Below are 57671 nucleotides of genomic sequence, written 5' to 3'. Positions count from 1 at the left end.
ACCAGCACCACCATCAGCACGTCCACCAGCGGGGTGATGTTGATGCTGTCGACCGCGGCGTCGGCGTCGTCGTCATGGGCGTTGTTCACGGATGCCATGGCTGCGCCCTCACGCCGGAACCGACGGGTTGACGCTGCGCCCGGCCGGACGCTGCGCCGCTTCACCGGCCTGGCCCTCGCCGTGCAGCTCGGCCAGGCGGGTGATGAACTCGTCGACGAACACCCGCATGTCGGCGCTGACCTCGCGGTTGCGCGTGGTCAGGCGGTTGTAGCCGAACAGCGCGGGGATGGCGACGAACAGGCCCATGGCGGTGGCCAGCAGCGCCGCGGCCATGCCCGGGGCGATGGCGTTGATGTTGACGTCGCCGGCCATGGCGGTGCCGAGGAACACCACCATGATCCCCAGCACCGTGCCCAACAGGCCGATGTAGGGGCCGCCGGCAATGGCGTTGGACAGGGTCGACAGCTTCGACGACAACGCCTGGTTCTCGCGGGTGCGCACGCCGTCCATGGAGCAGCGGATGGCCTCGATGGTGGCAGCGGACACTGAGCTGGTGTCGGCGCCCTGGGCGCGGCGGGTGCGCAGTTCCTGCACGGCCACCAGGTACAGATGCCATAGCGAGGAGTCGGTCAGCCGCTTATGCAGGTCCTGATCGTCGGCGAACTGCTCCAGACGCGTGCCGACCGTGGCGAAGTGCTCGCGAAAGCGAGTGTTGGCGGCGGTGACGCGGTTGAGGGCGCGCTGCTTGCGCAGCATGATCACCCACGACTGCACCATCATCAGCACCAGGATGGCGATGATCACCCAGGCGTCCACCGGCACCGCCTTGAGCAGGAAGCCCAGGCCGCCGAATCCGAAGCCCGACTGTTCCTCGTCGACGCCATACGCCACCAGGCGCGACTCGGCGCCCTGGGCCAGCACGTCGGCCTGCAGGCTGGCCTGGCTACGGGCCACGCGCGACAGGCGCAGTTCGTCCAGGGCACCGACGAACGACGCGAAGTGACTGGCCACCTCGCCTTCGGCCGCCGGCAGGTCGCCGCCGACGCCGATGGCACCGCTGAAGGCCGCCAGGCTGACGGCCAGGCGCGCCACCGGCTGGCCTTCGAGCAACAGGCTCAGGTTGCCGCCCTCGCCCACCAGGGCCAGGTGTTGCCACTGGCCGGCGCTCACCGCCTGATTGGCGCTGGCGCGCTGGCCGTCGACCTCGACGAACGGCACGCCCTGGGCCAGGCCCAGCAGCAGGCTGTGGCCGGCCTCGCGACGGGCCAGCAGCAACTGCTCGCCCACCGCCTGGTCCTGGCGCAGCCAGGTGCTGAAGGTGAACGCCGCGCCTACCGGCAACTGCAGCGAGGCGCTGGCCGGCAGTTGCAGGCCCTGGCCGCCGAGCTGGATGGCCCGGCCGATCACGCCATCGACGCTCACCGTCGGGCCTTGCAACTGATTGCCATAGGGACTGGCATCACGCGCGGTGGCACCGTCGAAGTGGTAGAGCACGGTGTAGTCGGCGTCGAAGCTGGGCTGGCCGACAGGCGCCTGGGCTTTCGGATTGCCGTAGTACATCCACAGGTCCTGGCGCTGGCCCGCCTCTATGCGAGGCACGTCCACCCAGATCAGCGCCATGCCCATCAGCGGATCGAACTGCTCGACGTGGTGGTTGAGGACGGTCTTGTCATCGGCGCCGACGAAGCGGATGTCGGCGCCGGTCTCGCTGACGCCGTCGAAGCTGAAGTTGCCGGTATGCAGGCGTACCAGCAGCGCGGTGCGGCCCAGCGCCTGGGTCAGGCCGGCGCCCTGGGGGGTGGTGTCCACGGCAATCTGCTTGCGGTACATCCAGTCGTCCTGCCACCAGGCACTGGCGCTGCCCGGCAGGGCGAAGCCCAGGCACAGCAGCAAGGTCAATATCAGGCGTTGCATGAGAGGTCTCCAGGTCGATGCCGGTCAGTGAGTTCAGAAAGTCGCCTGCACGCTGAAGTGCACACGGGAAGCGTTCTTGTCGGTGTTGGGGCCATCCTTGAGCGGCACGGCCCAGTCGACGCTGCCGGACAGCCAGTCATTGAGCGTGGCGCGGGTGCCGACGCCGACACTGGCCAGGCTGTAGCGGTCGTCCTGCTCGGGCAGCGCGTCCTGCAGGCGCAGTTGGGCGCCTTCGGCGAACAGGTAGAAGCGCCAGTCGCTGATGTAGCTGCCGACGTAGCGGCCGATGGACGGGGTGCGCAGCTCCTGGGAGAACAGCAGGCCGTCGTCCCCGGTGCGCTCGGCGGCCAGGTAACCGCGCACCGAGGTGGCACCGCCGGCGGCGAACTGCTCGTTCGACACCAGCGGCCCCGAGGCCAGCTGGAAGGCCAGCTTCGAGGCGCTCTGCCAGGAGCCCGCGAAGTCGAAGGTGTAGCTGCCGTCGCCCTTGAGCGCGGCGAAGCTGGAATCGGCGCGGTAGCGCTTGTAGTCGAACTCGGCGTCATCGCTGCCGTAGCCCAGCAGGCTACGGGTGCCGGCCACCAGGCTCAGGCCCAGGCTCAGCTGGTCCTGTTCGGTGAAGCGGTAGCCGGTGTAGCCCAGGGTGATCGGGGCGTACTTGAGCGGAACCTTGTCGCTGCTGCCGCCCAGGCCGACCTGCTCGTCGAAGTCCTTGAAGTCCACGCCGATCGACAGGGCGTTGGCCCAGGCACCGACGCCCGGCAGGTTGTAGATTGCCGAAACGCCATAGGAATGGCCCTTGCCCAGGACGTTGGTGCCGCCCACCGTGGCGACGTTGCTGTCGGAATGGTAGCCGGAGAACTGCACGGTCCAGCGCTCGTTCAGGGGCGCGGCGTAGGAACCGGACCAGACCTCGGCGTTGTCGCGGTCCTGGGGCGCGGTGAACCAGGTCAGCGAGACGCTGTGGCCGGCCTGCCAGAGATTGTTGTAGCCCAGGCTGACGACGCTGCGCAGCTTCTCGGTGTCGGCGCTGTGGTCGTTGTTCAGGCCCAGGCTCAGGTTCCAGGGCTGCTTGTCCTCGACCTGCAGGTCGACGTCCATGGTGCCCGGCCGCTGGCCTTCACGCACCAGCGGCATGACCTGCCGGCCCGGCGTGCGGTTGAGCGTGGCCAGTTCGTCCTGGACCTGGGCAAAGTCGGGCACCTTGCCTTCCTCCAGCGCCGGGACCTGCTCACGAATCTCCAGCGGCGAGTAATGCTTGGCGCCCACCACCCGCACGCGGCCGACCTTGGTCTCGCTCACCTGCAGGTAGACCACGCCGCCCTCGACCTTCTGCTCGGGCAGCTCGACGAACACCGACTGGTAGCCTCGGGCCTGGTAGCTTTTCTGCAGGGCCTCGCGGGCGCCTTCGAGGTCGGCCAGGGTCTTGTCCGGCCCCAGGTAGGGATAGACCGCCTCTTCGATGGCCTGGGCGTCGAGCACCGTATTGCCGCGCACCACGTATTCATTGATCTCGACCCGGCGCTGCGCCTCGTCCGCGACCACCTCGAGCGCCAGCAGGCACGACAGCAGCCCTGCGCCGATGGCGCATCGCTTGAAGAAAAAATGCTCCACACCGCCCCCTTGAGCGCCAGGAATTCGTTGGGTTTCTAGTGGTTTGCGTCAGGCGCGGCCTGACCTTGGTGACGTGCCAGCCAGCTGTGCAGCAGGGCCAGGTTGAGGCTGAACTCGGGCATCGCCTGCAGGCTTGCGCCGAGCACCTCGTCGACCATGCGCTGCAGCAGCGACACGGCCATGGCGCTGCCCAGCAGCACACCGAGGTCATGGCTGAACAGGCTGAAGTTCCACACCCGCGACTTCAGTTCCAGGCCGGCGAACCAGCGGAACAGCAGGTTGTAGTTGAGTTGCTCGTAGAGCTGTTTCTCACTGGGTACCGAATACAGCAGCTGCAGCAGCAGCACGTGCATCAGCGTGTGCGGGGCGATGATCATGCCCTGCTGTTCGGCCAGCAGCGCCAGCGCAGGGCGGTGCTCGTCCAGCAAGGCCTCGATGCGCGGCTTCAGCTGCGCCAGCGAATGCCCGGGCGGCACGCAACTGGCCACCTCGCGCAGGGCGCCCTGCCAGTCTTCCTGGGAGACGATCCAGACCCAGGGCGCGCCGTAGCGGTAGACCGAGACCGGCTGCTTGCGCGCGGCCTCGACGATCTTCGCCAGGCGCTGGTCGAGCTCCTGCATTCCCACCTTCGTGTAGCGTTCCATAGTCCCCATCGCCCCGCTCCCAGGCCGTTCCCCAAGGCTCGACCGGCCTGATGGCCAGATGCCTTGTCGGTATCCATGGCTTTGACGGGGGTGGCGCTTTGCTACCGAAGTTTTGTCATGAAAGGTTCATCAGCGGTCCAGGCTTGCGGGCGAACAGGTCGCAAGGTCTTCGGACCCCGTTCGCTGCTTTACACTAATTTTGCAAACCGCCATTGGTCCCCGCCCCCCCGGATGGATTAAAGTATCCACCCCCGCCCGGCCACCGCTCACAGCGCGCCAGGGCCCATCCCCAGGAACCGCCAACGATGGAACACCGTGAAGCGCTGATCGCGCTGCGCACCTTTCTCTCCTCCCAGATCCTCGGCCAGGAAAAACTGGTGGAGCGCCTGCTGATCGTGCTCCTGGCCGACGGCCACATGCTGGTCGAGGGCGCCCCGGGGCTGGCCAAGACCAAGGCCATCAAGGAGCTCGCCGAAGGCATCGAGGCGCAATTCCATCGCATCCAGTTCACCCCCGACCTGCTCCCGGCCGACATCACCGGTACCGAGATCTACCGCCCGGAAACCGGCAGCTTCGTGTTCCAGCAAGGGCCGATCTTCCACAACCTGGTGCTGGCCGACGAAATCAACCGCGCCCCGGCCAAGGTGCAGTCGGCGCTGCTCGAAGCCATGGCCGAGCGCCAGGTCAGCGTCGGGCGCAGCACCTACGAGCTGTCGCCGCTGTTCCTGGTGATGGCCACGCAGAACCCGATCGAGCAGGAAGGCACCTACCCGCTGCCCGAGGCCCAGCTCGACCGGTTCCTGATGCACGTGAAGATCGGTTTCCCGGATGCCACCGTCGAGCGGCGCATTCTCCTGCAGGCCCGCGGCGAAGCCCTGGGCGGCGAAGTGAAGCCCGAGCGCCGGGTCAGCCAGCAGGCGATCTTTGCCGCGCGCAAGGAAATCCTCGGCCTGTACATGGCCGATGCGGTGGAGGAGTACCTGGTGCAGCTGGTCATGGCCACCCGCACCCCGGCCAAGTTCGACGGCGAGCTGGCCGACTGGATCGCCTACGGCGCCAGCCCCCGCGGCTCGATCGCCCTGGACCGCTGCGCGCGCGCCCACGCCTGGCTGGCCGGACGCGACTTCGTCAGCCCCGAGGATATCCAGGCGGTGCTGTTCGACGTGCTGCGCCACCGCATCATCCTCTCGTTCGAGGCCGAGGCGGCCGGGGTCGACCAGGACCGCGTGGTCCAGCGCATCCTCGACGTCGTCGCCGTCGCCTGACCCATGCCCACCACACAGCTGGCAGAACCCGGCATCCGCATCGGCCTGGCCGACCTGATCGACATGCGCCACCGCGTGCGCGAGATCCAGCTGTTCTCCCGGCCCGGCCAGCGCAGCCCGCTGGTGGGCCTGCACCACTCCAAGCTGCGTGGCCGCGGTGTGGACTTCGACCAGGTGCGGGTGTACCAGGCCGGCGACGATGTGCGCAACATCGACTGGCGCGTCACCGCGCGCACCCAGGAACCGCACACCAAACTCTTTCATGAAGAGCGCGAGCGGCCGATCTTCATCATGGTCGAGCAGAGCCAGCGGCTGTTCTTCGGCTCCGGGCTGATGTTCAAGTCGGTGCTGGCGGCCCAGGCCGCGGCCCTGTTCGGCTGGGCGGCGCTGGGCCATAACGACCGCATCGGCGGGCTGGTGTTCGGTGACAGCGAGCCCCACGAGATCAAGCCACGGCGCAGCAAGCAGAGCCTGCTGCAACTGCTCAACCGCCTGGCCAAGGTCAACCAGGCCCTGCACACCGAGGCCGTGCCGCAGCCCGACAGCCTGGGCCTGGCCCTGCGCCGGGCGCGCGAAGTGCTGCGCCCGGGCAGTCTGGCCATCGTCATCTGCGACGAACGCGCCCTCAGTGCCGGCGTCGAGCAGCACCTGGCCATGCTCTCACGGCATTGCGACGTGCTGCTGATGCCGGTCAGCGACCCGCTCGACCATGCCCTGCCCGCCGCCGGCCTGCTGCGTTTCGCCCAGCGCGGCGCGCAACTGGAACTCGACACGCTGGATGCCAACCTGCGCCAGGCCTACCGCCAGCAGGCCGAAGCGCGCATCGAACGCTGGGAACTGCTGGCACAGAAGCTGCGGGTGGTGCTGATGCCGCTGAGCACCCAGAGTGAGATGATCGAGCAATTGCGCGAATACCTGAACGCGCAGCGTCCCGGGAGCGCCAAATGAACCCGTTGGATCAGCTGCAACCGCTGATCGCACCGCCCGCCATCGGCCTGTGGCCGCCGGCCCCAGGCTGGTGGCTGTTGCTGGCCTTGCTGCCATTGCTCGGCTGGGGCCTGTGGCGTCTGCGCCACTGGCGCCCGGGCAAGCGCAAGGTGGTGCGCGCCGAACTGCCGCTGGACCCGATCCGAGTCGAGGCGCTGGCGGAGCTGGCACGCCTGCCGCGCCCCTACGACGGCGCGCCGGCCGGCGCCTGGCTGCAGCAGATCAACGCCCTGCTCAAGCGCCTGTGCCGCAACGACTATCCCGGTGCCAACAGCCACACCCTCAATGGCCGGCAGTGGCTGGCGTTTCTCGACAACCGCTGCCCGGCCGCCGGCCTGACCCGCTGGATGGTGCTGGTCGAAGGCACCTACAAGCCCGAGTGCAAGCTCGACGACAAGGCCATCGCCGGGCTCGCCCAGGCGGTCGAAACCTGGATCCGCAAGCATGTTTGAACTGGCCTGGCCGTGGATCTTCCTGCTGTTGCCGCTGCCCTGGCTGGCGCGCCTGGCGCTGCCTGCCGCCGACAGCGGTGAGCCGGTGCTCAAGGTAGGCTTCCTTGATGAACTCGAAGGCCTGGCCGGGCGCCGCGCGCGGCTGAACCTGCCAACCTGGCGCCAGCAGGCGCCGTTCATCCTGATCTGGCTGCTGCTGTTGCTGGCCGCCGCCCGCCCGCAGTGGCTGGGCGATCCGCTGCCGGTGTCGGCCAGTGGCCGCGACCTGCTGGTGGCGGTGGACGTGTCGGGGTCCATGGACTTCCCTGACATGCAGTGGAAGGACGATGAAATCAGCCGCCTGGACCTGGTCAAGGCGCTGATGGGCGACTTCCTCCAGGACCGCCAGGGCGACCGCGTCGGCCTGATCCTGTTCGGCAGCCAGGCCTACCTGCAGGCCCCGCTGACCTTCGACCGGCGTACCGTGCGCACCTTCCTCGACGAGGCACAGATCGGCATCGCCGGCAAGAACACCGCCATCGGCGACGCCATCGGTCTGGCGGTCAAGCGCCTGCGCCAGCGGCCGGCGCAGAGCCGAGTGCTGATCCTGATCACCGACGGCGCCAACAACGGCGGGCAGATCCACCCGCTGACCGCCGCCCGCCTGGCCGCCCAGGAAGGCGTGCGTATCTACACCATCGGCATCGGCGCCAATCCCGAGGCCAGCGGCACCCCGGGCCTGCTCGGGCTGAACCCGAGCCTGGACCTGGACGAAGCCTCGCTCAAGGAGATCGCCGAGATCACCCACGGCAGCTACTTCCGCGCCCACGACGGCGCCGAGCTGGGCGCCATCGGCGACACCCTCGACCAACTGGAACCGGTGGCTCAGCAGCCGACCCAGGCACGCACCGCCCATGCCCTGTACGCCTGGCCGCTGGCCCTGGCGCTGCTGCTCAGCGTGCTGCTGGTGGTGGCCGTGCAGTGGCCGGACAACCTGTTGCAACGCCTGCTGCGCAAGCCACGCTTCCTGCAGCCCCACCCGGAATGGCGCCAGCGCCTCAAGCGCCTGCGCCTGAGGAGGCGGCGATGATCGAACTCTGGCCACAATGGCTGCGCCCACTCTGGCTGCTGGTGCTGCCCCTGCTCGGCTGGCTGCTGTTCAAGCTCTGGCACCGGCGCAAGCGCGCCGGGCGCTGGCAGCTGATCCTGCCGCAGCCATTCCATGCGGTCCTGCTCGGCGGCGGCAGCGGCAGCACCAGCAAGCTGCCGTGGATCGCCCTGGGCCTGGCCTGGCTGCTGATCGTCCTGGCCCTGCTCGGGCCCAGCTGGCAGCGCCTGGAGGAAACCCGCCAACGCCCGGCCGACCCGCTGGTGATCCTGCTCGAACTGACGCCGCAGATGCTCGCCGAGGACAGCACGCCGAACCGCCTGGAACAGGCCCGGCGCAAGATCCTCGACCTGCTCGAGCACCGCCGCGACAGCCAGACCGCGCTGATCGTCTACGCAGGCTCCGCCCACACCCTGGTGCCGCTGTCCGATGACCTGGGTACCACGCGCAACCTGCTCGAGGCCGTCGACCCGTCGATCATGCCGCAACCCGGCCAGCGCGCCGACCTCGCCGTGCACAAGGGCCTGGCCCTGCTCGCCCAGAGCGGCCTCGGCCAGGGCCGCCTGCTGCTGATCGGCTCGTCATTGAGCGAGCCGGAGCGCGAAGGCATCCGCCAGGCCCTCGGACGCCAGGGCCCGAGCCTGCTGATGCTGGGCGTCGGCAGCGGCGAAGGCGCGCCGGTGCGCCAGGCCAATGGCGAGTACCTGAAGGACGACCAGGGCGGCATCCTCCTGCCGCGCCTGGACAGCGCCTCGCTGAAGAGCTTCATTGGCTCGACCGGTGGACGCTACCGCCACGCCCGCATCGACGACCTCGACCTGCGCGGCCTGGGTCTGTTCGACAACCCGCGGCTGCTGCACAACGATGGCCAGACCCTGCAACTGGACAGCTGGGCCGACCAGGGCTACTGGCTGTTGCTGCCCCTGCTGCTGCTCGCCGCCTGCGCCGGCCGGCGTGGCTGGCTGTTCTGCCTGCCGCTGCTGCTGGCCTTGCCGCAACCGAGCCAGGCCTTCGAGTTCAACGACCTGTGGTTGCGTCCCGACCAGCAGGGCCAGCGCCTGCTGGAGCGGCAACGCCCGGCCGAGGCGGCACGGCACTTCGAGGACAGCCAGTGGCGCGGCATGGCCCTGTACCAGGCCGGCGATTTCGAAGGCGCCGCCGCCGCCTTCGCCCAGGCCGGCACGGCGGCCGCCCACTACAATCGGGGTAACGCCCTGGCCCGCGCCGGCGAACTGGAAGCAGCGCTGGACGCCTATGAGCAGGCCCTGGAGCGCCAGCCCGACCTGAAGGCGGCACTGGACAACCAGGCCCTGGTCCAGCAACTGCTGCAACAGCGCCAGGCCAGCGCCGAGACACAACCGAACAACGCCGATGCCCAAGGCACCCCCGGCAACGAGACCGAAGGCAACAGCAGCTCGACCAGCAGCCAGGCCCAGGGCACACCTGGCAGCGACGAACAGGCCCAAGGCCAGCAGAACGGCGACAGCCAGGGCAACACCCAGGCCCCGCCCGGCGCTGCCGGCGGCGATGACGACAGCCTCACCCAGCCGCCCCAGCGGCCGCTCTCCACCAGCCTCGACGCCGAACAGCGCCAGGCCCTGGAGCAATGGCTGCGGGAGATCCCCGACAATCCGGCGGAACTGCTGCGGCGCAAATTCTGGTACGAACAGCAATTGCATCAGGAAACCCCACGATGAGTCGCCTCGGCGTCTTTCTCCTCGGCCTGCTATGGAGCCTCGCGGCACAGGCCGAACCGATCCTGCAGGCCAGCGTCGACCGCACGCGCCTGGAAGCCGGCGAAACCCTGGAACTCACCCTCGAGAGCCAGGACGTCACCCAGTTCGGCAAGCCCGACCTGCGCGCCCTCGAGCCCGACTTCGAGGTGCGCGGCACGCGCCAGCTCAACAGCCTGCACACCCTGGACGGCGAGACCCGCGCCAGCACCCGCTGGATCATCACCCTGCTGCCCCGGCGCAGCGGCAGCCTGCGCATCCCCGAGCTGCAACTGGGCCAGTCGCGCAGCCAGGCCATCGAACTGCAGGTACAGCAAGCCGACAGCCAGCGCCCGGACGCGGCGGCGCAGGTGTTCGTCGAGGCCACCCTGGACAGCAGCGAGGTCTATGTCCAGGCCCAGGCCGTGCTGACCCTGCGCATCTACCATTCGGTGGCGCTGTACGACGACAGCAGCCTCAGCCCGCTGCAGCTGGAAAACGCCAAGGTCGACCCGCTGGGCGAGTCGCGCACCTTTGAGAAGGACATCAACGGCGTGCGCCACGGGGTGATCGAGACCCGTTATGCGATCTATCCGCAACAGAGCGGCAGCCTTGAAGTGCCGCCGCTGCGCTTCACCGCCACCGCCGCCGACAATGGCGAACAGCCGGCCGGCACGCCGCGGGTCGGCCGCCAGGTGCAGGTCAGCTCGCTGCCGCTGCGCCTGACGGTCAAGCCGATCCCGGCCAGCTACCCGGCCGACCGCCCCTGGCTGCCGGCCCGCAGCCTGACCCTGGAAGAGCACTGGAACCCCGACCCGGAGCGTCAGCCAACACAAATAGGCGACTCGCTGACGCGCAACATCACCGTGCGCGCCGAGGGCCTGTCGAGCACCCAGTTGCCACCGCTGCCGGCCACCGAGGTCACCGGCCTGCGCCGCTACCCCGACCAGCCGTTGCTACGCAACGAGATCGGCGAGCGCGGCATGGTCGCCAACCGCGAGGAACGCGAGGCGCTGGTGCCGACCCACGCTGGCGACCTGGCCTTGCCGGCGCTGGAGGTGACCTGGTGGAACACCCGCGAAGACCACCTGGAGCACAGCAGCCTGCCGGCCCGCACCCTGAACGTGCAGGACAACCCGGCGCTGAGCGCCGACACGCCCGTCGGCGACGGCAACCTGAGCCCCGGCCCGCTCTGGCCCTGGCAGCTGGCCACGCTGGTCCTGGCCCTGACCACCCTGCTCGGCTTCACCCTGTGGTGGCGGGCCCGCTCGCAACCGGCGGTGCTGCGCGCGGCACAGACCGGCCCGAGCCCGCGCACGCTGCTCGACGACCTCAAGCGCGCCTGCCAGGCCAACGACCCGCAGGCCACCCGCCAGGCGCTGGACGCCTGGGCTCGGCAACAGCCGGAAACCCTGGCCGAGATGGCGGCGCGCTTCGTGCCGTTGTCCGATGCGCTGGATGGGTTGAATGGCGCGCTGTACAGCGAGAGTGGCCAGTACTGGCACGGCGACGAGCTGTGGCGAGCGATCGGCTCGATTCCGCCGGCCGAGCAGGTGCTGGCGCCGTCGGGCGAAGCAGGTAGCCTGCCACCGCTCTATCCCAAGTAGCCTCATCGCGGGGCCAGCCCGCTCCCACGGCCCCGCGATGAGTTACCATAGCGCCCTAATCCAAACGCCCCCTGCCGCCCACCCAACGGATCTTCCATGCGTCTGTTTCACACCTCCGACTGGCACCTGGGCCAGAGCCTGCATGGCCAGGAACGCGATTTCGAACACGCCTGCTTCATCGACTGGCTGCTCGGCCAGCTGCGCCTGCGCCAACCCGACGCGCTGCTGATCGCCGGCGACATCTTCGACACGGTCAACCCGCCGGTCAAAGCCCAGGAGCGTCTCTACGACTTCATTGTCCAGGCCCACGAGCAACAGCCCAAGCTGGATATCGTGATGATCGCCGGCAACCACGACTCAGGCTCGCGCATCGAGCTGCCGGCGCCACTGATGCGCCGCCTGCGCACCCACGCCCTGGGCCGGGTGCACTGGCTCGACGAGGGCCAGCTGGACACCGAGCGGCTGCTGATCCCGTTGACCAACGCCCGTGGCAAGGTCGGCGCCTGGTGCCTGGCCCTGCCCTTCCTGCGCCCCGCCGAAGTCACCGGCCCCGCGCTGGGCGACGACTACCTGCAGGGCATCAACCAGGTCCATGAGCAACTGATCACCGCAGCGCGCAAGAAGCGCAAGAAAGACCAGGCGCTGGTCGCCATCAGCCACGCGCACATGGCCGGCGGCAGCATCTCGGAGGACTCCGAGCGCAGCCTGATCATCGGCAACGCCGAAGCCCTGCCGGCCAAGTTGTTCGACAAGGCCATCAGCTACGTCGCCCTTGGCCACCTGCACAAGCCGCAGAAGGTCAACCGCGAGAACCGCATCCGCTACAGCGGCGCGCCGATCCCGTTGTCGTTCGCCGAGATCAACTACCCGCACCAGGTCCTGGAAGTGGAGCTGGACGGCGCCGAGCTGGTCAGCGTCGAGCCGCGCCCGGTGCCCCGCGCGGTGGCCCTGCAACGGGTCGGCCCGGCGCCGCTGGGCGAATTGCTCGAACAGCTCGGGCAACTGCCGGTGATCGACCTGCTCGAAGACCCCAACCGCCAGCCCTGGCTGGAGGTGCGGGTACGTCTGGACGAGCCGCAGCCCGACCTGCGCCAGCAGATCGAAGGCGCCCTGCAGGGCAAGGCCGTGCGCCTGGTGCGCATCAGCGCCGAATACGCCGGCAGTGGCCGTGCCGAGGACGACGAGCAAGCCTTCGTCGAGCTGGCCCAGATGACCCCGCAGGACCTGTTCGGCCGTGCCTGGGAGCAGGCCTACGGCAACCCCGCCGACGACCAGGCCCTGGCCGATTTCGCCGAATTGCTGCAGGACGTCCTGCAAGAGGAGCAGCAGGCATGAAGATCCTCGCCATCCGCCTGAAGAACCTGGCCTCGCTGGCCGGCCCGATCGATATCGACTTCACCGCCGAGCCCCTGGCCAGCGCCGGCCTGTTCGCCATCACCGGGCCCACCGGCGCCGGCAAGAGCACCCTGCTCGACGCCCTGTGCCTGGCCCTGTTCGGCAGCGTGCCGCGGCTGAACGACATCGCCCGGGAAGCCAAGGTGCCGGACGCCGACGGCGAGATCCCCACCTCGGATCCGCGTAACCTGCTGCGTCGCGGCACCGGCAGCGGCTTCGCCGAGGTCGATTTCGTCGGCATCGACGGCGGCCGCTACCGCGCCCGCTGGGAAGCCAACCGCGCCCGCGAAAAGGCCACCGGCAAACTGCAGAACAGCCGCCAGAGCCTTTACGACCTGGACAGCGAGCAACTGCTGGGCAGCGGCAAGAACGAGTACAAGCAACTGGTCGAGGCCCGCCTGGGCCTGAACTTCGAGCAGTTCACCCGCGCGGTGATGCTAGCCCAGAGCGAGTTCGGTGCTTTCCTCAAGGCCGACGACCGTGAGCGCAGCGAACTGCTGGAAAAACTCACCAACACCGCGATCTACACCCGCCTGGGCCAACGCGCCTTCAGCAAGGCGCGGGAAACCGGCGAGGTTCACAACGACCTGAAGAAGCAGGCCGAGCACCTGCTGCCGATGGCGGCCGAAGCCCGCGCCGCCCTCGACCAGGCCCTGGAACAGGCCCAGCAACAGTTCAAGGCCGAGCAGACGCGCCAGCGCCAGCTGGAACAGCAACGCACCTGGTTTGCCGAACAACAGCGCCTGCAGGCCCAACACAGCGAAGCCGGCACGGCCCTGCAAAACGCCGAACACGAATGGCAGCAACTGGCCGAGCAGCGCGTCGACCTGCAACGCCTGGAGCGCCTGGCGCCCCAGCGCCACCAGTTCCACCGCCAGCAGCACCTGGCCGGGCAACTGGCCCCGGTGCTGGCCGATATCGACCAGCAACTGCGCCAGCAAACCGAGCTGCAGCAACACACCAACGCGCTACAGCAGGCCCTGGAAACGGCCCGCCAGCACCTGGTCCAGCACCAGGCCCTGCACGGCGAAAACGCCCCGCGCCTGCGCCAGGCCTTCGCCGCCCAGGGCGACCTGGCGCGCCTGGACAAGGAGCTTGCCGAACAACGGGAAGCCTGCACCCAGGCCGAACAGGAAGTCGGTGCAGCCCAGCAGCAACTGCAGCAGCTGGAGGACAACCAGCAGCGCAGCCTGGAGCAACTGGCCAGGATCGACGGCGCCCTGGCCGAGAGCCAACCGCTCGGCAGCCTGGCCGACGCCTGGCAGGCCTACCTGCCACAGCTCAAGCAGGTGATGCTGATCGGCGGCCGCCTGGCCAAGGGCCGCGAAGAGCTGCCCGGCCTGCAGGCCCAGGCCAGTCAGGCCAACGCCCAGCTGCAAGCCCAGCGCGAGCATTTCGAGTTGATGTTCCGCGAGGCCGGGGCCGAGCCCCAGACGCTGGCCGAGCAGATCGACCTGCTCGGCGCCATGCTCCAGGACAACCGCAAGCAGCAACGCGCGGTCGAAGAACTGTCGCGTCTGCATGGCCGCGAAATGGAACTGCGCAACGGCCTCGATGCACTGCGCGAGCGCCAGCAACAGGCCATGCAGCAGCGCCAGCAACTGATCGGCGAAGGCACGGCGGCCAAGGCCGAACTGGAAAACGCAGAGCAGGCGCTGACCCTCACCCGCCAACTGCTCGAGCGCCAGCGCCTGGCACGCAACACCAGCGTCGAGGAACTGCGCGCCCAGCTGCGCGATGGCGAACCCTGCCCGGTGTGCGGCAGCGCCGAGCACCCGTTCCATCAACCCGAGGCGTTGCTGCACAGCCTCGGGCGCCACGACCAGGCCGAGGAAGCGGCGGCGCAGCAGCAGGTCGAACAGCTCAATACCAGGTTGGTGGAGCTGCGCACCCAGCTGGGCGTGGTCAACGCCCAGCTAAAGGACTACCAGCAGCAACAGCAGCAGTTGGGCGAGCAGTTGCAGCCCGTGCTCGAGCAGGTCCAGGCCCATGCCCTGTGGCCAGCGCTGGCGCCGCAGGACGATAGCGCCCGTGGCAAGTGGCTCGACGGCCAGCTGCGTCGACTCGGCGACGAGATCGACCGCGACGAGAAACGTCAGGGCGCCCTGCTCGCCCTGCAAAAAGATGCCGCCCGCCTCACCCAGCAATTGCAGGCCGCCGGCGAAGCCCAGCAACAGGCCCAGCGCCACCTCGACCAACAGCACCAGGCCCTGGCCGCCGACGAGCAGCAACTCGCGCAGGCCCTCGAAAGCCTCGAAAGCGTGCTGCCCCCGGACATTCTCCAGGCCCTGCGCGACGACCCGGCCAATGCGTTCCTCGGCCTCGACCAGCAGATAGCCCAACGCCGTCAGCAACTCGACCTGCGCAAGGACGAGCTGGAAGAACAACAGGCTCGCCAGGTCCAGCTGGACAAACAACGCGATCAGCAACAGGCACGCCTGCACAGCCAGCAGCAGCTGCAACAGAAGCTCGCCGTGCTGGACGAACAACGCCGCCAGGCCCAGGCCACCCTGGGCGAACTGCTCGGCGAACAGCCCAGCGCCGAAGCCTGGCAGCAGCACATGGACACCCAGCTGGAACAGGCCCGCGCCGCCGAGGCTGAAAGCGCCCGGCAATTGCAGGCGCTGCACACCCAAGGTGTGCAACTGGCCGGCGAGCTCAAGGCCAACCAGCAACGCCAGCAGGCACTGGAGCAGGAGCACCAGCAGTTGCAAGGCGAAATCGCCCAGTGGCGCAGCGAACACCCGGAGCTGGACGACGCCGGCCTCGACCGCCTGCTGGCGATTGACGACAGCCAGGTGAGCGAACTGCGCCAACGCCTGCAGGCCGCGGAAAAAGCCGTCGAGCAAGGCCGCGTGTTGCTAGGAGAACGTGAGCAGCGACTGCAGCAACACACTGCCCAGGCCCATGGCGAGCTGCCCGTCGAAGCGCTGGAAACCGCCCTCGCCGAGCTGGCCGCACAGCTGGCCGCCCAGGAGCAGCAATGCGCCGAGCTGCGCGCCCAACAGGCCGAGGACCAGCGCCGGCAACAGGCCAGCCAGGCCCTGGCCGAACAGATCGACCAGGCCTACCAGCAATGGCAACGTTGGGCACGCCTGAATGCGTTGATCGGCTCGGCCTCGGGCGATGTGTTCCGCAAGATCGCCCAGGGCTACAACCTCGACCTGCTGCTGCACCACGCCAACAGTCAGTTGCGCCAGCTGGCCCGGCGTTATCGCCTCAAGCGCGGCGGCAGTGCCCTGGGCCTGCTGGTGCTGGACACCGAGATGGGCGACGAGCTGCGTTCGGTGCATTCGCTGTCGGGTGGCGAGACCTTCCTGGTGTCGCTGGCCCTGGCCCTGGGCCTGGCATCCATGGCGTCGAGCACCCTGCGTATCGAATCGCTGTTCATCGACGAAGGCTTCGGCAGCCTCGACCCCGAGTCGCTGCAACTGGCCATGGACGCCCTCGACGGCCTGCAGGCCCAGGGGCGCAAGGTGGCGGTGATCTCCCACGTGCAGGAGATGCACGAGCGCATTCCGGTGCAGATCCAGGTGCGCCGCCAGGGCAATGGCCTGAGCGACGTGGAGGTGTGCGGGTGATCCTCTACTCGTTCCGCCGCTGTCCCTGGGCCATGCGCGCGCGCCTGGCCCTGCGCTACGCTGGCTGCGACGTGCAGGTCCACGAGGTGAAGATGAAGGAAAAGCCGGCCGAGCTGCTGGCACTGTCGCCCAAGGGCACGGTGCCGGTGCTCGATACCGGGGATGCGGTGCTGGAGGAAAGCCTGGACATCATGCGCTGGGCGCTGGCCCGACATGACCCCGAGGACTGGCGCCTGCAGGCCGATCCCGCAGCGGCGCAGCAGGCCGAAACGCTGATCGCGCGCAACGACGGCACCTTCAAGGCGCAGGTGAACCGGTACAAGTACGCCGAGCGCTACCCCGAGCACACCCGGGCGCACTACCGCGCCCAGGCCGAGCCCTGGCTGGCCGAGCTGGAACGCCTGCTCGAAGACAGGCCCTACCTGCTGGCCGCTCATCCAAGCCTGGCCGACGCCGCCTTGCTGCCCCTGATGCGCCAGTTTGCCGGGGTCGAACCCGAATGGTTCGCCGAGGCGGCTTATCCGCGGTTGCGGAGCTGGTTGCAGGGCTGGCTGGCATCGCCGCTGTTCAAGGCCGTGATGGCCAAGTGAGACAGCGTGTCGCTCAAAGCGCCAGGATCGGCGCGGACATCAACAACAGCACTACCGCCGTGATACGCCACATCATGCTCTGCCCCTTTGGCGAGTCAAAAAATTAGCGTCAAATTAAATCACATGGCATTGTGCTATTACCAATGGCTTTACACACTCAATTGACGTGCTTGCTCAGGGCGGCATGGAAATGCGCGCTCTGCTGCAGGTACTTCTGGGTGTAGCTGTGGGTGTTGGACGCCTTGGCGCTTTGCTCCAGCTGGGCGTGGGCCGGCAGTACGACGGAGGCGGAGATGGCGGATGCGGCGATGACCGGGAAGAGATTGAAGTTCATGTGGGCTGACCTCGACTTCGGTGGTTGACGTTGGCCCGTCGGGGCCTTGGGTCAAAACTTACGCCGATGCGTCTGCCTGGAAAAATTCATTGCAGCAGTAGCGAATATCACCCCCATCGATAATTGGACACGCGTCCCCTGTAGGAGCGGCCTTGTGCCGCGAAAGGGCTGCACAGCAGCCCCGGCGATTGATGCATTAACGCTGAAATCCTGGGGCCGCTCTGCGGCCCTTTCGCGGCACAAGGCCGCTCCTACAGGGCAAACGCAGGATCATTCCAAAAACTTGAGATCCGAAGGCGCCTGCTGGGGCAACTTCTGCACCGTCTCCCCCAGCTTGCCGCTACGCGGATCGCGGCGCATGACCACGATCTGGTTGCTCTTCTGGTTCGCCACCAGCAGGTAGTTGCCATCCGGATCGAGGGCAAACTCCCGGGGATGGTCGCCCTCCACCGAACGGCGCTGCAGCAGGGTGAGCCGGCCATCGTCCTTGCCCACGGCATACACCACGATCTCGTTGGCGGTACCACGGTTGCTGACATAGAGGAAACGCCCATCGGCCGACAGGTGCAGGCCGCCAGCTGCCTTAGCCGCAGCGTCCGTGCTTTCGGTCAGCGGCAGGCGCTGGCGCTCGGTCAGCGCACCGTCCTGCACATCGAACACCACCACCTCGGCGCTCATCTCCAGGGTCAGGTAGGCATGCCGGCCCTTGGCGTCGAACAGCAGGTGACGCGGGCCGCTGCCCGGTGGCAGGTCTACTGCGGGCGGGATCGCCGGGCTCAGCGGATGCTCGGGGCTGGCGCCGTCGTAGCGGTAGATGAATACCTTGTCGGCGCCCAGGTCGCTGGCGTACAGGTGGCGGCCATCGGGCGACAACACCAGCGAATGCACATGGGCACCGGCCTGGCGCTCGGGATTGACCTTGCTCGGCGCATGCCGGGCCTGCTGCACCACCGGCTTGAGCTTGCCGTCCCGGGCCACCGGGATCACCACCAGGCTGCCTCCGGGGTCGGGGGCAACGGCGTAGTTGGCAACGAACAGGTAGCGCTGGTCGTGGCTAAGGCTGGCGTGGGTCGGCTCGTCGCCCTGGCTGGGCACCTGGTTCAGCAGCTTGATCTCACCCTGCTTGCCCAGCGAGAAACTGCTGACCTGGCCCTTGGGCGTTTCATTGACCGCGAACAACTGGCGCTGGTCGGCAGACAGCACCAGCCACGAGGGGCTGGTGCTCTTGACCACCTGCCGGGGCGTGGCGTCGATCTGCCCCGAGCGGGAATCGAAGTCGTAGCGGTAGATCCCTTCGCTGCCGTTATCGGTGTAGCTGCCCACCAGCAACGTGGCGGCCTGGGCGTTGACTGACAAAGCCATGAGGCTAGCGGTCAGCAGGCGTGTCCATTTCCTGTTCATCGTCTTCTTCATCCGGGGCACGAAAAGCACTCATACAGACTAGACGATGCTCGCCTTCGTCACTGGCCAGGCTCCAGTCGTCGCCCGTGCCGGTGGCGGCGGCGATCTGGTCGGGGGTGAAGGACCAGCGACGCAGCTGGCGGCCGTCCATGCATTCGATGGTGAGGCCGGATGCGTCGAAGGTGAAGTCGAAGGCGTGCAGGCCGTCGATCAGGAGCATGTCGCAGGATGCGAGGGCGGTGGCGAGGGTGGTCATGGAGGCACCGATTGAGAAAAATGGCCGCCATTATACGCATCGCGGGGCAAGCCCGCTCCCACGCCAGGTAGGTCGTGGGAGCGGGCTTGCCCCGCGATCAGACCTCGATCAGTGAGCGAAGATCGAACCACCCTCCTTGCCCGCCAGCTTCTCCGGTTTGATCAGGAACCGCGCCAGCGCCGGCAGCAGCCACAGGGCGCCGAACATGTTCCACAGCAGCATGAAGGTCAGCATCAGGCCCATGTCGGCCTGGAACTTGATGGCCGAGAAGATCCAGGTGCACACGCCGATGGCCAGGCACAGGCCGGTGAACAGCACCGCCTTGCCGGTGGAGCGCAGGGTCTCGTAGTAGGCCTCCTGCAACGGCAGGCCGGCACGCAGGAAGCTCTCCAGGCGGCTGTAGATGTAGATGCCGTAGTCCACGCCAATGCCCACGCCCAGCGCCACCACCGGCAGCGTGGCGACCTTCACGCCGATGCCCATGAACGCCATCAGCGCGTTGCCCAGCACCGAGGTCAGCACCAGCGGCAGGACGATGCACAGCGTCGCGGCGAACGAGCGGAAGGTGATCATGCACATCACCGCCACGCAGATGTAGACCAGGATGAGGATGGTCAGCTCGGCCGACTTGATCACCTCGTTGGTGGCCGCCTCGATGCCGGCGTTACCCGCCGCCAGGAGGAACTGCAGGCCTTCCTTGTTGTGGCTGTCGGCAAAGGCCTTGGCCGCGGCGGTGACCCGCTCCAGGGTCTCGGCCTTGTGGTCGTTGAGGAACACCAGCACCGGCGCCAGCGAGCAGTCGGCGTTGTACAGGCCGTCGGCGCGGGCGATCGAGTTGTTGAGGATGTCCGGGTTGCGCGACAGGGTCTCCCATTTCAGGCTGCCTTCGTTCATGCCCTTGATGACCTGTTTCGACACGGTCACCAGGGAGATGGTCGACTGCACCCCCGGGGTGTTGTCCATGGTCCACATCAACTCGTCGATCGGCGCCATGGTCGAGTGGATCGAGCAGCTCTCGGCCGGGGTCTTGACCATGATCACCAGCACGTCGGAACTGGTCGAATAGTTGCTGATGATGAAGCTGTTGTCCTGGTTGTAGCGCGAGTCCGGGCGCAGCTCCGGCGCGCCCTGGTCGAGGTCGCCGATCTTCAGGTTCTGGCTGTACCAGAGGCCGCCGGCGAAGGCCAGCAGCGCCAGCACCACCGACACCGGCGCCACCTTGGCGCTGGCGAAGTTGGACAGCAGGCGCCAGAACGGGTGTTCACGGGTGGCGTCCTTCTTGCTGCGGGCGATGGCCTTCTGGCTGATGCCGACGTAGCTGATCGCCACCGGCAGCAGGATCAGGTTGGTGAAGACGATCACCGCCACGCCGATCGAGGCGCCGATGGCCAGCTCGCGGATCACCCCGATGTCGATGATCAGCAGGGTGATGAAGCCCACGGCATCGGCGAGGATGGCGATCATCCCCGGCAGGAACAGCTGGCGGAAGGTGCGCCGCGCCGCGGTCAGGGCGTTGTCGGCGTCACTGGATTGCAGGGCGATGCCGTTGATCTTCTGCACCCCGTGGGAGATGCCGATGGCGAAGATCAGGAACGGCACCAGCATCGAGTACGGGTCCAGGCCGAAGCCCACCGCGTGCATCAGGCCCAGCTGCCAGACCACCGCCACCAGGGTGGTGATGAGCACGGCGATGGTGCTGCGGATACACCAGGTGAACCAGTACAGCAGCGCCCAGGTGATCACCAGCGCCACGCCGAAGAACATCGCCACCATCACCAGGCCGTCGATCAGGTCGCCGACCTTCTTGGCGAAGCCGACGATATGGATCTTGACGTCGGGGTTCTGCGCCTGGAACTTGTCGCGGATCTTCTCTTCCAGCTGGTGCGAGAACTGCTGGTAGTCGAGCTTGACCTGGCGCCCCGGGTCCTGCGGGTCGGGGTAGCTTTCCAGCAACGGGATGTCGATGATGCTGGACTTGAAGTTGTTGGCCACCAGGCGCCCGACCTGGCCGGACTTGAGCACGTTGTCGCGCAAGGTGTCGAGGCTGTCCTGGGAGCCGTTGTAGGTGTTGGGGATCACCTCGCCGCCAGAGAAGCCTTCTTCGGTGACCTCGCTCCAGCGCACGCTGGGGCTCCACAGCGACTTCAGCCCCGCGCGGTCGACGCCGGGGATGTAGAACACCTCGTCATGGATCTGACGCAGGGTCTCCATGTAGTCCTTGTCGAAGATGTCACCCTTGGTCGACTCCACCGACACACGCACGGTGTTGCCGAGGTTGGCCAGGTCGTTGCGGTGCTCGAGCATCTGTTCGATGAACGGATGCTGCAGCGGAATCATCTTCTCGAAGCTGGTGGAGGGGCGGATCTGCGTGGCCTGCCAGAACAGGAAGATGCTCACCAGCACGCAGATGGCGATGACGATGGGGCGGTTGTTGAAGATCAGGCGTTCCAGCAGGGTGGCCTTGTCCTTGTGCTGCATGTCGAAGCTCTCCCGGCTGGTCATGGACGCGCCTCCTGGGTGCCGTCGGCCGAGGCCCGGTGCACGCCCCCTTGCCCGACCAGCAGCAGGCCGCCACCGCCCAGGCCGCTGACGCCCGACAGGGCGATGCGGTCGGCGCGGTTGCGCACGCTGAAGCTCTGCCCATCGTCATGGCTGCGCAGCACGCTGCCGCCGTTGCCGACCAGCACCAGGCTGCCGTCTTCGAGAAGCGTAGCGCTTGCCAGGCCGAATTCGAGCGGGCCGCGTTCGGCCTTGAGTTCGATCGGCTGCCAGCTGTCGCCGAAATCGGTGGAGCGGAACAGGTTGCCGCGCAGGCCGTAGGCCAGCAGGGTGTTGGGCTGGGCGGTGCCGATCACGCCGAACAGCGAGCCCTCGTAGGGGCCCTGGACCTTGGCCCAGCTCTGGCCGGCGTCGCTGGAGCGGAACATGCCGCCCTGCTCGCCGACGATGAACAGGCCGGCGTCTTTCACCAAGGTGATGGCGTTGAGGTGCAACTGCTCGGGGTTGTCCAGGCGCTCGGCGACGTCCTGCCAGTGCTGGCCGCCATCGAGGGTCTCCAGCAGGGCACCGTAGGCGCCCACGGCGAAGCCGTGCTGCGGGTCGAGGAAGCGCACATCGAGCAAGGGGGCCTCGCGGGACAGGTCTTCGAACTGCTTGCTCCAGGTCGCGCCGCCGTCGCTGCTGGCGAGGATCTGCGCGTCGTGGCCGACGGCCCAGCCGCGCTTGTCGTCGAGGAAGAACACGGCGGTGAGCAGTTGCCGGGTGGGGACCCGGGCCTGGGTCCAGGTCTTGCCCTGGTCGTCGGAGAACAGAATGTGGCCGCGATCGCCGACCACCACCAGGCGTTGCCCGGCATGGGTGGCGCCGATCAACAGGCTCTGGCTGGCCTTGGCCGACTCCACCGAGTATTCCTCGGCGGCCACCGCCGCCAGGACTTGCCCGGCCCCGATACTCAGCGTCAGCGCCAGCATCGCGCTGGCCGCCAGGCTGTAGCGTGCCCTTGCCCGCTCTCTCATGACTGCCCCCTGTTGTGTTCTTGTGCTGGGTCAATCTATTGCCAGGTGCTGTGAAAACCCTGTTCCAGAGCCCTGGAATAGCTTCGGGCCATCGTATCGGGGTTGTTCGGCGGAACACAACGAGCGGGACGTTATGTTTTGTTAACCAGAAGAACAATCGGGGCCGCTGCGCGGCCCATTCCCTGAAGGGCCTGTCCCGTGACAACACCTCCAAGGGACGGGCTATCCCCTCAGGTGGGCGTGGTCACTCAGGAAACAATATTCTTCAATGACAGGTGCCGCGCATACCAGGGCCGTTGCGGCACCTTGCGCAGCAGGTTCTCGATCTTGTCGTCGGCACCGAAGGTGATGCGCAAGGCAAGCTTCATGGTCTCCACGTCCATCTCCACCGACTTGCCCAGACGCATCCCCGGTTGCGTGCTGCAGCCATGGGTGTCCGGCCCTAGCCAGGGGTCATCGACTTCTACCCAGCGGCCTGGAGCGAACCACGGCACACCGTTGACCTCCAGGCGCCGCACCTGGCCGGGATGGTGACGCTCATGAGCACGGAACCAGTCGTCGATGCGGTCGTCGATCCAGCCATGGAAGCCCCAGAACACCGGGTGCACATGGGAGGAGAACGGATCGCCGAGGAAGTCGTTCTCAGGCTCGAACCAGCGCGCGGCGAAATCCGCCTGGTCGCGGGCGAATGGCACTGGCGCGCCATTGTTCGGATCACGCGGCACCGAAGCCCAGCACATGTGCAGCCAATCGTGCAGGTTCATCTCCAGTTCCGAGCCGAAGGCGCCCAGGGTCAGTTTCGACAGGTACACCGGGTCCTGGTATTGCGACTCCCACACCTGGAAGTTGCTGCAATAGGTCTCACCTGCCTTGATCGCCCCGACCCACTGCCCATAGGCTTCATCGCCCGGGGCCTGCCAGCCTGGCGGCACGCAGTAGCCGTCGTGGTTGTCGAAGTAGCGGGCGAAACCTGCTCGATCGAACTCGACGCTCGGCTGCGGCAGCGGGAAGCGCTGCCAGGAAGGAAGGTCCTGCAAGGTGCGCGCATACATCAGCATGTGCCGGTGCATGAACAGAAAATCGATACCGGAGCCATTGCGGTGCTTGCGCGGGCCACGGGCATCGCGCTCACGGTCCCGTGGCCCCGGCTGCCAGCCCAGGCCACGCAGGGCATCCTGCTTTTTCTCCGGCAGCTTGTGCCACTTGTCGCGGGTGGCGTGCCAGAGCTGGTGGAACAGGCGATGTTCAGCGCCGACCACCCACTCGCGCATTTCGGGAGTATAAGGCAGACGCTCACGGGCCTCGGGGAACAGACGCTTGACCGCGACAAAACGGCTGTCGGGCACCGGCAGGGTCAGTGGTCGATCCAGGCGCTGCACGCGGCCGCTCAGCGTGCCGCTGCCGGCATTGGCGAACTCGGCCCAGACCTCGTCGAGACTCGCCACGCACTCATAGCTTGGCCCGCCGTGCTGGCTGAGCAGGCGCCAACGCACCTCGGTGCTGCTGGCACCGACCAGATCACCGAGCACACGATAGGCCGGCTCGGCAGCACCGCGCAGACCCTCACCGGTATCGACGAATCCGCGCAGGCCACGACCTTTGGTGGCGACATCGAGGAACATCTCGACGCCCTCTTGAGGCAGCCCGTCCAGTCCTCGTTCGGCACCGTCGAAGCGGATCTCCCACACGCCGCGCAGCTGGTCCGCCAGGACCTGCCCGGCATAATCGGCCAGCTCCACGCTGGCTTCGCCGGGCGTGACGATATCGTCTTCAGGGTCGTGGGTCAGTTGCTTGTGCGCGTAATAGGCCGCCGTGCCTGTGGCGCCCGCCACAGCCAGGCCAGCGATGAATCCTCGTCGGGAAATTGTCATTGCGCCTCAATCCGTCTTCGCGTGCCGCGACTTCTATCCAAGCTAGGACGTAGGTGGGCCGAGGAAATTTAGCCTTCTAATTAACCAACCGGCATGCTCGTCTGTTGGGTATCTCCCGCTGACAGAGGCATACCCATGACCTCCCTGCTCGATCGCCTGATCCAACCGATCAAGGCCACGCCCTACCGGGTCTTCGACCTCGACCTCAAAGCCATCGAACCCCTGAGCCCGTCGCTTAGCCGCTTCGTCTTCACCGGCGAGGACGTGGCGCAGATGACCACCCTGGCCCCCGACCAGCGCGTCAAGCTGCTGTTCCCGACGCCCGCCGGAGCGCCGCCGAGCCTGCCCAAGCACGAGCAGTGGCAACAGGCGCGGCGCGAGCTGGCAGCTCAGGACATGCCACCGATGCGCACCTACACCATTCGCGCCCTGCGCCGCGATGCCCTCGAAGTGGATGTGGACTTCGTCCTGCACGGCGTCAATGGCCCGGCCTCGGCCTGGGCCACCCATGCCCGCCCGGGTGACCGCCTGCAGATGGTCGCGCCCAACCTGGCCTATGCGGACGACCCCGGCGGCTACGAGTGGAAGCCACCGCACAGCGCCCGGCGCATCCTGCTGGTCGGTGACGAAACCGCCTTGCCAGCCATCGCCGGCATCCTCGAACAGTTGGCCGCGAGCGCGCCGGAACTGCTGGTGGAGGCCTATATCGAAGTGCCGCTGGAAGCCGACTGCCTCGACCTGCGCCACAGTCCGGCCACCCGCCTGCATTGGCTGCCGCGCGATCTGCTGCGTAGCGAACATGGCCAGGGCATGCTGCACGCCGTGCGCGAACTGGCCAGCCTGCCGGCGGTGCGCGGCGCGTCGACGGTCGAGCTGGAGGACGTGGATATCGACGAGCGCATCCTGTGGGAACAGGCCAGCGGCGAGCACGGCGACTTCCATGCCTGGATCGCCGGGGAATCGGGGACTGTGATGGATATCCGCCGGCACCTGATCAAGGAGCGCGGATTGCCGAGGGAAAGCCTGACGCTGATGGGTTATTGGCGCGCCGGGCGTACCTTCGACTGATACCTGCGCCCTGTAGAAGATCACTTACGGAACAGAAGAGTAAGCATCACCAACGTGGGAGCGGGCTTGCCCCGCGATGCGGTTTATGGCACCGGCTTTGCCGGTGATCGCAGGGCAAGCCCGCTCCCACGCTGTTCCAGTCAAGTCAGCAAGTTACGTATTGCTCCATGAGAAGGCCTTAGCCAGCCAGTACCGCCGCCGCAACCGCCTCGGCAAACCTTGCCGCCACCTCATCGACCTGCTCGGCACTGATGATCAGCGGCGGCAGGAAGCGCACCACCGCACCGTGGCGACCGCCCAATTCGAGGATCAGGCCACGGCGCAGGCATTCGCGCTGCACCTTCGGCGCCAGCTTGCGGCAGGCCGGCGGATGGCCCTGGATGTCGCGCTTGCCCGTCGGATCCACCAGCTCCACGCCCAGCATCAGGCCACGGCCACGGATGTCGCCAAGCTGCGGATAGTCCTGCTGCAACCGTTGCAGATGCCCGCGCAGACGCTGACCCATGGCCTCGGCGTGCTCGCACAGGCGGTGCTCCACCAGGTACTTCATCACCGCGGAGCCCGCGGCCATGGCCATCTGGTTGCCACGGAAGGTGCCGGCGTGGGCGCCCGGCGACCACTGGTCGAGCCAGTCGCGATAGACCATCACCGCCAGCGGCAGGCTGCCACCAATGGCCTTGGACAGGGTGACCACGTCGGGCACGATGCCGGCGTGCTCGAAGGCGAACATCTTGCCGGTACGGGCGAAGCCGCTCTGGATCTCGTCGACGATCAGCGCCACCCCGGCCTGCTCGGTAATCCGCCGCAGCCCGCGCAGCCACTCGATGTCGGCAGGAATCACACCACCCTCGCCCTGCACCACCTCGACGATCACCGCCGCCGGCAGCGCCACGCCGGCCTCCGGATCGCACAGCAGGTTTTCCAGGTAGTGCAGGTTGGCGCGCACGCCCGCCTCGCCACCGAGGCCGAACGGGCAGCGGTAGTCATAGGGATACGGCAGGAACTGCACGCCATTGTTCAGCAGCGCGCCAAGCGGTTTTTTCGGCCCCAGGCTGCCCATCAGGCTCAGCGCGCCCTGGGTCATGCCATGGTAGGCCCCCTGGAACGCCAGCACGGTGCTGCGCCCGGTGACCGTGCGCACCAGTTTGAGCGCCGCCTCGACCGCGTCGGTGCCGGTCGGGCCGCAGAACTGGATCTTCGCCTCCCCGCGCAAACCTTCTGGCAGCAGAGCGAACAGGTCCTGGACGAACTGGTCCTTGACCGGCGTGGTCAGGTCCAGGGTGTGCAGCGGCAACTCATCGGCCAGCACGCGCTGGATCGCGTCGATCACCACCGGATGGTTGTGCCCCAGGGCCAGGGTGCCGGCGCCGGCCAGGCAGTCGATGAACTGGCGGCCCTCGACGTCCTCGACGTACAGGCCACGGGCGCGCTTGAGCGCCAGGGGGATGCGCCGCGGGTAGCTGCGGGCGTTGGACTCCTGCTGCTGCTGGCGCAACAGCAGGGGCGAATCCTCGAATTCGTACAGGGGGCGCGGCGTGGTGGCCGGCAGCACCTGGGCAAGGCTGGAAGCGGTCGACATCGGAAAATCCCTCGCAAGCAAGCGAATGTGCCCGCCACGCGCCCTGTAACCGGATGTGTGTCGGGTTCTTATCGTTTGAAAAACGCTTCAGCGAGGTGCGGATTTAGCGGTTGTCGTGGGATTTGTTGTGAATGTACGACCTGCATCGCGGGGCAAGCCCGCTCCCACAGACTCATGCGCCAAGCTGCGTGGGAGCGGGCTTGCCCCGCGATGGGTACAACGCCGAACTCAACTCCCCGAACGCGCCGGTACCTGCAGGCTCACCCGCAAACCATCGGCCCGGCTGTCGAATCGCAGGCTGCCAGCGCAGCGCTGGACGATGGCCTGGACGATCGCCAGCCCCAGGCCACAGCCACCGCTTTGGCCGTTACGCCAGAAACGTTCGGTCAGGTGCTCGAGATCTTCCTGGGCAATCCCCGGTCCATGATCGCGCACCAGGAAGTCCACCTGCCCGTCCTGCGCCTGTACCTCAAGCTCCACGGCGGCATCGCCGCCATGGCGCAGGGCGTTGTCCAGCAGGTTGCGCAGCGCCGCCACCGCCAGCGGTGCCGGCATGCTCAGGTAGACCTTGGCCGCCGCCTCGGGCAGGCGCAGGTGGATACGCCGGTTGTCGCCACCGCCGGCGTCCTCGATGGCCTGCCGGGCAACCTGCTCGGCACTGCACTGCACGCCATCGTCGAAGGACAGGCTGCCCTCGACCCGCGCCAGCATCAGCAACTGCTCCAGCGTGCGGTGCATGCGATCAGTACCCTGCTCGGCGTGCTCCAGCGCTTGTTCACGCACGGCGCCGTCGGTCATCCGCGCCACCTGCAGGTGGGTCTTGATGGCGGTCAGCGGGCTGCGCAGTTCGTGTGCGGCATCGTCGGTCAGGCGACGTTCGCGCTCGATGGTCTGGGCGATGCGCAGGAACAGCTGGTTCTGGGTGTCGAGCAACGGTTGCAGCTCGCTGGGCAGGCCGGCCACCTGCAACGGCTCGACGCTGTCGGCGCGACGCCTGCGCAAGGCGTCACGCATGCGATTGAGCGGCTCCAGCCCCTTGCCCAGGCCGATCCACAACAGCCCGAGGCTGCCCAGCAAGGCCATCAACACTGGCGCCGAGGCTGCCAGCAAAATCGACTGGTTCAGCGCCTCGCGTTCCTGATGGCGGTCGGCGGTGGTGATGCGCACATCGCCATGGTTGTAGGTGAAGGTACGCCAGGAGGCGCCATCGATGGTCTGGTCACGGAAGCCGCTGCGCTCGTCGTCCATGGTGCCATCGTGCTTGTGGTTAGTGGCGAGGATCTCGCCGCGCAGGGAGCTGACCTGGCAGGCCATGCCGTCCGGCACGCTGAACTGGTCGGCGGAAAAGTGCGCGTCCTGGCCCTTGGCGGTCAGTGGTTGCGGCAACTGGTCGATCAGCCCCGCGACCATGCGTGCCGAGGCCACCAGGCGCTGATCGAGGGAAAACATCATCTGCTGGCGCAGGTCGCGCAGCATCCATGCCGCCGCCAGCACCCAGATGACGATGAACACACTGCCGAGAATCAGTGAAAGGCGAACCCGCAGGCTCATGACGCGCCCTCCTCCGGCGCCTGGGCCGGCCCCAGGCGGTAGCCGAGCCCGCGCACGGTCTCGACGATGCTGTTGCCCAGTTTGCGCCGCAGGTGATGGATATGCACGTTCAGCGCGTTGCTTTCGACCTCGTCGCTGAAACCGTAGACGCAGTCCTTGAGCTGTTCGCTGGACAGCACGCGCCCCGGGTTCTGCAGCAAGGCCTGAAGCAATGCCTGCTCACGGCGCGACAGGTCCACCGCCTGGCCGGCCAGGGTGGCCGCGCAACTGCTGGGGTCGTAGCGCAGCGGGCCGTGCTCGATGACATTCACCGCCCGCCCGGCCACACGACGCAGCAGGGTGTGCAGGCGCGCGGCCAGTTCGCGCAGGTCGAAGGGCTTGAGCAGGTAGTCGTCGGCGCCCGCCTGCAGGCCGTCGACCCGGTCGGTGACCGCGTCGCGGGCGGTGAGCACCAGCACCGGCAGGGTCTCGCCCTGCTGGCGCAGGCGGCGCAGCAGCTTGAGGCCGTCCTCGTCGGGCAGGCCCAGGTCGAGGATCATCACGTCGAACTTCGCGGTCCCGAGCATCTGCCGGGCCTGCGAGGCGCTGGCCACCCGGTCCACGGTCAGGCCCTGGGCCGAGAGGCCGGCGCAGATGCCGCTGGCGATCAGGTCGTCGTCCTCGCAGAGCAGAACGTGCATGAGGGGGTCTCTCCTGGGTGGGGAAGCTGGCATTGCACAGGGTGGCGATTAAGGGGGGATTATGAACGGGTTTGGAGGATTTCGTCGGGCTGATAGCATCGGGACAGACAAGGCTGCCGCCGGTCCTAGGACCAACTTAACCTTCAGTTAATGAGCCAAGGCCAGCATGGCCCTCTTCAAAGCTCTGCCAAGGCGTCGACATGCGTGTTCTCCTGCTCTTTCTGACATTCCTGCTCGCCGGCCCCCTCCAGGCCAACCCCTTTGCGGTAAAGCCGGACTTCCTGCCGGTCAACGAGGCCTTCGTCCTGACTCACGACCGCCTGGAAAACGGCCAGATGCGCCTGCATTTCCAAATCAAGGACGGTTACTACCTTTACCAGAAACGCCTGAAATTCGACGGTCTGCCCGCCGAACAGCACCCGTCCCTGCCCCAGGCCGAAAACCATCACGACGAGTTCTTCGGCGACAGTGCGGTGTACCGCACCGAACTGGAACTGCTTCTGCCGGCTAACGCCAGCGGTGAACTGCGCCTGGGCTGGCAAGGTTGCGCCGACGCCGGCCTGTGCTACCCGCCGCAGACCACGCCGATCGCCCTGGGCGGCAGCGCCGCGCCACCCGCCGCTGTCGACCAGGCCAGCGACCAAGCCCTGGCCGGCACCCTGCAACAGGACAGCCTGGCCTGGAGCCTGCTGGCGTTCTTCGGCCTGGGCCTGCTGCTGGCCTTCACCCCATGCTCGCTGCCGATGCTGCCGATCCTCGCCGGACTGGTCCTGGGCAATGGCGCCAGTGCCCGGCGCGGCTGGTGGCTGGCCGGCGTCTATGTACTGAGCATGGCACTGGTCTACGCCGCCCTCGGCGTGATCGCCGCGCTGCTGGGCGCCAGCCTGCAGGCCTGGCTGCAACAGCCCTGGCTGCTGGGCAGCCTGGCCGGCCTGTTCGTGCTACTGGCCCTGCCGATGTTCGGCGCCTTCGAACTGCAATTGCCGGCCGCCCTGCGTGACCGCCTCGACCGCGCCGGGCAAGGCACCCGTGGCGGCAACCTGTACGGCGCGGCGTTGCTGGGCGCCCTGTCGGGCCTGCTGTTGGGCCCATGCATGACAGCGCCACTGGCCGGTGCGCTGCTGTTCATCGCCCAGAGCGGCGACGTGCTGCAAGGCGCGCTGGTGCTGTTCACCCTCGGGTTGGGCATGGGCGTCCCCTTGCTGTTGCTGGTCACCCTGGGCAACCGCTACCTGCCACGCCCGGGCGCCTGGATGAACCTGGTCAAGGGCTTGTTCGGCTTCGTGTTCCTGGCCATGGCCCTGTACACGGTGCGTAGCCTGCTGGCGGAAACCCTGGTGCTGGCCCTGGCCGGCGCCTGGCTGATCGCCCTGGGCTGGGCCGCCTGGCCGGCCCTGCAGCGCCTGCCCGCCTTGCGCGCCATTCCCCTGCTCGGCGCCTTGTGGGGTGGCCTGCTGCTGGTGGGCGCCGCAGCCGGGGGCAACGACCTGTGGCAACCCCTGCAGCCCTTCGCCGGCAAGGGCACCGCGCAAGCTCCGGCCAACGCCCACGACGCCTTCGTCACCGTGAACGCGCCGGCCGACCTGCAGCGTGAACTCGACGCCGCCAAGGCCCGTGGCCAGTGGGTGCTGGTGGACTACTATGCCGACTGGTGCGTGTCGTGCAAGGTCATGGAAAAGCAGGTGTTCGGCCGTGGCGATGTCCAGGCCAGCCTGGCCGGCGTGCACCTGCTGCGCCTGGATGTGACCGCCGACTCCCCGGCCAGCCGCGAACTGCTGCAGCGTTACCAGGTGCCAGGCCCGCCCAGCCTGATCTGGATCGGCCCGGAAGGCGACGAGCGCCGCGCCCGCCGCATCACCGGCGAGATCGACGCCGCCGGTTTCCTGCAACACTGGGCCCAGACCAGGAGCCAAGGCTGATGCTGACCGTCACCCTCGGGCCACTGACCATGGCCCTGAACCACCTGCTGCTGCTCGCGGCGCTGGGCATCGCCAGCCTGGTCGGCTGGCGGGTGGCCAGGCGCGGCGGCGAAAACCCGGAGTCGGCGCTGTTCAACCTGTTCCTGCTGGGCCTGCTGTTCGCCCGGCTGGGCTTCGTCCTGGCCTACTGGCCGATGTACCGCGACGACCCGCTGCAGGTCATCGACATCCGCGACGGCGGCTTCCTGCTCTGGGGCGGCCTGCTGGGCATCGTCCTCGGCACCTTGTGGCAGGGCTGGCGGCGCCCCGGTCTGCGCCGTCCCCTGGGCTGGGCGTTGTTCAGCGGCGCGCTGTTCTGGGGCCTCGGCAGCCTGGCCAGCCACCTCTACAGCAAGGGTACCGAACTGCCGGACATGAGCCTGCGCGACAACCGTGGCCAGGCGGTGGCCCTGCACAGCTACCGCGGACGGCCGCTGGTGATCAATATCTGGGCCACCTGGTGCCCGCCCTGCCGGCGCGAAATGCCGGTGCTGCAACAGGCCGAGGACGACTACCCCCACGTGACCTTCCTGTTCGTCAACCAGGGAGAAACCCCGGAGAACGTCAGCACCTTCATGGCCACCACCGGCCTGACCCTGTCCCACGTGCTGTTCGACGGCACCGGCGAGCTGGCCCGCAAGGTCGGCTCCATGGCCCTGCCCACCACCCTGTTCTACAACGCCGAAGGGCGGCTGGTCGGCAGCCACCTGGGCGAACTGTCGCGCGCCAGCCTGCGCCACGCCCTGGAACCCTTCGAACGCGCCGATGCGCCCGCCCCACAAGGAAACTGACATGCGACTGAATGCGCTGCTGCCCCTGACCTTCACCCTGCTCGCCGCGCCCCTGCTGCACGCCGAGGAACTGCCCAAAGCGGTCCAGCAACTGCAGGCCAAGGGCGCCGTGATCAAGGGCAGCTTCGACGCCCCCAACGGCCTGCGCGGCTATGCCGCCGAGTACCACAACAACGGCATCGCCCTGTACCTGACGCCCGACGGCAAGCACGTGCTGGTGGGCAGCCTGTTCGACGAGCAGGGCAAGGACCTCAGTGCCGAGCCACTGGAAAAGCTGGTGTACGCACCGATGAGCAAGGCCGTCTGGGCGAAGATGGAAAAGACCGCCTGGATCCAGGACGGCAAGGTGGACGCACCACGCACTGTCTACCTGTTCAGCGACCCTAACTGCCCATACTGCAACATGTTCTGGCAGCAGGCCCGGCCCTGGGTCGAGTCGGGCAAGGTGCAACTGCGACACATCATGGTCGGCATCATCCGCGAGGACAGTCCGGGCAAGTCCGCCGCGCTGCTCGCCGCCAAGGACCCGGCCAAGGCCTTGCAGGAACACGAGAAGGCCGGCAAGGCCAGCACGCTCAAGGCGCTGGACAAGGTGCCGGAGGCGGTTCAGAAGAAGCTCGAGGCGAATCTGGCGCTGATGGAAGAACTGGGCCTGGCCGCAACCCCGGCGATCTTCTATCAGGATGAGCAGGGGCAGTTGCAGAGCCAGCAAGGCGCGCCACGGCCGGAGATGCTGGGGAAGATACTCGGCAAGCGTTAAACCGCAGTCTATCTGAAGGTGCAACGATAGCCTTTGGTGAAAACATCGACATGGCTGTCCTGACCAATCAGCAGATAGCGCTTCAAGCCCAGCGATCCTGATGGGTCGCAGGGCGCTTTGCGTTCGCTTAGGCACTGTACGCAAAGCCATGTCGTAGACAAGGAGATACGGTCGCCAGGCCGGAGCCGTCCTTTTCAGGCTCATTGATACGCCCGCTTCACCCTCGACCTTGATCGTGGCTCAATCCATCAAGGTCTCGGAAAACATAGTGTGTATACGCTGGCAGAAATCTGATTCATCGACACTGTCCGGCAACACCAATACATAGTAAAAAATTCGATTGAAGCGCAAATTGATATCGTACGGTTCGAAATCCGAATCACCTTCAAACTCGAATAGCGTAGCAATCCCGTTCAACGCTGCTGGCTTTGCCTCAACGCCAAAGCACCCCTCGCCCGTCGCCCCCAGGTTGTAACCTTGCTCAAGGTGGGCCTTCAGCATCCCCTCATCTTTATAGAAAAGAATAAACTCCTCTCCCCGAATGCACTCCTGCTGCGACTGAAACCCCAGACGTGCTGCTTTTTCCGTCAATGCCGCGAGCACCAGTTCCAGCGACATATCGGTATAAAAGCCATACATGACACCCGACCAATCAGCCATCCCACTGTCTCCTATAGCTTGCATCCGGAAGCGCCGTGACTGACATCAGCACGCAGTCTTCTATTAGCGTCCCGGAGCTGAATATCTTCTTGTATGTAGAGCCTTAGATAAGCATTCTGCCGATCCACTTTTTTAACTTTCCCGCTATCAACTTCAAATGAAACAAAATGGGTACTTTTCTCTTTGGTCAGCCCCATTTTACCTCTTACATTGGTGCTCTCCATTTCCTCAGGCGTTAGTGTCGTCACGTAGACACCTTTGGGCTTGCCTTGAATAGCGCCTCGCCCCCTGGCGCCGGGGTCACTTTGATTAATCACGCCTGTCCCCATGATTCCCTTATAACCTTCCTTGCTCGTGTAATGATAAACACGCACCACCTCCAAGCCTAACGGATCGATCCATGACAGTGGATTGGGCGCATATTGATAGAGGTTGATCCCGCCCCTCAAGCCTAGCGGGTCTTGCTGGGTAAACCGCCCGATATCCGGGTCATAGAATCTGAATGTGTTGTAGTGCAGCCCAGTTTCCCGATCCAGGTACTGCCCCTGAAAACGCACATTCTGCCGACTGACCTGCTCCGGCGCATGCCATTCCTCGCAGTTGTTGCCCCATACCTGGTGCTGCCCTTGCCAGGCAGTTATCCCGTGTTCGTCGGTCAGTTGCTCTACCAGGCCGACCAGATTCGTATGGAAGTGGAAAACCTGCTCATGCCCAGGCACCCCATCTACCCTGGCCAGCGGCTCATGGCCCGCCGCGTCTGCGTACAGATAGAGACTCGGTTTGCCGTCCTGAACTTCTCGCAACAGACGCAGGCCTTGCCACTGAAACTCGGTTCGACTGACCGGCGCGTCCAGGTCGTCACGGTAGACTCGTTTGTCGATGCGCCTGCCCAAGGGGTCGTAAGCAAACTCGATCCGTTCGCGAAGCGGCCCACGCCGCTGGCGGATACAGACCAGCCGATGCTCTGCATCGTATTCAAAGCGCTGGAGCAGACGATTGCCGGAGCGCTTCTCCTCGAGCCGACCAAAACGGTCGTAGCGATAGCGTCTATCTTGGAACACCTTGACCCGGTTGTGCCGTACCCGACCGTTGACCTGATATCCCTCCAGCAGGTTGCCGGCAAGGTCGTAGCCGAAGTGCTCGACCATCGGCTGTTGCTGAGGCAACTGGCGTGACGCGCCATGGATTCGCTCGGTGGGCCCGTAGTCATAACCAATGCGCCCCTGGTAGCTGCCACGCCCACCGGCACCGGCCTGGAAACGACCGACCAGATGCTCAAGCGCCACCCCCAGCCCGCTACCAGCGCGCTGGGTCTGGGTCAGTACCTCGCCGACAAGGTTGTCCGCCGCATCGTACTCATAGTCCTTCTGCAGCAAGGGCATGCGGGTGCGCTCGCCATCCTGATATTCCACAGCCTTGCGCAGCAGGCGCCGCGTATTGTCATAACGGGTTCTGGTAAGCAATGCACCCTGGCTGCGCAAGACCTCGCCGTGTAACGCATCGCGCTCGAAGTCGCTGATCACCCGCCCGTCGAGATTGATCTGGTGCAGATGTCCGCTGCCATAGCACAGGTAGTTGATCCGGCGGGAGTCAGGCAGCGTCAAGGTCTGCAGGTTACCTAGGGGATCATAGGTGTAACCGAGTTGCCCTGGACCCTGGCTTTCGCTCAGCAATCGCCCCATGGCGTCGTAGGTGAAGTCCAACTGCTGGACCTGCCCACTACGGTGAGTGAAATGGATCGCCAGCAGATTGTCAGCAGCATCGTAGCGGTAGGTTGTCTCGCCATCGTCGGTCCGCTTGCACAGCAGACGACCGACCGCATCGTGTTCATGGTGGTGAACCTGTGCAAACACTTCGGGCTCATCCGGGCTGCCCGGCAACACGGGCTCCGCTTCGCGGCATGGATGCACGGTGCGTTGGGTGATCGCATCCAGGGCATCATAAAGCAGACTGAAACCGCCACCATCGAGGTTACGCTGACCAACCAACCGGTCTAGCGCATCCCACTGGAAGCGATAGTGCTCGCCATTCTCGTTTTCCAACTGCTGCAAGCGGCCGTAGGCATCCCAGTGCAACCGCACAGTGTGCCCCAGTGCATCAGTACGCTGCAGCAGTCGACCGCTGCCGTCATATTGCCATTGGGTCATGCGCTGCGCTGGGTCGACATGGCGGGCCAACTGACCGGCAGCATCGATCTGATAGTGCTCGACCCGGCCATCGGCCAATTCGCGCTGCTGCAGATGGCCACGCACATTGAAACGATAGCGCGTGGCGCCGCCCTCGGCATTGTGCACCTCGCTCAGGTGCCCACGCAGGTCGTAACGATAGTGAGTCTGTTGCCCCGAGCAATCGCGTGAGGCAGTCAGCTGGCCACGCCCGTTCCACTTGAACGAACGTTCCTTGCCTATGGCGTCGACACTACGCACCATACGTCCCTGACGATCGTGGTGGTAACGTGTCAGTTGCCCGAGTGGATCGACCTCGGACAACAGGTTGCCCCGAGCATCATAGGTATAACGACGTTCATGCCCTGCTCCGTCGACGATACGGGTGGGCAAGGCCCAATGTTCGGTGTAACCGATGCTTTCACGACGCCCCAACGGGTCGGCAGTGGCAACCACGCGCCCGAGCGCATCGTAGCTATAGGACCACTCGCCACCTTGTGGATCGAGGGTGCGCCGCAACAGGCCATCGACATAGTCGTGCCGCCAGCGATATCCCAGCGCATCGATGTAGGTGTGGACCTCGTTCAGCGCGCCCCAGTGATAGTGCTCCTCACGCCCCAGGCCATCGATGACCTGGGTATGGCCATGCTCCAGGTCATAGATCAAGCGATAGTCCTCGCCGTCGCTGCCCCAGTGCCGAACCACGCGCCATTCATGCTCGGGCTGTAGCTCCAACAGCGCGGGCATGGCGTAAGGCGTGCCATCCAGACTGCACGGTTGGCGCGCCGGCGGTGGCGTGAAGCGGGCCCACTCGTAGTACCGCGTAGCCCCCATGGGCAGCGTATGGCTGGCCAGCAACCCTTGGTCGGTGTAGGTAAACTGCCTCAGCAATTGCCCTTCGGCATCGGCGACAACCTCCAATTGCCCTGCCGAGGTGTAGCGATACTGCACCAGGCATTCGCGCTGCTCGACGGCAAAGGCCTGACCGGCCCGCAAGTACAATCTGTGTATCTCGGCTACCCGGCGCGGTTGCCCGTCGGCAAAGCGCAGTTCGATGAAGGTCCGGGCCGAGCTGTCGCCGAGGAACTGCAATCGGCCTTGTTCGTCGTAGAACAGCTCCAGGCAATTGAGGTTGCGATCACCGACCTTGACCAGGCGCGACCGCCGACTGTCCAATGGATCGGTATGGAACACCTGGTACAACCCGCTGTTGATGTCCTCGACAATGGTGAAGCCGTTGTCCTGATGAAAAAACGCCAGGCCATCGAGAATGCTGACGAAGGCACTGCCGACCTGCAGACGCCCGAGCTCCAGCCTGGCGCCCTCATCATCGACGTAGATCCACAACTCGCCCCCCTCAGGGTGCGCGACACGCTCCAGGCGCACTTCGTAGGGCACACTCCAACCCACGCCGAACAGGCCATCGCCACGCCGGTCGTTGCTGTCATAGCGCCGCGCCCAAGTGATCGGGACCAGCGCCGCGAGTTTGAAATCCACATCCTCGGGGCCATCCTGGAATTTGCTGCCCATGGCTGGAGCCACCGGGTTGCCCACCCCGCAGCGGCGCCCCTTGAGCATGCCCCGGCGACTGATGAGCATCCCGGCAATAAGGCCAATGATCTTCGCCGCAGCGCTCTTGCCGTCGTGGATGTCGCGCACGGTGGTGGTGCCGCCACCGATGCGCACATTGGGCGAATAGGTCATGCCGATCGGCCCGTCGCAGGTGGTCTTGTCTCCGACCCGCGCTGCCGGCTGGCCATTGATGAACACCTTGTCCGAGCCCTGGGCAACGAACTGTTCGGGCATTGGCGGGTGCTTGCTGCAGACCGCCTTGTCCTCGGGCTTGGGGATCGATCCGGGCGCGGCCGGCGTGGTCACCGGCGGGTTGAAGATGCTGTTGATCTCCTGCGCCAAGCCGATCACCGGCAATACCATCGAGGCGCCGACCATGGCGTAGGCCCCGATGTTTTCGAGGATCGACGGTTCATCGGCTGGGCCCGGCGCCTCGACCGGGCCACCACTCACCCCGGCGGCGCGCGCCGCGAGGATGCCGTTGATGCGGGTATTGTGCGAGCCACTGCTGATCGAGCCGTACGGCTCGGGCGGAAACAGCGAATTGCCGACCCAGTTGCTGAAGTCGCTGATATGGTCGCCAATGCTCTTGTCTTCACCGGCCGGCAGCATGGCGGCGGCACTGACCATGACCCCGGCGATCAACGGCGTGAGGACGGCGGCGGCACCGCCGGTACCGACCACCGCGACCACCGCGCCACCAATGGCGGCACCGACCGCGGCGACCGCCGCCGCATAGACGGCGGCCTCGACCAGGCCACTGACCAACTCGGCCATTAGCGGGGGATGAAGAATGAGATCGCCCATGCGGGCGGCATGCAGGCTATCGTCCATGAAACCAGTGGAATCCTTGCGAACTGAGCGTTCAGCCTAGCACCGGCAAGGGTGAGGATTACATGGTGGCCCGGCGCCACTTCGGCGCGTCAACGCAGGGCCTGCCTGAACCTCTGGGAACAGGCAGGTCCCGCGCTGAAGGCAATGCAGTTACAACGCCTCCAGCTCCGCCATCAGGTCGCTCAACCGATCGACCTTGGCGTCATCCAGCGCGCTGTCCTGCAGCCCGCGCACGTACTCGGCCAACTCCTCCACCGTGCTGCACTCGAACATCGCCCGCAACGGCACGTTCAACTGCAGGGCCTTCTGTACCCGCGAGGCGATCTGCGTCGCCAGCAGCGAATGCCCGCCCAGCTCGAAGAAGTTGTCGCGCACGCCCACCCGTTCGGCCTTGAGCACATCGGCCCAGATGCCGGCGAGGGTCTGCTCCAGCTCGTCGCGCGGCGCCAGGTAGGCCTGGCTGTGCTGGCCGCCGATCTCGATGGCCGGCAGCGCCTTGCGGTCGAGCTTGCCGTTGGCGTTGTGCGGCAGGCTGTCGAACCAGCCCCAGTGCAGCGGCACCATGTACTCCGGCAGCTCGGCGCGCAGGCGCTGCTTGAGCTGGTCGAGCAGCGCGGCATCGGCGGCGACGCCCTGGTGCGCCACCAGGTAGCCGACCAGGTGCTTGCCGTTGACGCCTTCCTGCACGCCCACCGCGGCATCACGCAGCTCGGCTTGCTCGTGCAGGCGTGCCTCGATCTCGCCCAGTTCGATGCGGTAGCCGCGGATCTTCACCTGGTGGTCGATACGCCCGACGTACTCCAGCACGCCATCGGGACGGCGCCGGGCCAGGTCGCCGGTGCGGTACAGGCGCTCGCCCGGTGCACCGTACGGATGCGGAATGAAAGCCTGGGCGGTGCGCAGCGGATCGCCGACATAGCCACGGCCCACGCCGGTACCGGCGACGCACAGCTCGCCCACCGCGCCCAGCGGCACCAGGGTCTGGTCCTCGCCGAGCAGGTACAGGCGGTTGTTGTCGGTCGGCGTGCCGATCGGCAGGTAGCTGCCCTGGGTCGAGGCGGCATCGACGCGGAAGAACGCCACGTCATCCGAACACTCCGCCGGGCCATAGGCGTTGACCAGGCCGATGGCCGGGTAGCGCTGCAGCCACTGGGCGGCCAGCTCGGGCGGCATGGCCTCGCCGGTCGGCAGCATCCAGCGCAGGCCATCGAGGGCCTGGTGGTCGTTGGCCAGCATGCCCTGGATCAGCGACGGCACGCTCTCCAGCACGGTGATACCGGTGGCCTGCACATGGCTCAGCAGGCCCTGCGGGTCATGGGCGATGGCGTTCGGCACGATCTGCACCTTGGCCCCGAACAGCGGCGCGGCGAGGAACTGCCACACCGAGATGTCGAAGCTCTGCGAGGCGGTCTGGGCGATCACGTCCTGCTCGTCCAGGGCCAGGTACGGCACCTTGCTCAGCTGGTTGTTGAGCATGCCGCGCTGCTCGACCATCACGCCCTTGGGCAGGCCGGTGGAGCCGGAGGTGTAGATCACGTAGGCGAGGTTGTCCGGCGCGCTGTGGATGCCCGGATTGTGGCTGGCCACGTTGCTCGCCTGCAGCTCTTCCCAGACCAGCAGCTTCGGCCGTGCAGCGCCCGCCACTTCGTCGAGCAATTGGCGCGCCTGCTCGGCGCAGGCCGCGCTGCACACCAGCACCGGCGTGCGGCTGAGCTCGACGATGCGTTGCAGGCGCGCCGACGGCAGGCCCGGGTCCAGCGGCAGGTAGCCGGCGCCGGCCTTGAAGCTGCCGACGATCATGCCCAGCAGCGCCAGGCCGCGCTCAGCCAGCAGCGCCACCGGTTGGTCGATGGCCACGCCGGCCGCGACCAGGGCATGGCCGAGGCGGTTGGCCGCCACGTTCAGCCCGGCATAGTCGTAGGACGCCTCCAGGCAACGGGCGACGGTGCGCTGCGGGTGCGCGGCGACCCGCGCCTCGAACAGCTCGACGTAGCTCTGCTCCAGGGCGTAGCTGTGCTCGGTGCGGTTGCAGTCGTCGAGCAGGAAGCGCTGCTCGTCGGCGCCCAGCAATGCCAGTTCATCCACCTCGCCGTCGAAGCCTTCGACCAGCGCCAGCAGCAGGCGCTTGAACTCGGCGAGCAGGCGCTCGACGGTCGGGTAGTCGAAGTAACGCTGGTCGAACGACAGGTGCAGGCCCAGGTCGTCGCCCGGGTAGCACACCGCAGTCAGCGGGAAGTTGGTGTGGGTGCGGCCCGAGTCGGAACTGGCATCCAGGTGCTGGGCATGGTCGAGCACGGCGGTTTCCACCGGGGCGTTCTCGAACACGAACAGGCTGTCGAACAGCGGCTGGCCCTTGGGCAGTTCGCTGCATTCCTGGATCGCCACCAGCGGCAGGTACTCGTACTCGCGCAACTGCATGTTGCGGTCGAGCAGGCCTTGCAGCCAGTCACGCACGCTGCGCCGCTCGCCAGGCTGCGGCATCTGCACGCGCAGGGCAATGCTGTTGATGAACAGGCCGACCGTGCGCTGCATCTGCGGCAGGCTCACCGGGCGCCCGGCCACGGTGACGCCGAACACCACGTCGCGGTCGCCGCTGTAACGGGCCAGGGTCAGGGCCCAGGCCGCCTGGGCGAAGGTGTTGACCGTCAGCTGGTGAGCCTGGGCCAGTTCGCGCAGGCGCGCGCCCTCGCTCACCTCGAGGCGGGTGTAGCAATCGCCCACCACCATGCCGTCACCAGCGTGATCGTGGCGCAGCGGCCGATCGCTGGGGATCGCCGTGGCCCGTTCGAAGCCGGCCAGGTTGGCCTGCCACCACTGGCGCGCCTCGTCGAGGTCCTGGCGCTGCAGCCAGCCGATGTAATCGCGGTAGCGTGGCGGCACCGGCAACTGGGCCTGGCGCCCTTCGCCCAGGGACTGGTAGATCTCGAAGAAGTCGTTCATCAGCAGCGAGCGGCACCAGGCATCGATGAGGATGTGGTGGTTGCTCATCATGAACCAGTAGCGTGCGTCGTCGACGCGCACCAGGCGCAGGTGGAACGGCGCTTCGCGCAGCAGTTCGAAGCCGGCCTCGCGCTCCTGCTTGTGCAGGGCCTGCAGACGCGCTTCCTGGGCGGTCTCGTCGAGGCCGCGCCAGTCCTGGTAGTCCACCGGGGTCTTGCCGGGCTTGTGGATGATCTGCAGCATCGCTTCGCCGGCATTCCAGCTGAACGATGCGCGCAACGCCTCGTGCCGTGCCACCACGGCCTGCCAGGCCTGGGCGAAGCGCTCGGGGTCGAGGGCGCTGTTGATGCGGTAGCGGTCCTGCATGTAGTAGATGCCGGTGCCCGGCTCGAGCAGGGTGTGCAGCAGCAGGCCTTCCTGCATCGGCGTCAGCGGATAGACGTCCTCGATTTCGGCGGCCGGGATCGGCAGCGCGTCGATCTGCTCCTGGGTCAGTTGCGCCAGCGGGAAGTCCGACGGCGTGAAGCTGCCGTTGCCGTCCGCCAGGCAGTGGCCGACCAGGGCCAGCAGCTCCTGGCGGTAGGCTTCGGCCAGGCGGGCAATGGTCGCCTCGTCGTAGCGCTCGGCGCTGAAGCTCCAGCGCAGTTGCAGCGCGCCGCCGTACACCTGGCCATCGACGCTCAGCCAGTTCGGCAGTGGCGCGTCGAGGTCATGGGCCAGGCCGGCGGGGGCGTCCAGCGGCTGGAACAACGCCGCCTGGTCGAACTGCTGGTCGAACTGGCCCAGGTAGTTGAAGGTGATGCGCGCCTGGGGCAGCGCGGCCATGCGTTCGCGCCCGGCCTCATCGGCCAGGTAACGCAGCACGCCATAACCCAACCCCTTGTGCGGCACCTGGCGCAGTTGCTCCTTGATGCGCTTGATCGACCCGGCACGGGCCGATTCGCCCTCGCCCATCTCCGGGCTCAGGCTCAGCGGGTAGGCATTGGTGAACCAGCCGACGCTGCGGGTCAAGTCCATGTCCTCGAACAAGCCGTCGCGACCATGGCCTTCCAGCTGCACCAGCACCTGTTGATCGCCGCTCCACTGGCACAGGGTGCGCGCCAGGGCGGTCAGCAGCAGGTCGTTGACCTGGGTGTGGTAGGCCGCCGGCGCCTGTTGCAGCAGCTGGCGGGTCTGCTCGACGTCCAGCTCGATGGCGATGCTGCGGGCATGGCGGTGCAGGTTGCCGCCCTGGGGATGGTCACAGGGCAGTTCGCGACGGGCGCTGCCCAGTTGCGCTTGCCACCAGCCCAGCTCGTCGCGCAGCGAATCGCTGCCGGCATAGCTGGCCAGGCGCGCCGCCCAGTCGCCCATGGCATGGGTCTTGGCGGCCAGCGTTTCACCGCGGTACAGCGCCTGCAGGTCTTCCAGCAGGACGCGCCAGGACACGCCATCGACCACCAGGTGATGGATCGCCAGCAGCAGGCGCTGGGCGCCCTGCTCGTCGCTGACCAGCAAGGCGCGCAGCAGCGGCCCCTCGGCAAGGTCGAGGCTGCGCTGCACATCGGTATAGAGCGCCTGGCAGTCCTCGAAATCGCTCACGGTCGCGGTCCACAGCAACGGCTGGCTGCTCGGCTGGGCGTACTCGGCCTGCCAGCGGCCGCTGGCCTGGCCGAAGCGCAGGCGCAGGCTGTCGTGGTGTTCGACCAGCGCGGCCAAGGCCTGCTCCAGCGCCTCGGCCTGCAGCGGCTGGCGCACCTGCAGCAGCACCGCCTGGTTCCAGTGCTGTGGTTGCGGCACTTCGCTGTCGAAGAACCAGTGCTGGATCGGCGTCAGGCCGGTTCTGCCCTCACGCGGTCCTTGCTCGATGCTGCTCGGCGCTTCGCTGCGAGTCACCACCGCCGCCAGGGTCTGGATGGTCTGGTGCTGGAACAGGTCGCGCGGGGTGAATTGCAGCCCCAGCTGACGGGCCCGGCTGACCACCTGGATCGACAGGATCGAGTCGCCGCCCAGTTCGAAGAAGTTATCCTGCACGCCGATGCGCGGCAGGTTGAGCACTTCGCGCCAGACCTGCGCCAATTGGCTTTCCAGCTCATTGGCCGGTGCCTGGTAGTGCTGGCGCGCCTGCTCCAGGTCCGGCGCCGGCAGCGCACGGCGGTCGAGCTTGCCGTTGCCCATCAGCGGCAGGCTGTCGAGCAGCACCAGGTGCGCCGGTACCATGTAGTCCGGCAGGTGCTGGCGGGCGTCGGCCTTGACCGCTTCGCGCAGCAAGGCCTGGGCCTCGCCGTCGGCGCTGGCCTGTGGGCACACCAGGTAGCCCACCAGTTGCTTGCCCCCCGGCAGGTCGAGGGCCAGGACCACCGCCTCCTCGACGTCGGCGTGCTCCTGCAGGCGGCTCTCGATCTCGCCCAGCTCGATACGGAAGCCACGGATCTTCACCTGCTGGTCGGCACGCCCGACATATTCCACCAGGCCATCGGCGCGCAGGCGCACCAGGTCGCCGGTGCGGTACAGGCGGCCACCGTCATGGCTGAACGGGTCGGCGACGAAGCGCTCGGCGCTCAGGCCTGGGCGGTCGTGATACCCCTGGGCCAGGCCCGCGCCACCCACGTACAGCTCACCGATGCCGCCCTGTGGCAGCAGGGCCAGGTCGTCGTCGAGGATGTAGGCCGTGCGGGCGCCGATCACCCGGCCGATCGGCACGCTGCCGGCATCGACGGGCAGCGTGTCCGGTGCCAGGCAGGCCAGCGGCATGACCACGGTCTCGGTCGGGCCGTAGGCGTTGAAGAACTGTTGCGGGGCAAAGACCTGGCGGATGCGCTGCAGGTGTTCGCCGGTCAGCGCCTCGCCACCGGTGATCACCAGGCGCACCGGCAACTGCTCGCCCTGCCCGGCCAGGTACTGGGCCAGCTGGCTGCCGTAGCTCGGGGTGAAACCGAGCACGCTGACCTGCTGCTCGCGCACCAGCTGGCAGATTTCCTCGGCGCCCCACTGCCCTTGGGCACGCAGCACCACGCGGGCGCCGCACAGCAGCGGCACCAGCAGGCGTTCGCTGGCGGCGTCGAAGTTGATCGAATAGAAATGCAGCTCGCAGTCGTCGCTGCGCATGCCGAACTCGGCGATCACCGCCTTGCAGTGCATGGCGATTTCACCGTGGCTGACCACCACGCCCTTGGGCTTGCCGGTGGAGCCGGAGGTATAGATCAGGTAGGCCTGGTGCTGCGCCAGGTTGAGGTTGTCCAGGGCGGCGTCGCTGTAGGCGGACAGGCTCGCGGCATCATCCTCCAGGCTCCAGCGCGCGACGCCCGGCGGCAGTTCGCCCAGGGTGTCGAGCAGGTCGCGCTGGCCGATCAGCAGGCCGAGGCGGCTGTCCTCGATCATGTAGCGCAGGCGGTCGAGCGGATATTCCGGGTCCAGCGGCACATAGGCGCCACCGGCCTTGAGAATGGCCAGCAGGCCCACCACCATTTCCAGCGAGCGCTCCAGCGCCAGGCCCACCCGCACCTGCGGACCAACGCCACGCTCGCGCAAGGCGCGGGCCAGGCGATTGGCCTGCTGGTCGAGCTCGGCATAGCTCAGGTGCTTGCCGGCAAAAGTCAGGGCCAGGGCCTGCGGGGTGCGCTCGGCCTGGGCGGCGAACAGCCCGTGCAGCGTCTGGTTCAGTTCGAAGTCCTGCTCGCCCTGGAGCTGGCCGATCAGCACCTGCTGCTCGGCTTCGGCGAGCATCGGCAGTTCGCAGAGGCGCTGTTGCGGGTCATCGATCAGCGCCACCAGCAACTGCTGCCAGTGCTCGGCCATGCGGGCGATGCGCGGTTCGTCGAACAGGTCGCGGCTGTAGGTGAAGCAGCAGCCCAGGCGGCCGTCGAGGTCGGTGACCTCCAGGTACAGGTCGAACTTGGTGGCGCTGGCGTCGTTGACCAGGTAGTCCACCTGCATGCCCACCAGCTCGCGGCTCTGCTGGAAGGCCCAGCGCTGCACGTTGCACATCACCTGGAACAGCGGGTTGTAGGCACTCGAACGCGGCGGCTGCAAGGCCTCGACCAGTTGCTCGAACGGCAGGTCCTGGTGCGACTGGCCATCGATGATGGTCTGGCGCACCTGGTCGAGCAGCGCGCCGGCGCTCATCTGCCCGTCCAGCTCGCAGCGCAGCACCTGGGTGTTGAGGAAGGCGCCGATCAGCCCTTCGCTTTCCGGGCGGATGCGGTTGGCCACCGGCGCGCCGATGCGCAGGTCGCGCTGGCCGCTGTAGCGGTGCAGCAGTGCGGCCAGGGTGGCGGTCATGGTCATGAACAGGGTCAGGCCGCGCTGGCTGTTGAAGGCATGCACGCGCTTGGCCAGCGCCGGATCCAGGTCGAAGCGGTAGAGTTCACCCTGGTGGCTCTGCACCGCCGGGCGTGGACGGTCGGCAGGCAATGCCAGCACCGGGTGCTCATCGCCCAGGCGAGCTTTCCAGTAGGCCAGCTGACGGGCGCCCTCGCCGCTTTCCAGCCACTGACGCTGCCAGACGCTGTAGTCGAGGTACTGCACCGGCAACGGCGCCAGCGGCGACTCGCGCTCGTCGACGAAGGCCTCGTACAACTCGCCCAGTTCACGGGCGAAGATGTCCATGGCCCAGCCTTCGGTGACGATGTGGTGCAGGGTCAGGACGAAGTAGTGCTCGCGCTCGCCGGCCTTGACCAGGCAGGCGCGCAGCAGCGGGCCGCGCTCCAGGTCGAACGGCTGGTGCGCCTGGTCGTCGGCCAGTTGCTGCAGGCGTTGCTGGCGGGCCTCGTCGGCCAGGGCGCTGAAGTCGTGCCAGTGCAGTTGCAGGTGGCTGTCGTCGGCCACGCACTGGTAGGGCTTGCCGTCGATGCTGGGGAAGGTGGTGCGCAGGGTTTCATGGCGCACGATCAGCGCCTGCAGGGCGCGCTCGAAGGCGTCCACGTGCAGCGGCCCCTGGAAGCGGGCCATGCCGCCGACGTTGTAGGCGGGGCTGTGCGGGTCCATCTGCCAGAGGAACCACATGCGCTGCTGCGAGTACGACAGCGGCACGGCCTGGCGGCGGTCGACACGGGCGATGGCGCCTTGGCGGTTACGCTCGCCGCTGCCCTGCAGGCGGGCGATCTCGGCGCAGAACGCGCCCAGTTCGCTGGCGTCGAACAGGGCCTTGAGTGGCAGCTCGACATCCAGCGCCTGGCGGGTGCGCGAGACGATCTGGGTGGCCAGCAGCGAGTGGCCGCCGAGAGCGAAGAAATCGTCCTGCAGGCCGATTTGCGGCAGGTTCAGCACCTCGCGCCAGATCGCCGCGACCTGCTGCTGCAGCGCGCTCTGCGGCTCGACATGTTCACGTTGCTGCCAGACCGGCGCCGGCAGCGCCTTGCGGTCGACCTTGCCGCTCGGCCCCAGGGGCATCTGCGCCAGGTGGATGAGCTGCGCCGGCACCATGTAGGCCGGCAGGCGCTCGCCCAGCGCGGCCAGCAGCGCGTCGCTCTGCTCGATGCCGCTGTAGTAGCCCACCAGCTGGGCGCCGACGGCGTCCTGGTGGATCAGCACCAGCGCCTGGGCGACACCCGGCTGGGCCAGCAGCACCGCCTGCACTTCCTCGGGCTCGACGCGGAAACCGCGCACCTTCACCTGCTGGTCGAGGCGGCCCAGGTACTCCAGGGCCTGGCTCGGCACATGCCAGCGGGCGCGGTCGCCACTGCGGTACAGGCGCGCGCCGTCGCCATCGGGCTGGGGCACGAAGCGTTCGGCGGTCAACCCCGGACGGCCGAGGTAACCACGGGCCAGGCCCGCGCCTCCCAGGCACAGCTCGCCGGGTACGCCCGGCGCGCTCAGCTCGAATTCGTCGTCCAGTACCCGGCACAGCACGTTGCCCAGCGGGCGGCCAATGGGTGAGCGCGCACCGTCGTCCGACTGGCAGTGCCAGTGGGTAACGTTGATGGCGGTTTCGGTCGGGCCGTAGCGGTTGTGCAACTGCACCTGTGGCAGCAGCTGCAGCGTGCGATCACGCAGGGCCGCGGACAGCGCCTCGCCTCCAGAGAACAGCCGGCGCAGGCTGGTGCAGCCAGCGGCCAGCGGCTCCTGGACGAACACCTGCAGCAGCGGCGGCACGAAGTGCAGCGTGGTCACCCCGTGTTGCTGGATCAGTTGGGCGATGCGCTGCGGGTCACGGTGCTCGCCTGGGCCGGCCAGCACCAGCCGGCAACCGGTGACCAACGGCCAGAAGCACTCCCACACCGACACGTCGAAGCTGATCGGCGCTTTCTGCATCAGCACGTCGCTGTCGTCCAGCGCGTAGGTTTGCTGCATCCACTGCAGGCGTTCGGCCAGGGCCGCGTGGGTGTTGCCCACGCCCTTGGGCTGGCCGGTGGAGCCGGAGGTGTAGATCACGTAGGCAAGGTTGTCGCCGTGCAGGTGCAGGCCGGGGGCCTGGCTCGGCCAGCTGTCCAGGTGCAGCTGGTCGAGGGCGATGGCACTGACGCCGTCCACCTGCGGCAGCTTGTCGAGCAGGCTGCCGTGACTGAGCAGCAGGCCGGCCTTGCAGTCGGCCAGCATGTAGGCCAGGCGCTCGGCCGGATAGTCGGTGTCCAGCGGCACATAGGCGCCGCCGGCCTTGAGAATGGCCAGCAGGCCGACCAGCAGCTGCGGCGAACGCTCCAGGGCGATGGCCACGCAGGTGTCCGGGCCGACGCCCTTGTCACGCAGGTAGTGGGCCAGGCGGTTGGCCTGCTGGTGCAGCTCGGCATAGCTGAGCTGGCCGCCCTCCCACACCAGCGCGGTGCGTTCGGAGGTCATGCGGGCCTGTTCATTGAGTTGCTCGACCAGCAGGCGCGGCGCGCTCGCCATCGGCGCCTGCCCCCAGCCGAGCAGTTGCGCGCGGCCCTGCTCGTCAAGCAGGCGCACCTCGCCAAGGGCCAGTTGCGGTTCGGCGCAGACCTGCTCGAGCAAGGCCAGCAGATGACTGGCCAGGCGCTTGACGGTGGCCGCCTCGAACAACCCGGCGGCGTAGTCGAAGGCCAGCGTCAGGCGGCCCTGATGGTCTTCCTCGCTGTGCAACTGCAGGTCGAACTTGGCCTCGCGGCTGTGCCACGGCAGCTCTTCGGCCAGCAGCCCGGGCAGGCGGCGCAGGGCCGACAGGTCGCGCTGCTGGTGGTTGAACATGACCTGGAACAGGCCCTGCTCACGGGCCTGCGGCAGCGCTTCGAGCAACTGCTCGAACGGCAGGTCCTGATGGGCCTGGGCCTCCAGGGTGGCCTGGCGCGCCTGGGCCAGCAGCCCGGCGAACGGCAGGCGGCCGTCGAGCTCGGCGCGCAGCACCTGGGTGTTGATGAAGAAACCGACCATGCCCTGGGTTTCCAGGCGCGGACGGTTGGCGTTGGGCACGCCGACGCGGATGTCGCCCTGGCCGCTGTAGCGGTGCAGCAGGGCCTGCCAGCCGGCCAGCAGGACCATGAACAGGCTGGCCTGCTGGTCGCGGGCCAGGTCCTTGAGGGCGCTGGTCAGCGCCGCCGGCACCTTGAGGCGGTGGCGCGCGGCGCGGGTGTGCTGCTGGCTGGCGCGGGGCTGGTCGGTGCACAGGTCGAGCACCGGCAGTTGATCACCCAGCGTGTTCTTCCAGTAGTCGAGCTGACGGGCGCTCTCGCCGTCGGCCAGCCACTGGCGCTGCCACTGGCCGTAGTCGGCGTAGCCCAGCGTCAGTTCAGGCAGTTGCACGGCCTGGCCCTGGGCGGCGTACAGGCGGGCGAACTCATCCAGCAGGATATTCAGCGACCAGCCGTCAGCGACGATGTGGTGCAGGGTCACCCACAGCTGGTGCTCTTCGTCGTCCAGGCGGGCCAAGGTCACCCGCAGCAGCGGGCCTTGGCGCAGGTCGAACGGCTGCTGTGCCTCGTCCTCGCGGCGCGCGGCCACCTCGGCGGGCGACAGTCCTTCGAGATCCAGATGACGCAGAGTGAACGACTGGCTCGGCAGGATGCGCTGCACGGCCTGGCCGTCGACCTCGTCGAAGAGCGTGCGCAAGGATTCGTGGCGGGCGACCAGGGCCTGGAAGCTCGCCTGAAGCGCCGCTTCGTCCAGCTCGCCGCGCAGGTGCAGGCCGGCGGGGATGTTGTAGGCGGCGGACTGCGGCTCCAGTTGCCACAACAGCCACAGGCGATTCTGCGCCAGGGACTGCGGCAATGCCTGGTCGCGGTCCTGGTTGCGGATCACGCCGGCTGTGCTGCCGCCTTCGGCGACAATGGCCGCCACGGCGGCGCTGTACTCGGCCAGGGTCGGCGCTTCGAACAGGGTGCGCAGGCTCAGTTGCAGGCCCAGCTCGTCGCCCAGGCGCGCGGTCACCTGGGTGGCGGCGATGGAGTTGCCGCCCAGCAGCAGGAAGTGATCGTCCGCCGCCACCGATTCGACCTTGAGCAGCTCACGCCAGATACCGGCGATCCGTGCCTGCAGGTCGTCACCCGCCACGCCATTGCCCTGCTCCGTTTGCGCCGTCGGGAACCGCGCATAGATATCCAGGCTGCCGTCGTTCATGCGCAGGCGGCAGGCCGAGCGCTGCAGCTTGCCGCTGGAGGTCTTGGGCAGCGCGCCGGGGTTGAGCAGCAGGACCACGGCCGGGGCCTGACGACAGGCGTCGGCGATGACCCGGCGCAGGGTGTTGATCAGCGCCTCGGGCGTGTGCGCTTTCTGCACATTGCGGCTGATCTCCACCGCCACGCCGATGCCTTCCTCGCCCTGGTCGTCGACGGCGAATACCGCCACCCGGCCCTTGCGCAGCACCTCGACCTCACGCTCCAAGGTCTTTTCCAGGTCCTGCGGGTAGATGTTCTGGCCACGGACGATGAGCATGTCCTTCAGGCGCCCGGTGACGAACACCTCGCCATCGCGCATGAAGCCCAGGTCGCCGGTGCGCAGCCAGGTCTGGCCGTCCATCTCGACGAAAGTGCGGGCGCTGGCCTCGGGGTTGCGCCAGTAGCCCAGGGCGATGCTCGGGCCGCCGGCCCAGATCTCGCCCACCTGGTTGTCAACCAGCACCTGCAGCTGTTGCGGCTCGACGATGCGCACCGCGTGGCCCGGCTGCGGATAGCCGCAGCTCATCAGCACGCTGCCCTTGCCCGGCTCGGCACGGTTGGCGGCGAAGGCCTCGGCATCCAGTTCCAGGGCGCCGATGCCCTGGCCACGGCGACTGCCGCTGACGAACAGGGTGGCCTCGGCCAGGCCATAGCTGGCGAAGAAGCTGCTGGCGTCGAAGCCACAGGCGGCAAATTTTTCGGCGAAGGTGTCGAGGCTGTCCTGGCGGATCGGCTCGGAACCGGAATAGGCCACGCGCCAGCGGCTCAGGTCCAGGCCGGCGAGCGCGGCCTCGCTGACCCGCTCGCTGCACAGCCGGTAGGCGAAGTCCGGGCCGCCACTGATGGTGCCGCCGTATTCGCTGATCGCCTGCAGCCAGCGCAGCGGTCGGGCGAGGAAATAGCCCGGCGACATCAGCACGCAAGGCACGCCGCTGAAGATCGGCTGCAGCAGGCCACCGATCAGGCCCATGTCGTGGTACAGCGGCAGCCAGCTGACGATCACGTCGTCCGGGTTCAGGTCGATGCCGAACCCCTGGCGGATCAGCTGTTCGTTGGCCACCAGGTTGCCGTGGCTGACCTGCACGCCCTTGGGCAGCGCGGTTGAGCCGGAGGTGTACTGCAGGAAGGCGATGTCATTGCCTTTGAGCTCAGGCTCGCGCCACTGCTCGGCCAACTGCGGGTCCAGGCGATCCACCGCCAGCAGACCCGGCGCGTTGCCACCGGCCAACGCTTCGAGACCCTGCAAACTGTCACACAGCGCTTCTACCGTCAGCAGCAGGCGCGGCTCGGCGTCGTCGATGATCGATAGCAAGCGCTCCTGATGATGCTGGCGCGAAGACTCCGGCGGATAGGCCGGCACGGCGATCACCCCGGCATACAGGCAGCCGAAGAAGGCCGCGACATAGTCAGGACCGCTGGGGAACAGCAGCACGGCACGCTCGCCGAACCCGGCCCGGGCCTGCAACGCCGCGGCGATGGTCCGCGCGCGTTGGTCGAGGTCCCGGTAGCTGAGCACCGCCTGCTCGCCGGGCGCATCGGCCAGGAAGCGCAAGGCGATGCGCTCTGGGGTCTGGGCGGCGCGCTGCGCCAGGGCCTGGACCAGCGAGTGCGGGAGTTCGAAGGCGTCCGTCATGGATTGTTCCTGCCAGTGTCTGGGTGAGTCGCGCCTGACTGACCCGCGCACGACAGGCGGGCAGTGTTCGGCAGCCGAGATGTACACAGGGGAACGGATGGGCCGGGGAAGAAATTAGGCCTGTCGGACGGCCCGGGAAGGCCGGGCGCAGAGGGATGGAGTGAAGCAGTTCACAGCCTCGAGCTTAGAACCAAAATGGATCAAAACTCATTAACTTTCGTATTTGACAATCATTATCATTACGCATAGTTTGTCGCACGTCGTAGGAAGCCTCCCTCAGGGGTGCGCTCCCACTCCTCTTCGAGACAAGGTGATTTCCATGGCGGAACAACTATCCACAAGTAAGTGCGATTCACCATTACTCCAGGCATTCGTCGACAACCGCAGCATCCTGGTAAAGATCGCCGCGCGCATCACTGGTTGCCGCTCCCGCGCCGAGGATGTGGTGCAGGACGCCTTCTTCAGGCTCAGCGCCGCCCCGCAGATCACCTCTTCCTTCAAGGCCCAGCTCAGCTACCTGTTCCAGATCGTGCGCAACCTGGCCATCGATCACTACCGCAAGCAGGCCATGGAGCTGAAATACACCGGCAGCGAAGAGGAAGGGATGAATGTGGTCATCCAGAATGCCTCGCCCGAAGCCACCCACATCAATCTCGCCACCCTGGAACACATCGCCGACGCCCTCGACGAGCTGCCCAAGCGCACCCGCTACGCCTTCGAGATGTACCGCCTGCATGGCGTGCCGCAGAAGGACATCGCCAAGGAGCTGGGCGTGTCGCCGACGCTGGTCAACTTCATGATCCGCGATGCGCTGATCCATTGCCGCAAGAGCAGCCGCCTGGGCTGAGCTGTTCTCCATTGATTCAGCTCGCCCCTGTGGGAGCGGGTTTACCCGCGAAGAATCCAACGCGGTGCCTGGCACCGGCTCCGCCGGTGTTCGCGGCTGAAGCCGCTCCCACAGGGGTACGCGGTTGCCTCGGGCACTGCACACTCCCTGTTGAATACGCGGCGACTTCGCCGAAATTTAGTCGTGCGGTGCTTCGACGGTGATCTTGTAGGGCTGGAAGATGCGCAGCAGCTCGCCATTCTCCCGCAACTGGCGCAACAGGCTGGCGAAGGCCTCGGGGCTGATGGCAGCACCCGGGCGCAGCAGCGCGTAGTGATGATAGACCTGGTCGACCCGTTGCGATGCCAGCAACTGGCCGGCGCTTTCCGGGTTGCGCTTTAGGAAATCGCTGAGGTACGAGCGGGTGACCAGGGCGATGTCGGCACGCCCGCGCTCGACCATGTTCAGGTTGCTGTCGTGGGAATAGGTCAGCGTGGCACGGTAGCGTTTCTTCAGCCAGGCCGGGTCTGCGTTGAAATCGGCGAAGGCGTAGTGGTAGCCATTGAACAGCGCCAGGCGCTTGCCCTCAAGGTCGTCGAAGTAATGCTGGTCACGCCCGGCCTGCTGGCGACTGACGAAGATCTCGGCATCCTCCAGGCCCATGTCCACCGCCTTGTGCTCGATCTCCTGCCAGCCCCACTGCGGATTCTCGAAGATCGCCATGTCGGTGCGGCCCTGCTGGAAATCGCCAAAGCGCCGGGGAATCGAGGTGGGCACCAGGACGAAACGGTACAAGGACTGCGAACGGTTCAGCGACTCCACCAGTTGCGGCAGCAGACCGGTATCGGCCCCCTGCTCCGGACGCACGGTGTAGGGTGGGAAATGCGCCGCTCCGATCTTCACTTCCCGCACCACCTCGGCCTGCGCCCCGGCACTCAGCAAAACCGTCGCGAGCAGCAACAGGGAGGACGACAGCTTGGCATTGGGCAGTGGAATCAAGTCGGGGCACTCATCACGGGTAAAGGCCTGAATGCACCTAAGCTAGGCGTTTTCCCGCACAGGCACAACCGCCGAATATGCCAAAGTGCCAGGGGATGTCGTGGACCTCGAGTTTGGCTACGCTCTACTGGCCTACGCACGCGCCGCGGCGAGCGCGCAGGCTTTTTTGCATTGATAGGGAGCCTGGCATGGGCCACTGGTTGGTGATCGACCTGGAAGCCACCACCGACGACGGCGGCTGGCCGGTCACGGAGATGGAAATCATTGAAATCGGCGCAAGCCTGGTCACCCGCGACGGGCGCGAGGTCGATCACTTCCAGCGCTTCGTGCGGCCACGGCGGCGGCCGCAGCTGACCCCCTTCTGTCGCGAGCTGACCCACATCGGCCAGGCCGAGGTCGATGCCGCCGCGCCCTTCCCCGAGGTCTGGGCCGCGTTCGAACGCTGGCTGGGCCATCACCAGGCGCAGTTGCAGGCCTGGGTCAGCTGGGGCGACTACGACCGCAAGCAACTGCTGCAGGAATGGCAGGCACACCATGTGCGCAGCCTGCTGGAGCAACTGCCGCACATCAACCTCAAGCAACGCTTCGCCAAGGCCCGCCACCTGCAGCGCCCGGCCGGCCTGAACAGCGCCCTGCAACTGGCCGGCCTGCAGTTTACCGGGCAACAGCACCGGGCCCTGGAAGACGCCCGCAACACCGCGCGCCTGCTGCCCCTGAGCCTGCCACCGGGCAGCGCCTGAAACAGATGACGCAGTGGCGAGCCTTGGGCATACTGGCCAGCCCTTTTTTCAGTCCTTTTTCAGGAGTCGCCCGATGTTCAAGGTCAATGAGTACTTCGATGGCACCGTCAAGTCGATCGCCTTCGAAGGCAAGGAAGGTCCGGCCACCGTGGGCGTGATGGCCCCGGGTGAATACGAGTTCGGCACCGCCAAGCGCGAGATCATGCACGTGGTCTCCGGTGCCCTGAGCGTGAAGCTGCCAGGTAGCGACAACTGGGAAACCTTCAACGCGGGCGACAAGTTCAACGTGGCCGCCGACAGCAAGTTCCAGCTGAAGGTGGCCGTGGATACCGCCTACCTGTGCGAGTACCGCGACTAAGGTGAGGCCCTCATCGCGGGGCAAGCCCGCTCCCACGAAGAGCGGGCTTGCCCCGCGATGGCTACACCCGCAGGAAAGCCGCCACCCGTTCCGCCGCCGACTGCATGTGCTGCTCATGACTGAACCCCGACGCCTTCAACGGCTTGAGGTCATGATCCGCCGCCACCAGCCAGCTCACCTCGATCGCCGGCGATAGCTCATACCCCGCCACCGCCTCACGATTGCCCAGGGCATCCCGCTCGCCCTGCACGATCAACGTTCGCGTGCACAGCCCGACCAGGTGCTCCACCCGTGGCTTCTCCGGTTTGCCCACCGCATAGAACGGATACCCCAGGCACACCAGCGCATCGGCGCCCAAATCGTCCGCCAGCAGGCTGGCCATGCGCCCGCCCATGGACTTGCCGCCGACAGCCAATCGCCCTGCGACCAATGGTCGCAGCTGGTCGTATACAGTCCGCCAGCATTCGAGCAACACCTTCTGCGGATTGGGTGGCCGCTTGCCGCCGTTCAGACGCCGCTCGGCCATGTACGGGAACTCGAAGCGCACCACCCCTACCCCTTGCCCCGCCAGCCTTTGCGCCATGTCCTCCATGAACCCGCTGTCCATTGGCGCACCAGCGCCATGGGCCAGGACCAGGCAGCTGGAAATGCCGCGATCCTCCGCCATTTTCGGAGGATCGCAGCGCAAGCCTGGGACATTTCCGATCTTCGCCCATTGATCCCCGTCAATACAGGCACTTTGCCCATTAATCATGCTTGCCTCGCTGTTTAGCCTGCCTATAACCGTGGATGGGAACCCATACATGAACACAACCAGCAGTACCGCCTACAACTATCAGGTGGTCCGCCAATTCGCCATCATGACGGTGGTGTGGGGCATCGTCGGGATGGGGCTCGGCGTCTTCATTGCCGCCCAGCTCGCCTGGCCCGCCTTCAACCTCGACCTGCCGTGGACCAGCTTCGGCCGCCTGCGACCCTTGCACACCAACGCGGTGATCTTCGCCTTCGGCGGCTGTGCCCTGTTCGCCACCTCCTATTATTCGGTGCAACGCACCTGCCAGACCACCCTGTTCGCGCCACGCCTGGCCGCGTTCACCTTCTGGGGCTGGCAGCTGGTGATCCTGCTGGCGGCGATCAGCCTGCCGCTGGGCTACACCAGCACCAAGGAATACGCCGAACTGGAATGGCCGATCGACATCCTGATCACCATTGTCTGGGTGGCCTATGCCGTGGTGTTCTTCGGCACGCTGATGAAGCGCAATACCAAGCACATCTACGTGGGCAACTGGTTCTTTGGCGCCTTCATCCTGACCGTGGCAATCCTGCACATCGTCAACAACCTGGAAGTACCGGTCAGCCTGACCAAGTCCTACTCGCTGTACGCTGGCGCCACCGATGCCATGGTGCAGTGGTGGTACGGCCACAACGCCGTGGGCTTCTTCCTGACCGCCGGCTTCCTGGGGATGATGTACTACTACGTGCCCAAGCAGGCCGAGCGCCCGGTGTATTCGTATCGCCTGTCGATCGTCCACTTCTGGGCCCTGATCACCCTGTACATCTGGGCCGGCCCGCACCACCTGCACTACACCGCGCTGCCGGACTGGGCGCAGTCGCTGGGCATGATCATGTCGCTGGTACTGCTGGCCCCGAGCTGGGGTGGCATGATCAACGGCATGATGACCCTCTCGGGCGCCTGGCATAAGCTGCGCAGCGACCCGATCCTGCGCTTCCTGGTGGTCTCCCTGGCGTTCTACGGCATGTCCACCTTCGAAGGCCCGATGATGGCCATCAAGACGGTCAATGCCCTGTCCCACTACACCGACTGGACCATCGGCCACGTCCACGCCGGCGCCCTCGGCTGGGTGGCGATGATCTCCATCGGCGCGCTGTACCACACCATCCCGAAAGTGTTCGGCAAGGAACGCATGTACAGCCTCGGGCTGATCAACGCGCACTTCTGGCTGGCCACCATCGGCACCGTGCTCTACATCGCCTCGATGTGGGTCAACGGCATCGCCCAGGGCCTGATGTGGCGCGCGGTCAACAGCGACGGCACGCTGACCTACTCGTTCGTCGAAACCCTGGTGGCCAGCCACCCAGGCTTCGTCGTGCGCTTCGTCGGCGGCGTGATCTTCCTCAGCGGCATGTTCCTGATGGCCTGGAACACCTGGCGCACCGTGCGTGCCCCGGCCGCCGAGCAAGCCACCGCCAACGCCCAGCTGGCTTGAGGAGTAGAGCCTGATGAACCATGAAGTCGTTGAGAAAAACATAGGCCTGATGGCCCTGCTGATGGTGTTCGCCGTCAGCATCGGCGGCCTGACCCAGATCGTCCCGCTGTTCTTCCAGGACGTCACCAACAAGCCGGTCGAGGGCATGAAGCCCTACACCGCCCTGCAGCTCGAAGGCCGCGACATCTACATCCGCGAAGGCTGCGTGGGCTGCCATTCGCAGATGGTCCGGCCGTTCCGTGCCGAGACCGAGCGCTACGGCCACTACTCGGTGGCCGGCGAGAGCGTGTGGGACCACCCGTTCCTGTGGGGCTCCAAGCGTACCGGCCCGGACCTGGCCCGGGTCGGCGGCCGCTACTCGGACGACTGGCACCGTGCGCACCTGTACAACCCGCGCAACGTGGTACCGGAATCGAAGATGCCGTCGTACCCATGGCTGGTGGCCGCGCAGGTCGACAACAGCCACACCGACGTCAAGATGCGCGTCCTGCGCGGCCTTGGCGTGCCGTACAGCGACGACGACATCGCCGGTGCCAAGGACGCGGTCAAGGGCAAGACCGAGATGGATGCGCTGGTCGCCTACCTGCAGGTGCTCGGCACCGCGATCAAGAACAAGAGGTGAGTGCGATGGACATCGACATCGGCATGATCCGTGGCCTGGGCACCCTGATGGTGATGATCGCCTTCATCGGCCTCTCGCTCTGGGTGTTCAACCGTCGCCGCGACCGTGATTTCGCCGAAGCGCGCCTGCTGCCCTTCGTCGACGACCGCCTGCCCCCCGCCGGGCAGGAACCTGCTGCAATGAGGAGTACCCGGCAATGACCACCTTCTGGAGTACGTACATCAGCGTACTGACCCTCGGCAGCCTGATCGGCCTGACCTGGCTGCTGCTCGCCACCCGCAAGGGCCAGAGCAGCGACACCACCGACCAGACCATGGGCCACAGCTTCGACGGCATCGAGGAGTATGACAACCCACTGCCGAAATGGTGGTTCTGGCTGTTCGTCGGCACCCTGGTGTTCTCGGTCGGCTACCTGATCCTCTACCCGGGCCTGGGCAACTGGAAAGGCATCCTGCCCGGCTACGAGAATGGCTGGACCCAGGTGGACGAGTGGCAGAAAGAGATGGACAAGGCCGACGCCAAGTTCGGACCGATCTTCGCCAAGTATGCCGCCATGCCGGTTGAAGAAGTGGCCAAGGACCCGCAGGCACTGAAAATGGGCAGCCGGCTGTTCGCCTCCAACTGCTCGGTGTGCCACGGCTCCGACGCCAAGGGCTCCTATGGCTTCCCCAACCTGACCGACAGCGACTGGCGCTGGGGCGGCGAGCCGGAGACCATCAAGGCCTCGATCATGAACGGCCGCCACGGCATCATGCCGGGCTGGTCCACGGTGATCGGCGAGCAGGGCGTGGCGGATGTGGCCGCGTTCGTGCTGACCAATTTCGACGGTCGCACCCTGCCGGCTGATGCCAAGGCCGACCCGGCCAAGGGCAAGGAGCTGTTCGCCACCAACTGCGTGGCCTGCCACGGGCCTGAAGGCAAGGGCACCCCGGCCATGGGCGCGCCGAACCTGACCCA

The 57671-nt window shown here is 66.8% G+C and carries 38 protein-coding genes (1 of these 38 running past the window's edge); 20 read left to right on the top strand and 18 right to left on the bottom strand.

Features of this window, described 5'->3' with window-relative positions; translation table 11 throughout:
• The 4 genes in view from HU735_RS19265 to HU735_RS19250 are tightly spaced (at most 35 nt apart) and all read right to left on the bottom strand, a layout consistent with a single transcriptional unit that may run on beyond the window.
• Positions 1–98, bottom strand: partial view of a biopolymer transporter ExbD gene (locus HU735_RS19265; RefSeq protein WP_050707632.1) — the beginning only. 328 nt of this gene lie to the left of the window's left edge; only the first 98 of its 426 coding nucleotides appear in the window; it begins with the start codon at positions 96–98; the stop codon falls past the left edge of the window.
• Between the two features lie 10 nt (positions 99–108).
• Positions 109–1914 carry a MotA/TolQ/ExbB proton channel family protein gene (locus HU735_RS19260; protein ID WP_186714806.1) on the bottom strand — a complete coding sequence of 602 codons (1806 nt, stop codon included), beginning with the start codon at positions 1912–1914 and terminating at the stop codon, positions 109–111.
• Positions 1915–1947: 33 nt separating this feature from the next.
• The gene (locus HU735_RS19255; RefSeq protein ID WP_186714805.1) at positions 1948–3528 is read right to left on the bottom strand and encodes a ShlB/FhaC/HecB family hemolysin secretion/activation protein; all 1581 of its coding nucleotides are present in this window, start codon (positions 3526–3528) and stop codon (positions 1948–1950) included.
• A gap of 35 nt (positions 3529–3563) precedes the next feature.
• Positions 3564–4172 carry a transposase gene (locus HU735_RS19250; protein ID WP_050707630.1) on the bottom strand — a complete coding sequence of 203 codons (609 nt, stop codon included), beginning with the start codon at positions 4170–4172 and terminating at the stop codon, positions 3564–3566.
• A 305-nt stretch (positions 4173–4477) separates the two neighbouring features.
• Between HU735_RS19250 and HU735_RS19245 the strand changes: the two genes are divergently transcribed.
• From HU735_RS19245 to HU735_RS19205, 9 genes are all read left to right on the top strand, one after another.
• Entirely contained in the window at positions 4478–5437 is a 960-nt protein-coding gene (locus HU735_RS19245) for a MoxR family ATPase (protein WP_186714804.1), read from the top strand.
• 3 nt (positions 5438–5440) lie between these two features.
• Complete coding sequence (locus HU735_RS19240) at positions 5441–6385, top strand: DUF58 domain-containing protein (RefSeq protein WP_186714803.1); 945 nt, start codon at positions 5441–5443, stop codon at positions 6383–6385.
• Positions 6382–6876 carry a DUF4381 domain-containing protein gene (locus tag HU735_RS19235; RefSeq protein WP_186714802.1) on the top strand — a complete coding sequence of 165 codons (495 nt, stop codon included), beginning with the start codon at positions 6382–6384 and terminating at the stop codon, positions 6874–6876. Before HU735_RS19240 ends, HU735_RS19235 begins: the two co-directional genes overlap by 4 nt.
• Positions 6869–7945, top strand: a complete 1077-nt coding sequence (locus tag HU735_RS19230) for a VWA domain-containing protein (protein ID WP_186714801.1) — start codon at positions 6869–6871, stop codon at positions 7943–7945. The genes HU735_RS19235 and HU735_RS19230 overlap by 8 nt, the downstream gene beginning before the upstream one ends.
• The gene (locus HU735_RS19225; protein ID WP_050706546.1) at positions 7942–9660 is read left to right on the top strand and encodes a tetratricopeptide repeat protein; all 1719 of its coding nucleotides are present in this window, start codon (positions 7942–7944) and stop codon (positions 9658–9660) included. The genes HU735_RS19230 and HU735_RS19225 overlap by 4 nt, the downstream gene beginning before the upstream one ends.
• Entirely contained in the window at positions 9657–11282 is a 1626-nt protein-coding gene (locus HU735_RS19220; RefSeq protein ID WP_186714800.1) for a BatD family protein, read from the top strand. Before HU735_RS19225 ends, HU735_RS19220 begins: the two co-directional genes overlap by 4 nt.
• 96 nt (positions 11283–11378) lie before the next feature.
• The gene (locus tag HU735_RS19215; protein ID WP_186714799.1) at positions 11379–12617 is read left to right on the top strand and encodes an exonuclease SbcCD subunit D C-terminal domain-containing protein; all 1239 of its coding nucleotides are present in this window, start codon (positions 11379–11381) and stop codon (positions 12615–12617) included.
• Positions 12614–16258, top strand: coding sequence for an AAA family ATPase (locus HU735_RS19210; RefSeq protein ID WP_186714798.1), 3645 nt, complete (start codon positions 12614–12616; stop codon positions 16256–16258). Before HU735_RS19215 ends, HU735_RS19210 begins: the two co-directional genes overlap by 4 nt.
• Positions 16255–16848 (top strand): glutathione S-transferase N-terminal domain-containing protein, encoded by a 594-nt coding sequence (locus HU735_RS19205; RefSeq protein ID WP_186714797.1) that lies wholly within the window; start codon positions 16255–16257, stop codon positions 16846–16848. Before HU735_RS19210 ends, HU735_RS19205 begins: the two co-directional genes overlap by 4 nt.
• Before the next feature lie 157 nt (positions 16849–17005).
• Here the strand turns inward: HU735_RS19205 and HU735_RS19200 are convergent, their stop codons facing one another.
• From HU735_RS19200 to HU735_RS19175, 6 genes are all read right to left on the bottom strand, one after another.
• Positions 17006–17182, bottom strand: a complete 177-nt coding sequence (locus HU735_RS19200; RefSeq protein WP_186714796.1) for a hypothetical protein — start codon at positions 17180–17182, stop codon at positions 17006–17008.
• 270 nt (positions 17183–17452) lie between these two features.
• The gene (locus HU735_RS19195) at positions 17453–18583 is read right to left on the bottom strand and encodes a lactonase family protein (protein WP_186714795.1); all 1131 of its coding nucleotides are present in this window, start codon (positions 18581–18583) and stop codon (positions 17453–17455) included.
• The gene (locus HU735_RS19190) at positions 18549–18839 is read right to left on the bottom strand and encodes a DUF5629 family protein (RefSeq protein ID WP_186714794.1); all 291 of its coding nucleotides are present in this window, start codon (positions 18837–18839) and stop codon (positions 18549–18551) included. Before HU735_RS19190 ends, HU735_RS19195 begins: the two co-directional genes overlap by 35 nt.
• Before the next feature lie 108 nt (positions 18840–18947).
• Positions 18948–21341, bottom strand: a complete 2394-nt coding sequence (locus HU735_RS19185) for an RND family transporter (RefSeq protein WP_186714793.1) — start codon at positions 21339–21341, stop codon at positions 18948–18950.
• Positions 21338–22354 (bottom strand): YCF48-related protein, encoded by a 1017-nt coding sequence (locus HU735_RS19180; protein ID WP_186714792.1) that lies wholly within the window; start codon positions 22352–22354, stop codon positions 21338–21340. Before HU735_RS19180 ends, HU735_RS19185 begins: the two co-directional genes overlap by 4 nt.
• A 248-nt stretch (positions 22355–22602) precedes the next feature.
• The gene (locus tag HU735_RS19175) at positions 22603–24225 is read right to left on the bottom strand and encodes a twin-arginine translocation signal domain-containing protein (protein ID WP_186714791.1); all 1623 of its coding nucleotides are present in this window, start codon (positions 24223–24225) and stop codon (positions 22603–22605) included.
• 135 nt (positions 24226–24360) lie between these two features.
• On the opposite strand from HU735_RS19175, the gene HU735_RS19170 reads away from it, so the two are divergent.
• Positions 24361–25293: a siderophore-interacting protein gene (locus tag HU735_RS19170; RefSeq protein ID WP_186714790.1), complete on the top strand. Its 933-nt coding sequence runs from the start codon at positions 24361–24363 to the stop codon at positions 25291–25293.
• Positions 25294–25471: 178 nt separating this feature from the next.
• Here the strand turns inward: HU735_RS19170 and HU735_RS19165 are convergent, their stop codons facing one another.
• From HU735_RS19165 to HU735_RS19155, 3 genes are all read right to left on the bottom strand, one after another.
• Positions 25472–26872, bottom strand: a complete 1401-nt coding sequence (locus HU735_RS19165) for an aspartate aminotransferase family protein (RefSeq protein ID WP_186714789.1) — start codon at positions 26870–26872, stop codon at positions 25472–25474.
• A 228-nt stretch (positions 26873–27100) separates the two neighbouring features.
• Entirely contained in the window at positions 27101–28423 is a 1323-nt protein-coding gene (locus HU735_RS19160; protein ID WP_186714788.1) for an ATP-binding protein, read from the bottom strand.
• The gene (locus tag HU735_RS19155; protein ID WP_186714787.1) at positions 28420–29103 is read right to left on the bottom strand and encodes a response regulator transcription factor; all 684 of its coding nucleotides are present in this window, start codon (positions 29101–29103) and stop codon (positions 28420–28422) included. Before HU735_RS19155 ends, HU735_RS19160 begins: the two co-directional genes overlap by 4 nt.
• Before the next feature lie 200 nt (positions 29104–29303).
• On the opposite strand from HU735_RS19155, the gene dsbD reads away from it, so the two are divergent.
• Genes dsbD through dsbG form a run of 3 tightly spaced genes read left to right on the top strand, consistent with a single transcriptional unit; the run spans position 29304 to position 32612 of the window.
• A complete protein-coding gene (dsbD, locus tag HU735_RS19150; RefSeq protein WP_186714786.1) occupies positions 29304–31022 on the top strand; it encodes a protein-disulfide reductase DsbD in 1719 nt (572 codons plus the stop codon).
• Entirely contained in the window at positions 31022–31852 is an 831-nt protein-coding gene (locus HU735_RS19145) for a TlpA disulfide reductase family protein (RefSeq protein ID WP_050706561.1), read from the top strand. The genes dsbD and HU735_RS19145 overlap by 1 nt, the downstream gene beginning before the upstream one ends.
• A 1-nt stretch (position 31853) precedes the next feature.
• Positions 31854–32612: a thiol:disulfide interchange protein DsbG gene (dsbG, locus tag HU735_RS19140; protein WP_186714785.1), complete on the top strand. Its 759-nt coding sequence runs from the start codon at positions 31854–31856 to the stop codon at positions 32610–32612.
• Between the two features lie 240 nt (positions 32613–32852).
• Here the strand turns inward: dsbG and HU735_RS19135 are convergent, their stop codons facing one another.
• The 3 genes from HU735_RS19135 to HU735_RS19125 all read right to left on the bottom strand — a co-directional run bounded on the left by HU735_RS19135 (position 32853) and on the right by HU735_RS19125 (position 50941).
• Positions 32853–33272, bottom strand: a complete 420-nt coding sequence (locus HU735_RS19135; RefSeq protein ID WP_186714784.1) for a hypothetical protein — start codon at positions 33270–33272, stop codon at positions 32853–32855.
• A gap of 11 nt (positions 33273–33283) precedes the next feature.
• A complete protein-coding gene (locus tag HU735_RS19130) occupies positions 33284–37843 on the bottom strand; it encodes an RHS repeat-associated core domain-containing protein (protein ID WP_186714783.1) in 4560 nt (1519 codons plus the stop codon).
• Between the two features lie 150 nt (positions 37844–37993).
• Complete coding sequence (locus HU735_RS19125; protein WP_186714782.1) at positions 37994–50941, bottom strand: non-ribosomal peptide synthetase; 12948 nt, start codon at positions 50939–50941, stop codon at positions 37994–37996.
• A gap of 319 nt (positions 50942–51260) precedes the next feature.
• On the opposite strand from HU735_RS19125, the gene HU735_RS19120 reads away from it, so the two are divergent.
• Positions 51261–51788, top strand: coding sequence for an RNA polymerase factor sigma-70 (locus tag HU735_RS19120; protein WP_028692886.1), 528 nt, complete (start codon positions 51261–51263; stop codon positions 51786–51788).
• 177 nt (positions 51789–51965) lie between these two features.
• Here the strand turns inward: HU735_RS19120 and HU735_RS19115 are convergent, their stop codons facing one another.
• On the bottom strand, positions 51966–52766 hold the full coding sequence (locus tag HU735_RS19115) for a transporter substrate-binding domain-containing protein (RefSeq protein ID WP_186714781.1): 801 nt from the start codon (positions 52764–52766) through the stop codon (positions 51966–51968).
• 188 nt (positions 52767–52954) lie between these two features.
• Between HU735_RS19115 and HU735_RS19110 the strand changes: the two genes are divergently transcribed.
• Both HU735_RS19110 and HU735_RS19105 read left to right on the top strand, forming a co-directional pair.
• The gene (locus tag HU735_RS19110; protein ID WP_186714780.1) at positions 52955–53506 is read left to right on the top strand and encodes an exonuclease domain-containing protein; all 552 of its coding nucleotides are present in this window, start codon (positions 52955–52957) and stop codon (positions 53504–53506) included.
• Positions 53507–53579: 73 nt separating this feature from the next.
• Positions 53580–53864 carry a pyrimidine/purine nucleoside phosphorylase gene (locus HU735_RS19105; RefSeq protein WP_038705716.1) on the top strand — a complete coding sequence of 95 codons (285 nt, stop codon included), beginning with the start codon at positions 53580–53582 and terminating at the stop codon, positions 53862–53864.
• A 61-nt stretch (positions 53865–53925) separates the two neighbouring features.
• On the opposite strand, the gene HU735_RS19100 is transcribed toward HU735_RS19105, so the two are convergent.
• Positions 53926–54618, bottom strand: a complete 693-nt coding sequence (locus HU735_RS19100) for an alpha/beta family hydrolase (RefSeq protein WP_186714779.1) — start codon at positions 54616–54618, stop codon at positions 53926–53928.
• 49 nt (positions 54619–54667) lie between these two features.
• On the opposite strand from HU735_RS19100, the gene ccoN reads away from it, so the two are divergent.
• From ccoN to ccoP, 4 genes are all read left to right on the top strand, one after another.
• Entirely contained in the window at positions 54668–56092 is a 1425-nt protein-coding gene (gene ccoN, locus HU735_RS19095; protein WP_186714778.1) for a cytochrome-c oxidase, cbb3-type subunit I, read from the top strand.
• A gap of 13 nt (positions 56093–56105) precedes the next feature.
• Positions 56106–56714: a cytochrome-c oxidase, cbb3-type subunit II gene (ccoO, locus tag HU735_RS19090; RefSeq protein ID WP_028692880.1), complete on the top strand. Its 609-nt coding sequence runs from the start codon at positions 56106–56108 to the stop codon at positions 56712–56714.
• Positions 56715–56719: 5 nt separating this feature from the next.
• Positions 56720–56914, top strand: coding sequence for a cbb3-type cytochrome c oxidase subunit 3 (locus HU735_RS19085; RefSeq protein ID WP_186714777.1), 195 nt, complete (start codon positions 56720–56722; stop codon positions 56912–56914).
• A partial coding sequence (gene ccoP / locus HU735_RS19080) for a cytochrome-c oxidase, cbb3-type subunit III (RefSeq protein ID WP_186714776.1) occupies positions 56911–57671 on the top strand: 761 nt, incomplete at its 3' end. The genes HU735_RS19085 and ccoP, both read left to right, overlap by 4 nt.

This window comes from Pseudomonas sp. BW16M2 (genome assembly GCF_014268865.1).
Classification (GTDB): domain Bacteria; phylum Pseudomonadota; class Gammaproteobacteria; order Pseudomonadales; family Pseudomonadaceae; genus Aquipseudomonas; species Aquipseudomonas peradeniyensis.
Note: the sequence above shows the minus strand (reverse complement) of the source record. Positions and strands in the feature narration are given on the sequence as shown.

Excerpts from the sequence above, each read along its gene's own strand:
- HU735_RS19235 (WP_186714802.1), top strand. The coding sequence starts at position 6,382 with ATGAACCCGTTGGATCAGCTGCAACCGCTGATCGCACCGCCCGCCATC.
- dsbG (WP_186714785.1), top strand. The coding sequence starts at position 31,854 with ATGCGACTGAATGCGCTGCTGCCCCTGACCTTCACCCTGCTCGCCGCG.
- HU735_RS19105 (WP_038705716.1), top strand. The coding sequence starts at position 53,580 with ATGTTCAAGGTCAATGAGTACTTCGATGGCACCGTCAAGTCGATCGCC.
- HU735_RS19145 (WP_050706561.1), top strand. The coding sequence starts at position 31,022 with ATGCTGACCGTCACCCTCGGGCCACTGACCATGGCCCTGAACCACCTG.
- HU735_RS19175 (WP_186714791.1), bottom strand. The coding sequence starts at position 24,225 with ATGACAATTTCCCGACGAGGATTCATCGCTGGCCTGGCTGTGGCGGGC.
- HU735_RS19100 (WP_186714779.1), bottom strand. The coding sequence starts at position 54,618 with ATGATTAATGGGCAAAGTGCCTGTATTGACGGGGATCAATGGGCGAAG.
- HU735_RS19260 (WP_186714806.1), bottom strand. The coding sequence starts at position 1,914 with ATGCAACGCCTGATATTGACCTTGCTGCTGTGCCTGGGCTTCGCCCTG.
- HU735_RS19120 (WP_028692886.1), top strand. The coding sequence starts at position 51,261 with ATGGCGGAACAACTATCCACAAGTAAGTGCGATTCACCATTACTCCAG.
- HU735_RS19190 (WP_186714794.1), bottom strand. The coding sequence starts at position 18,839 with ATGACCACCCTCGCCACCGCCCTCGCATCCTGCGACATGCTCCTGATC.
- HU735_RS19130 (WP_186714783.1), bottom strand. The coding sequence starts at position 37,843 with ATGGACGATAGCCTGCATGCCGCCCGCATGGGCGATCTCATTCTTCAT.
- HU735_RS19240 (WP_186714803.1), top strand. The coding sequence starts at position 5,441 with ATGCCCACCACACAGCTGGCAGAACCCGGCATCCGCATCGGCCTGGCC.
- HU735_RS19110 (WP_186714780.1), top strand. The coding sequence starts at position 52,955 with ATGGGCCACTGGTTGGTGATCGACCTGGAAGCCACCACCGACGACGGC.
- HU735_RS19165 (WP_186714789.1), bottom strand. The coding sequence starts at position 26,872 with ATGTCGACCGCTTCCAGCCTTGCCCAGGTGCTGCCGGCCACCACGCCG.
- HU735_RS19210 (WP_186714798.1), top strand. The coding sequence starts at position 12,614 with ATGAAGATCCTCGCCATCCGCCTGAAGAACCTGGCCTCGCTGGCCGGC.
- HU735_RS19200 (WP_186714796.1), bottom strand. The coding sequence starts at position 17,182 with ATGAACTTCAATCTCTTCCCGGTCATCGCCGCATCCGCCATCTCCGCC.
- HU735_RS19245 (WP_186714804.1), top strand. The coding sequence starts at position 4,478 with ATGGAACACCGTGAAGCGCTGATCGCGCTGCGCACCTTTCTCTCCTCC.
- HU735_RS19230 (WP_186714801.1), top strand. The coding sequence starts at position 6,869 with ATGTTTGAACTGGCCTGGCCGTGGATCTTCCTGCTGTTGCCGCTGCCC.
- HU735_RS19155 (WP_186714787.1), bottom strand. The coding sequence starts at position 29,103 with ATGCACGTTCTGCTCTGCGAGGACGACGACCTGATCGCCAGCGGCATC.
- HU735_RS19160 (WP_186714788.1), bottom strand. The coding sequence starts at position 28,423 with ATGAGCCTGCGGGTTCGCCTTTCACTGATTCTCGGCAGTGTGTTCATC.
- HU735_RS19185 (WP_186714793.1), bottom strand. The coding sequence starts at position 21,341 with ATGACCAGCCGGGAGAGCTTCGACATGCAGCACAAGGACAAGGCCACC.
- dsbD (WP_186714786.1), top strand. The coding sequence starts at position 29,304 with ATGCGTGTTCTCCTGCTCTTTCTGACATTCCTGCTCGCCGGCCCCCTC.
- ccoN (WP_186714778.1), top strand. The coding sequence starts at position 54,668 with ATGAACACAACCAGCAGTACCGCCTACAACTATCAGGTGGTCCGCCAA.
- HU735_RS19195 (WP_186714795.1), bottom strand. The coding sequence starts at position 18,583 with ATGAACAGGAAATGGACACGCCTGCTGACCGCTAGCCTCATGGCTTTG.
- HU735_RS19085 (WP_186714777.1), top strand. The coding sequence starts at position 56,720 with ATGGACATCGACATCGGCATGATCCGTGGCCTGGGCACCCTGATGGTG.
- ccoO (WP_028692880.1), top strand. The coding sequence starts at position 56,106 with ATGAACCATGAAGTCGTTGAGAAAAACATAGGCCTGATGGCCCTGCTG.
- HU735_RS19225 (WP_050706546.1), top strand. The coding sequence starts at position 7,942 with ATGATCGAACTCTGGCCACAATGGCTGCGCCCACTCTGGCTGCTGGTG.
- HU735_RS19250 (WP_050707630.1), bottom strand. The coding sequence starts at position 4,172 with ATGGAACGCTACACGAAGGTGGGAATGCAGGAGCTCGACCAGCGCCTG.
- HU735_RS19170 (WP_186714790.1), top strand. The coding sequence starts at position 24,361 with ATGACCTCCCTGCTCGATCGCCTGATCCAACCGATCAAGGCCACGCCC.
- HU735_RS19125 (WP_186714782.1), bottom strand. The coding sequence starts at position 50,941 with ATGACGGACGCCTTCGAACTCCCGCACTCGCTGGTCCAGGCCCTGGCG.
- HU735_RS19135 (WP_186714784.1), bottom strand. The coding sequence starts at position 33,272 with ATGGCTGATTGGTCGGGTGTCATGTATGGCTTTTATACCGATATGTCG.
- HU735_RS19215 (WP_186714799.1), top strand. The coding sequence starts at position 11,379 with ATGCGTCTGTTTCACACCTCCGACTGGCACCTGGGCCAGAGCCTGCAT.
- HU735_RS19220 (WP_186714800.1), top strand. The coding sequence starts at position 9,657 with ATGAGTCGCCTCGGCGTCTTTCTCCTCGGCCTGCTATGGAGCCTCGCG.
- HU735_RS19180 (WP_186714792.1), bottom strand. The coding sequence starts at position 22,354 with ATGAGAGAGCGGGCAAGGGCACGCTACAGCCTGGCGGCCAGCGCGATG.